The organism is 'Nostoc azollae' 0708 (assembly GCF_000196515.1).
In the GTDB taxonomy this organism is placed as follows: domain Bacteria; phylum Cyanobacteriota; class Cyanobacteriia; order Cyanobacteriales; family Nostocaceae; genus Trichormus_B; species Trichormus_B azollae.
Genome location: NC_014248.1, coordinates 1,438,874 through 1,496,544, shown reverse-complemented (window position 1 = coordinate 1,496,544; position 57,671 = coordinate 1,438,874). Strand labels below are relative to the sequence as shown.

The 57,671-nt window shown below is 37.4% G+C and carries 42 protein-coding genes and 20 pseudogenes (2 of these 62 running past the window's edge); 38 read left to right on the top strand and 24 right to left on the bottom strand.

Translation table 11 applies throughout. The features are described 5' to 3' along the window. A pseudogene (locus AAZO_RS29210) lies at positions 1-872 on the bottom strand (IS630 family transposase); it reaches 233 nt to the left of the window's first position. A gap of 327 nt (positions 873-1,199) precedes the next feature. Here AAZO_RS29210 and AAZO_RS06840 point away from each other — a divergent pair. From AAZO_RS06840 to AAZO_RS06830, 3 genes are all read left to right on the top strand, one after another. Then, entirely contained in the window at positions 1,200-2,435 is a 1,236-nt protein-coding gene (locus tag AAZO_RS06840; protein ID WP_013190675.1) for an LL-diaminopimelate aminotransferase, read from the top strand. Between the two features lie 1,126 nt (positions 2,436-3,561). Next, a complete protein-coding gene (locus tag AAZO_RS06835; protein ID WP_013190673.1) occupies positions 3,562-3,912 on the top strand; it encodes a Bpu10I family restriction endonuclease in 351 nt (116 codons plus the stop codon). A gap of 381 nt (positions 3,913-4,293) precedes the next feature. Further along, positions 4,294-6,609, top strand: a complete 2,316-nt coding sequence (locus tag AAZO_RS06830; RefSeq protein WP_013190672.1) for a cation:proton antiporter domain-containing protein — start codon at positions 4,294-4,296, stop codon at positions 6,607-6,609. Positions 6,610-6,648: 39 nt separating this feature from the next. Here AAZO_RS06830 and AAZO_RS06825 read toward each other — a convergent pair whose 3' ends face one another. After that, positions 6,649-6,933: an Hfq-related RNA-binding protein gene (locus tag AAZO_RS06825; RefSeq protein WP_013190671.1), complete on the bottom strand. Its 285-nt coding sequence runs from the start codon at positions 6,931-6,933 to the stop codon at positions 6,649-6,651. A gap of 118 nt (positions 6,934-7,051) precedes the next feature. On the opposite strand from AAZO_RS06825, the gene dapF reads away from it, so the two are divergent. From dapF to AAZO_RS33455, 3 genes and pseudogenes are all read left to right on the top strand, one after another. Then, positions 7,052-7,891 carry a diaminopimelate epimerase gene (gene dapF, locus AAZO_RS06820; RefSeq protein WP_013190670.1) on the top strand — a complete coding sequence of 280 codons (840 nt, stop codon included), beginning with the start codon at positions 7,052-7,054 and terminating at the stop codon, positions 7,889-7,891. A gap of 797 nt (positions 7,892-8,688) precedes the next feature. Beyond that, positions 8,689-9,600, top strand: a pseudogene (gene rbsK, locus AAZO_RS06815) (ribokinase). 811 nt (positions 9,601-10,411) lie between these two features. Next, positions 10,412-10,522, top strand: a complete 111-nt coding sequence (locus tag AAZO_RS33455; protein WP_228371670.1) for a hypothetical protein — start codon at positions 10,412-10,414, stop codon at positions 10,520-10,522. A 288-nt stretch (positions 10,523-10,810) separates the two neighbouring features. Here AAZO_RS33455 and AAZO_RS06810 read toward each other — a convergent pair whose 3' ends face one another. Continuing rightward, positions 10,811-11,242, bottom strand: a complete 432-nt coding sequence (locus AAZO_RS06810) for a nucleoside deaminase (protein WP_013190668.1) — start codon at positions 11,240-11,242, stop codon at positions 10,811-10,813. Positions 11,243-11,258: 16 nt separating this feature from the next. Between AAZO_RS06810 and AAZO_RS29195 the strand changes: the two are divergent. Next, positions 11,259-11,495, top strand: a pseudogene (locus AAZO_RS29195) (nucleoside hydrolase); the annotation flags it as partial. Positions 11,496-11,499: 4 nt separating this feature from the next. Here AAZO_RS29195 and AAZO_RS43440 read toward each other — a convergent pair. After that, positions 11,500-12,277, bottom strand: a pseudogene (locus AAZO_RS43440) (IS1380 family transposase); the annotation flags it as partial. Between the two features lie 85 nt (positions 12,278-12,362). Here AAZO_RS43440 and AAZO_RS29185 point away from each other — a divergent pair. After that, a pseudogene (locus AAZO_RS29185) lies at positions 12,363-12,578 on the top strand (nucleoside hydrolase); the annotation flags it as partial. Between the two features lie 27 nt (positions 12,579-12,605). On the opposite strand, the pseudogene AAZO_RS06790 reads toward AAZO_RS29185, so the two are convergent. Next, a pseudogene (locus AAZO_RS06790) lies at positions 12,606-13,561 on the bottom strand (ISKra4 family transposase); the annotation flags it as partial. Positions 13,562-13,732: 171 nt separating this feature from the next. Between AAZO_RS06790 and AAZO_RS29180 the strand changes: the two are divergent. Continuing rightward, positions 13,733-14,746: pseudogene (locus AAZO_RS29180) on the top strand (IS701 family transposase). 54 nt (positions 14,747-14,800) lie between these two features. On the opposite strand, the pseudogene AAZO_RS33450 reads toward AAZO_RS29180, so the two are convergent. Further along, a pseudogene (locus AAZO_RS33450) lies at positions 14,801-14,938 on the bottom strand (ISKra4 family transposase); the annotation flags it as partial. A 65-nt stretch (positions 14,939-15,003) separates the two neighbouring features. On the opposite strand from AAZO_RS33450, the pseudogene AAZO_RS06780 reads away from it, so the two are divergent. After that, a pseudogene (locus tag AAZO_RS06780) lies at positions 15,004-15,423 on the top strand (nucleoside hydrolase); the annotation flags it as partial. Between the two features lie 109 nt (positions 15,424-15,532). Here AAZO_RS06780 and AAZO_RS37275 read toward each other — a convergent pair. The 3 genes and pseudogenes from AAZO_RS37275 to AAZO_RS06770 all read right to left on the bottom strand — a co-directional run bounded on the left by AAZO_RS37275 (position 15,533) and on the right by AAZO_RS06770 (position 16,640). Further along, positions 15,533-15,733, bottom strand: a complete 201-nt coding sequence (locus AAZO_RS37275) for a hypothetical protein (RefSeq protein ID WP_228371551.1) — start codon at positions 15,731-15,733, stop codon at positions 15,533-15,535. A 245-nt stretch (positions 15,734-15,978) separates the two neighbouring features. Continuing rightward, positions 15,979-16,113: a hypothetical protein gene (locus AAZO_RS41055; protein ID WP_266888634.1), complete on the bottom strand. Its 135-nt coding sequence runs from the start codon at positions 16,111-16,113 to the stop codon at positions 15,979-15,981. Between the two features lie 47 nt (positions 16,114-16,160). Then, positions 16,161-16,640, bottom strand: a pseudogene (locus AAZO_RS06770) (NUDIX hydrolase). Between the two features lie 127 nt (positions 16,641-16,767). On the opposite strand from AAZO_RS06770, the gene AAZO_RS06765 reads away from it, so the two are divergent. From AAZO_RS06765 to AAZO_RS33445, 5 genes and pseudogenes are all read left to right on the top strand, one after another. Continuing rightward, on the top strand, positions 16,768-17,820 hold the full coding sequence (locus AAZO_RS06765; protein ID WP_013190667.1) for a dipeptide epimerase: 1,053 nt from the start codon (positions 16,768-16,770) through the stop codon (positions 17,818-17,820). Then, positions 17,804-18,850, top strand: a complete 1,047-nt coding sequence (locus AAZO_RS06760) for an N-acetyltransferase DgcN family protein (RefSeq protein ID WP_013190666.1) — start codon at positions 17,804-17,806, stop codon at positions 18,848-18,850. The genes AAZO_RS06765 and AAZO_RS06760 overlap by 17 nt, the downstream gene beginning before the upstream one ends. A gap of 343 nt (positions 18,851-19,193) precedes the next feature. Then, positions 19,194-20,830: pseudogene (locus AAZO_RS43435) on the top strand (IS1634 family transposase). A 115-nt stretch (positions 20,831-20,945) separates the two neighbouring features. Further along, positions 20,946-21,188, top strand: coding sequence for a hypothetical protein (locus tag AAZO_RS37250; RefSeq protein WP_013190665.1), 243 nt, complete (start codon positions 20,946-20,948; stop codon positions 21,186-21,188). Positions 21,189-21,590: 402 nt separating this feature from the next. Then, positions 21,591-21,746, top strand: a pseudogene (locus AAZO_RS33445) (ISLre2-like element ISCst1 family transposase); the annotation flags it as partial. A 248-nt stretch (positions 21,747-21,994) separates the two neighbouring features. Here AAZO_RS33445 and AAZO_RS06735 read toward each other — a convergent pair. Beyond that, positions 21,995-22,486, bottom strand: coding sequence for a hypothetical protein (locus tag AAZO_RS06735; protein WP_041639600.1), 492 nt, complete (start codon positions 22,484-22,486; stop codon positions 21,995-21,997). A 233-nt stretch (positions 22,487-22,719) separates the two neighbouring features. On the opposite strand from AAZO_RS06735, the gene AAZO_RS06730 reads away from it, so the two are divergent. Further along, on the top strand, positions 22,720-23,403 hold the full coding sequence (locus AAZO_RS06730) for a potassium channel family protein (protein WP_013190663.1): 684 nt from the start codon (positions 22,720-22,722) through the stop codon (positions 23,401-23,403). Positions 23,404-23,538: 135 nt separating this feature from the next. Further along, positions 23,539-24,042: a DUF3124 domain-containing protein gene (locus AAZO_RS06725; protein ID WP_228371548.1), complete on the top strand. Its 504-nt coding sequence runs from the start codon at positions 23,539-23,541 to the stop codon at positions 24,040-24,042. Here AAZO_RS06725 and AAZO_RS06720 read toward each other — a convergent pair. Continuing rightward, positions 24,039-25,592 carry a cation:proton antiporter gene (locus tag AAZO_RS06720; RefSeq protein ID WP_013190661.1) on the bottom strand — a complete coding sequence of 518 codons (1,554 nt, stop codon included), beginning with the start codon at positions 25,590-25,592 and terminating at the stop codon, positions 24,039-24,041. The two genes, AAZO_RS06725 and AAZO_RS06720, sit on opposite strands and share 4 nt — an antisense overlap. 257 nt (positions 25,593-25,849) lie before the next feature. On the opposite strand from AAZO_RS06720, the gene AAZO_RS06715 reads away from it, so the two are divergent. Both AAZO_RS06715 and AAZO_RS06710 read left to right on the top strand, forming a co-directional pair. After that, on the top strand, positions 25,850-27,157 hold the full coding sequence (locus AAZO_RS06715; protein WP_013190660.1) for a glutamate-5-semialdehyde dehydrogenase: 1,308 nt from the start codon (positions 25,850-25,852) through the stop codon (positions 27,155-27,157). Between the two features lie 221 nt (positions 27,158-27,378). After that, positions 27,379-27,612 (top strand): DUF4351 domain-containing protein, encoded by a 234-nt coding sequence (locus AAZO_RS06710; RefSeq protein WP_228371547.1) that lies wholly within the window; start codon positions 27,379-27,381, stop codon positions 27,610-27,612. A gap of 141 nt (positions 27,613-27,753) precedes the next feature. Here AAZO_RS06710 and AAZO_RS06705 read toward each other — a convergent pair whose 3' ends face one another. Beyond that, positions 27,754-29,169, bottom strand: coding sequence for an isochorismate synthase (locus AAZO_RS06705; RefSeq protein ID WP_013190659.1), 1,416 nt, complete (start codon positions 29,167-29,169; stop codon positions 27,754-27,756). Between the two features lie 300 nt (positions 29,170-29,469). Here AAZO_RS06705 and menA point away from each other — a divergent pair, with 300 nt between their 5' ends. From menA to AAZO_RS06685, 3 genes are all read left to right on the top strand, one after another. Next, positions 29,470-30,369 (top strand): 2-carboxy-1,4-naphthoquinone phytyltransferase, encoded by a 900-nt coding sequence (menA, locus tag AAZO_RS06695; RefSeq protein ID WP_013190658.1) that lies wholly within the window; start codon positions 29,470-29,472, stop codon positions 30,367-30,369. Beyond that, positions 30,369-31,286, top strand: coding sequence for an o-succinylbenzoate synthase (locus AAZO_RS06690; protein ID WP_013190657.1), 918 nt, complete (start codon positions 30,369-30,371; stop codon positions 31,284-31,286). Before menA ends, AAZO_RS06690 begins: the two co-directional genes overlap by 1 nt. Positions 31,287-31,435: 149 nt before the next feature. Then, entirely contained in the window at positions 31,436-32,782 is a 1,347-nt protein-coding gene (locus AAZO_RS06685) for a 2-succinylbenzoate--CoA ligase (RefSeq protein WP_013190656.1), read from the top strand. Between the two features lie 11 nt (positions 32,783-32,793). Here AAZO_RS06685 and AAZO_RS06680 read toward each other — a convergent pair whose 3' ends face one another. From AAZO_RS06680 to AAZO_RS06660, 5 genes are all read right to left on the bottom strand, one after another. After that, positions 32,794-33,426, bottom strand: a complete 633-nt coding sequence (locus AAZO_RS06680; protein WP_013190655.1) for a hypothetical protein — start codon at positions 33,424-33,426, stop codon at positions 32,794-32,796. A 154-nt stretch (positions 33,427-33,580) separates the two neighbouring features. Next, positions 33,581-34,030, bottom strand: coding sequence for an acyl-CoA thioesterase (locus AAZO_RS06675; RefSeq protein WP_013190654.1), 450 nt, complete (start codon positions 34,028-34,030; stop codon positions 33,581-33,583). A 78-nt stretch (positions 34,031-34,108) separates the two neighbouring features. Continuing rightward, positions 34,109-35,200, bottom strand: coding sequence for a T3SS effector HopA1 family protein (locus AAZO_RS06670; RefSeq protein WP_013190653.1), 1,092 nt, complete (start codon positions 35,198-35,200; stop codon positions 34,109-34,111). 50 nt (positions 35,201-35,250) lie between these two features. After that, on the bottom strand, positions 35,251-36,486 hold the full coding sequence (locus tag AAZO_RS06665; protein WP_013190652.1) for an aminoglycoside phosphotransferase family protein: 1,236 nt from the start codon (positions 36,484-36,486) through the stop codon (positions 35,251-35,253). Between the two features lie 768 nt (positions 36,487-37,254). Further along, positions 37,255-37,572: a TMEM14 family protein gene (locus tag AAZO_RS06660; RefSeq protein ID WP_013190651.1), complete on the bottom strand. Its 318-nt coding sequence runs from the start codon at positions 37,570-37,572 to the stop codon at positions 37,255-37,257. A 110-nt stretch (positions 37,573-37,682) separates the two neighbouring features. On the opposite strand from AAZO_RS06660, the gene AAZO_RS06655 reads away from it, so the two are divergent. The 3 genes and pseudogenes from AAZO_RS06655 (at position 37,683) to AAZO_RS06645 (ending at position 41,930) form a co-directional block, all read left to right on the top strand. Further along, a complete protein-coding gene (locus AAZO_RS06655) occupies positions 37,683-39,011 on the top strand; it encodes an ATP-binding protein (protein WP_013190650.1) in 1,329 nt (442 codons plus the stop codon). 124 nt (positions 39,012-39,135) lie between these two features. Beyond that, positions 39,136-40,398, top strand: coding sequence for a tellurite resistance TerB C-terminal domain-containing protein (locus tag AAZO_RS06650; RefSeq protein ID WP_013190649.1), 1,263 nt, complete (start codon positions 39,136-39,138; stop codon positions 40,396-40,398). Positions 40,399-40,548: 150 nt separating this feature from the next. After that, a pseudogene (locus AAZO_RS06645) lies at positions 40,549-41,930 on the top strand (ATP-binding protein). On the opposite strand, the pseudogene AAZO_RS06640 reads toward AAZO_RS06645, so the two are convergent. From AAZO_RS06640 to AAZO_RS06625, 4 genes and pseudogenes are all read right to left on the bottom strand, one after another. After that, positions 41,880-42,281: pseudogene (locus AAZO_RS06640) on the bottom strand (protein kinase domain-containing protein); the annotation flags it as partial. The pseudogenes AAZO_RS06645 and AAZO_RS06640 overlap by 51 nt on opposite strands. A gap of 154 nt (positions 42,282-42,435) precedes the next feature. Then, entirely contained in the window at positions 42,436-42,654 is a 219-nt protein-coding gene (locus AAZO_RS37245) for a C4-dicarboxylate ABC transporter (protein WP_081462721.1), read from the bottom strand. 115 nt (positions 42,655-42,769) lie between these two features. Beyond that, positions 42,770-44,286: pseudogene (locus AAZO_RS43430) on the bottom strand (IS1634 family transposase). 371 nt (positions 44,287-44,657) lie between these two features. Next, positions 44,658-45,370 (bottom strand): annotated as a pseudogene (locus AAZO_RS06625) (transposase); the annotation flags it as partial. 96 nt (positions 45,371-45,466) lie between these two features. On the opposite strand from AAZO_RS06625, the pseudogene AAZO_RS29155 reads away from it, so the two are divergent. After that, positions 45,467-46,264, top strand: a pseudogene (locus tag AAZO_RS29155) (IS5 family transposase). A gap of 22 nt (positions 46,265-46,286) precedes the next feature. Here the strand turns inward: AAZO_RS29155 and AAZO_RS37225 are convergent. After that, a pseudogene (locus AAZO_RS37225) lies at positions 46,287-46,602 on the bottom strand (IS701 family transposase); the annotation flags it as partial. 80 nt (positions 46,603-46,682) lie between these two features. On the opposite strand from AAZO_RS37225, the pseudogene AAZO_RS37220 reads away from it, so the two are divergent. From AAZO_RS37220 to AAZO_RS37215, 3 genes and pseudogenes are all read left to right on the top strand, one after another. Continuing rightward, a pseudogene (locus AAZO_RS37220) lies at positions 46,683-48,764 on the top strand (DEAD/DEAH box helicase); the annotation flags it as partial. Between the two features lie 117 nt (positions 48,765-48,881). Continuing rightward, positions 48,882-49,130 carry a DUF433 domain-containing protein gene (locus AAZO_RS06605; protein ID WP_013190647.1) on the top strand — a complete coding sequence of 83 codons (249 nt, stop codon included), beginning with the start codon at positions 48,882-48,884 and terminating at the stop codon, positions 49,128-49,130. Positions 49,131-49,193: 63 nt separating this feature from the next. Next, a pseudogene (locus AAZO_RS37215) lies at positions 49,194-49,397 on the top strand (DUF5615 family PIN-like protein); the annotation flags it as partial. Positions 49,398-49,736: 339 nt separating this feature from the next. On the opposite strand, the gene AAZO_RS37210 reads toward AAZO_RS37215, so the two are convergent. Both AAZO_RS37210 and AAZO_RS41050 read right to left on the bottom strand, forming a co-directional pair. Then, positions 49,737-50,003 (bottom strand): Uma2 family endonuclease, encoded by a 267-nt coding sequence (locus tag AAZO_RS37210; protein WP_228371545.1) that lies wholly within the window; start codon positions 50,001-50,003, stop codon positions 49,737-49,739. Further along, complete coding sequence (locus AAZO_RS41050; RefSeq protein WP_266888611.1) at positions 49,966-50,088, bottom strand: hypothetical protein; 123 nt, start codon at positions 50,086-50,088, stop codon at positions 49,966-49,968. The genes AAZO_RS37210 and AAZO_RS41050 overlap by 38 nt, the downstream gene beginning before the upstream one ends. Before the next feature lie 1,122 nt (positions 50,089-51,210). On the opposite strand from AAZO_RS41050, the gene cysE reads away from it, so the two are divergent. From cysE to AAZO_RS06555, 9 genes are all read left to right on the top strand, one after another. After that, positions 51,211-51,888 carry a serine O-acetyltransferase gene (gene cysE, locus AAZO_RS06595; RefSeq protein WP_013190646.1) on the top strand — a complete coding sequence of 226 codons (678 nt, stop codon included), beginning with the start codon at positions 51,211-51,213 and terminating at the stop codon, positions 51,886-51,888. 60 nt (positions 51,889-51,948) lie between these two features. Next, entirely contained in the window at positions 51,949-52,179 is a 231-nt protein-coding gene (locus AAZO_RS06590; RefSeq protein ID WP_013190645.1) for an Asr1405/Asl0597 family protein, read from the top strand. A gap of 327 nt (positions 52,180-52,506) precedes the next feature. Continuing rightward, a complete protein-coding gene (locus tag AAZO_RS06585; protein ID WP_013190644.1) occupies positions 52,507-52,704 on the top strand; it encodes a DUF2949 domain-containing protein in 198 nt (65 codons plus the stop codon). A 489-nt stretch (positions 52,705-53,193) separates the two neighbouring features. After that, entirely contained in the window at positions 53,194-54,327 is a 1,134-nt protein-coding gene (gene nifV / locus AAZO_RS06580) for a homocitrate synthase (protein ID WP_013190643.1), read from the top strand. After that, positions 54,314-54,601, top strand: a complete 288-nt coding sequence (locus AAZO_RS06575; RefSeq protein ID WP_013190642.1) for a nitrogen fixation protein NifZ — start codon at positions 54,314-54,316, stop codon at positions 54,599-54,601. The genes nifV and AAZO_RS06575 overlap by 14 nt, the downstream gene beginning before the upstream one ends. Further along, a complete protein-coding gene (gene nifT / locus AAZO_RS06570; protein ID WP_013190641.1) occupies positions 54,576-54,779 on the top strand; it encodes a putative nitrogen fixation protein NifT in 204 nt (67 codons plus the stop codon). Before AAZO_RS06575 ends, nifT begins: the two co-directional genes overlap by 26 nt. A 144-nt stretch (positions 54,780-54,923) precedes the next feature. Then, entirely contained in the window at positions 54,924-55,490 is a 567-nt protein-coding gene (locus tag AAZO_RS06565; protein WP_013190640.1) for a (2Fe-2S) ferredoxin domain-containing protein, read from the top strand. A 396-nt stretch (positions 55,491-55,886) separates the two neighbouring features. Then, positions 55,887-57,017: a hypothetical protein gene (locus AAZO_RS06560; RefSeq protein WP_013190639.1), complete on the top strand. Its 1,131-nt coding sequence runs from the start codon at positions 55,887-55,889 to the stop codon at positions 57,015-57,017. Positions 57,018-57,049: 32 nt separating this feature from the next. Next, on the top strand, positions 57,050-57,671 hold the 5' portion of the coding sequence (locus AAZO_RS06555; RefSeq protein WP_013190638.1) for a hypothetical protein. The gene runs 152 nt beyond the window's last position; only the first 622 of its 774 coding nucleotides appear in the window; the start codon lies at positions 57,050-57,052; its stop codon lies off the right edge, out of view.

Below are 57,671 nucleotides of genomic sequence, written 5' to 3'. Positions count from 1 at the left end.
TCTGAATAATGCGGCGTGCTTCTTGTGGAGAGAAAACTCCATATGAAACACTTGGAGTATGAATGTTTAGGTTATCAACAAGTAAAGGTATCACATCAGCTTGGGGTTAATAAACATCTACTAAATCTTTTAATTGTTCAGCAAAATCAGCTTTTGTCCGATGTTGTGTAACTTCAATATGCCTCCACCCGGCTATTGGTTCAAAAAAGGCAAATAAATTTACAACACCATTGCGTTTATACTCACAATCATAACCTTCAGGCTGATGTGGTTCTGGTGGCAAAGGAAGTCTTACTTCTTCTAATAATTGATATGGGCATTCATCTAGGCAGAGTGTAGGTTTTTTCGGATCATATGGCTCATTGTACAAATCCAAAATATCTTCCATTCTGAACACATACTCTGGGTTAACTTCGGGAATACACCACTGTTCTTTTAACCACGGTTTAATTTCATTTTTTTTAGAGTTTGGCGTATTGTTTCGTCTGAAATGGAATCTATGATACCAACCTTCACTAAATGCTCCGCTAATAATTGCATTGTCCAACGCACTCTTCCTTCTGGCGGATTAGAACAAGCAGTCGCAATCAAAAATGCTTCTTGTTTTTCATCTAATTTTTTGGGTTTTGATGGACGTTCCCCATCCTTTAAAGCAAACTCTAATCCACCAATCACAAAGTTTTCTCTTGTCCTTTCCACCGTGGCAACATGAACTCGAACTGCGGCAGCGCCGTGTCCGTTTCTCCCTCAGATGCCATTCAAAGAATGTTTGCACGGGTTATACTTCTTGCTTTGTGCTTTCCTTTTTTGAGGATTGCTTGCAGTTGTAAAACTTCCTCTTCGCTTAAATCTACAACATACTTTTTTACCATGGTCAACCCCTTTTTTGACTAGTTTATCAATTAGAGGGGCTTACCCAGCAACATTGCCTTGGTGGACTACTAGCTAAGCTAGTGGTGTGGTAATCGCGCATCGTCGTCGCAGCTTTTCTAGTAACTAATGCTGCATAACATTTTGTAGCTTGCACCCAAGATTATTACAAGTTGTTGTAGGCTGAAATTATAAATGTCGCCATAGGATAATACCTGTAGCGGCTTCTTGTTTTTTTATTCTCCATTAAATAGTCTATCAACAGCTACCAAGCTATCTCAGACATTAATTACAGTAAGCTATTTTAGTGCGTTTCTGAAAAATTTACGATGGCTACTGTTAACGACAACTACCTGAAACTCAAGGCTGGTTATCTGTTTCCCGAAATTGCGCGTCGGGTAAATGCTTTCGCCCAAGCTAACCCAGATGCAAAAATCATCCGCTTAGGTATTGGTGATGTCACTGAACCCTTGCCAGAAGCTTGTCGGACTGCGATGATTAAGGCAGTAGAAGAAATGAGTGATCGGTCAACTTTCAAAGGATATGGCCCAGAACAAGGTTATGCTTGGTTACGGGAAAAAATCGCCGTCCAAGATTTCCAAGCACGGGGCGCAGCTATAGAAGCCGATGAAATCTTCATTTCCGACGGTTCTAAGTGTGATACAGGTAACATTTTAGAGATTTTTGGCAAAAATAACGTTATCGCCGTTACCGACCCTGTATATCCCGTTTACGTCGATACTAATGTCATGGCAGGTAACACTGGTGAAGCCAACGAAAAAGGTGAATTTGAAGGTTTAGTTTATCTCCCTGTCACCGCAGATAACAATTTCACAGCAGAAATTCCTTCCCATAAAGTTGATTTAATTTATCTCTGCTTTCCCAATAATCCCACCGGTGCAAGCGCAACCAAGAAACATTTACAAGCGTGGGTAAATTACGCCAAAGCCAACGGTTCAATCATTTTCTTTGATGCTGCTTACGAAGCCTACATTACCGATCCTACCCTGCCCCATTCTATCTACGAAATTGAAGGTGCTAGAGATTGTGCGATCGAATTTCGTTCTTTTTCCAAAAACGCAGGTTTCACAGGTACTCGTTGCGCTTTAACAGTCGTTCCCAAAAACCTCACCGCAAAAGCCGCAGATGGTTCTGATGTAGAACTGTGGAAACTCTGGAATCGTCGTCAATCTACCAAATTTAACGGTGTTTCCTATATCGTACAACGGGGTGTGGAGGCAGTTTATTCTGAAGCAGGACAAGTACAAATTAAAGCTTTGGTAAGTTTCTATTTAGAAAACGCCAAAATTATCCGTGAACAACTCACCAACGCGGGGTTATCAGTTTATGGTGGAGTGAATGCTCCCTATGTGTGGGTAAAAACACCTAATGGTTTATCCAGTTGGGAATTTTTCGATAAATTATTGCAAACCGTCAAAGTTGTGGGAACTCCTGGTTCTGGTTTTGGTGCTGCGGGTGAAGGTTATTTCCGTATTTCTGCGTTTAACAGTAGGGAGAATGTCGAAGAAGCAATGAAGCGGATTACTGAGGAATTGAAAGTGTAATACCATGTGGTGGGCAATGCCCACCCTTGAAAAATTGGTTGATAGCAGAAGGCAAAAGACAAAAGTAAATCCCTTGTCATCAGTCAGTTTTAGCTTTTCAGAATGTCCTAACCGTGTTGTCCACTGCTATAATTCCTACTCCCTTCCTACTAAAAGAATAAACTCATAGTAATGGGGTAGAGGGATAGGATAATGCTTCTGCGTAAGGTGGAATCCCTTCGCCGTAATTCTTACGGGGAAGGGAGTATTTGTTCGCGACAGTGCATATAACCTACTTCTAATCCAAAATCTAAAATCTAAAATTCCAAATTGGCACCGCCAAGGCTGATAAATTCTTTGTTAGCAAAATGAGGTAATGTAAATCTGCACACTTTTACTACCAAGGCAACCCGTTGTTAATACGCAGATCAATAAACTTGTCGTCGCATCTTCCCTATTAATAACCAGCCTCGCTTTACCTAATCTTGCGGCTGCTCAAAATTCTGGAACACCAGGTAAACTTGACTTTTATGTTTTAACCCTTTTCTGGTCTCCTGATTATTGTGCCAAAAATGCCAGGCCTGACCCCCAACATTGTAACCCAGGGAAAAAGTATGGTTTTGTCCTATTAATCTACAATCAAAGAAGCGTGAAGCATTAATTAGTTCAGTAACTGAAAAGCTAACGAGATATTTCCCACAACCTATACTTTTTGAGGCTTATAATATCCAAGAATGCGAAATATCAGAATTTCAAGAAAATGTTTTTAACATATATGCAGAGGCTGAACCTATCGAGAAAATCATCTTAGACACCTTAGTAAGACTACTAGATTTAGTAAATCATCAAAGTCGAATTTTTAAGAATTAATTTGGCAAGTCTAAAGTTGAAGATTTGTTAAATTTCTCAAGAACATTTATTAGTCTATCATCAATTAATTTAGATTAGATGAAATTTCTAGAAGAAGAGGTTACCAATTTTTAAGTATGGGTTTGAAAAGGGTTGCAGAAAAAAATAAATCCCCTTTGACTGAGGCAATAGATAAAATACCTATTACATCTAATTCTCCCATTTATAATCACCAGGCTAATATTTAAAGCTAATATTTAGCATAAGTCTTATTACCATTTAATGTAAAAATACAATCATGCCCAAACTTCCAACTCCACACTATGATAAACTCTTTGCCTGTATGAACAATTCCAGCTTACTTTACTTTTTAGTTTCTGAGTTTCCCGACATAACCCCAGTTTCTATTACCTCTACCCAAATTGATTATGTGTTAATTGTTATAAAATCCAGGCATATAACCTCAAATGTTCGCCAAGAGTACAGAACTCCAGAAACAAGAAAGTTATATAGGCAAGAATATGGAGATTTTATTGATGCTTCAAAATATTATCCTGATGTCTTTCAAAGAATGATTAATAAGACACAAACTTTGATAGATGATACAGCCCCAGGAGTTGAACAAGTTTTGAAGCTAGGAAATTTCTAAATCAACTCTCTACTCTGTGTTTCAAGTACCGAAGTTCTAATTTAGATTTAGATATAAAAAGGCTAAAGATTATACACACCTTTAATAGCATCGACAAAAAGTCAAGAGGTCAAGAACCTTATAAAATCCTTGGCCTATTGCCATAGTTCTCAAGAATATTGAGAATGATACCCTAATATTCTCAATAAATTCTAAGTTGCACTTTTTTGGTAATTCCATATTGGAAAAACTTATACCTCTCCTAATTTAACAAACCTGCGTAACGCTTAAACCAAGCTTAGTTCCAGAAATTTCCTCTCCTTACACTCCACTCCTGTCCTGAAAGAGATAAAACTTTGTATGCTGGTTTAATAAAGGTCTTTATATTTCTTATTAAAGCTGGTGCAAGAGGATTTCCGGTTAATTGTCGATTTGGTTTCGGTTTTTGCTGTCGCTGCCTGCGGTGGACTGCTGGCCGCATTGTTAAAACAACCCGTATTACTCGGCTATCTAATCGGTGGTATGGTTGTGGGTCCTGGGGGACTGGGATTAATTAAAGAAGTCCTCCAGGTAGAAACCTTGGCGCAGTTTGGTGTTGCCTTTTTGCTGTTCGCTTTGGGTGTGGAATTTTCCTTGGCGGAACTCAAGAAGGTGAAAGCTATAGCTTTGGGCGGTGGTGGACTACAAATTCTTCTCACCATTCTCATCACCGTTGTGGTGTGTGGCTTAACTGGTCCTTGGGGAGCTTTACCTGCTAAGGGTGTATTTTTGGGTTGTATTCTATCCTTGTCTTCCACAGCGGTTGTTCTCAAATGCTTGATGGAACGCAATGAAACAGAAACGCCCCACGGCCAAGTAATGCTGGGGATTTTGGTAGTCCAGGATTTAGCACTGGGATTGATGCTGGCTGTATTACCCGCTTTGCATGAACCGGGGGAAGTCATTGGTATCGCAATCCTGACGGCTTTGGTACGCATTGCTTTATTTGCTGCGGGTGCTGTGGTGGCGGGTATTTGGTTAATTCCGCCTTTGTTGCGACTGCTGGCACGAACTGAAAGCCGGGAGTTATTTCTGTTGGGGGTAGTGACTTTATGTTTATGTATTGCCCTGCTAACTGAATATTTAGGTCTTTCTATCGAGATGGGGGCGTTTGTGGCGGGGTTGATGATTTCGGAGGTGGAGTATGCTGACGAAATCCTGACCATTGTGGAACCTTTGCGGGATATCTTTGCTAGTTTGTTTTTCGCTGCCATTGGGATGTTAATTGATCCGGTGTTTTTGTGGAACAATCTAGAATTGATTCTCGGTTTGGTGGCTTTGGTTTTCGTAGGCAAGTTTTTAATCATCACTCCGCTGGTGAAGTTATTCCGCTATCCGTTGAAAACAGCTTTAATTACTGGGTTGGGATTGGCGCAAATTGGGGAGTTTTCCTTTGTGCTGGCTAGTGAAGGTCAGGCTTTGGGGTTGGTTTCCCGACGGATATATCTGTTAATTTTGGGAACTACCGCTGTAACTTTGATGTTGACTCCTTTTGTGTTGCGGTTGGTGCCATTTTTATTTAATTTTGCTGAGTCGATGCCTTGGTTGAAACCCTATTTGGTGGAAGAACAAGCGCGTGATTTTGCGGAAGATTTACCTCTGAAAGACCATATTGTCGTTTGTGGTTATGGTCGCATCGGTAAGAATTTGGTGCGGTTGTTGCAGCAAAACCAGTTACCGGTAGTGGTGATTGATCAGTCAGAGAGCAGAATTCAGCAGTTACGTGATGAGGGAATACCTTATGTTTATGGTAATGGGGTGAGTTTTCATGTGTTGGAAACTGCTGGTGTGAATTATGCTAAGGCGATGGCGATCGCACTTCCAGATCCTGCTAGTATTCGTCTATGCCTGAAACGCGCTTTGGAATTATCCCCAGAATTGGATTTGGTTGTCCGCGCTACCCAAGATAAAAACATTGAATTGCTTTACCAACTTGGTGCAAGGGAAGTTGTACAACCTGAGTTTGAAGCTAGTCTGGAAATGGCCACCTATTTACTCACAGATCTGGGATTATCAAAAGAGGTGGTACAGGAGAAAATGCAGGAAATTCGCAAAGACCATTATTTAGATTTGCGTCCTGAACGTTCTGCTTTGGAGGTTTCCCAGCATTTACAACAAGTAACCCGCGATTTAAATCGTCGTTGGTATGACTTACCTACGGATTCCCCGTTAATTGGCATGACCTTGGAAGAAGCAGATATGCGCTATCTGATTGGGGTAAGTTTAATGGCTATTCGTCGCGCTGATGGGGAAGAGATTGATTATCCCAACAGTCAAGTTAAACTAGAAACAGGCGATTGCTTGTTAGTTGTCGGTGCCAGTGAAAAATTAGCAGCGTTAGCCGAGTTTGCTCAAGGAAACACAGCTGTTCCAGGAGAAAGTAATGCTTGTCAGTGGGTAACAGTCCAAGCTAATTGTCCTATTTTGGGTAAAAATTTGGCAGACTTAACCACTAATGAACAGTATGGAATCAAAGTGCAAGCAATTCGCTGTGATGGTAAATTTATCCGTTTTCCTCATGGACAGATGGAGTTAAAAATGGGTGATCAAGTCCTATTGTGTGGTAGCTTTTCCATACTGAATCAATTCCAGGAAATGTTTACCGCTTCCTGTGGAGTACCCCTGGCAATTCCAATCATCAGAGATGAAGAGACAGAAACCGTCAAAGAGTTTCAATAACAAGGCAGGAGAAAGAATAAAGTTTTTCCCCTACATCTCTTATGAACCAAAATGGGCAGCGTCAGCGTTAGGATCTCGTGGAACTAATCCCCTTTCTATCACTCCCTCACACCGTAGTCTCATATAGGCGATCGCTAGTTTCCAAACGGTCAGTTGCTCATTATCGCCATCTAAAATACATACACAATTGCTATCCTGCCAAAAAACCTTACCTGTGATGACATCACCAGTCACCAGCTTAAATTCCACTGTGGCTTTTTGCTTGATCCAATTTTGCAATAATCTAATGCTGGGTAAGGTCTTATCAAAATCAGTTGCTGCCATTTTTCTTAGGAAATAGGGAATAGGGAGCACAGGAGAATAACCACTGATAACTGATCAATCCTGTTGGACAATGTTTAAATCAGTAGTAACTTATCTTTGATAATTCATCTAGGGAAAAATGGCAATCGAATTTACTAAGTATCACGGTTTGGGTAATGATTTCATCCTGATTGATAACCGTTCCTCATTGACACCAGTAATTACACCACAACAAGCTGTGAAATGGTGCGATCGTCATTTTGGTATTGGGGCTGATGGTGTGATTTTCGCACTTCCTGGACAAAATGATACTGATTACACAATGCGGATTTTTAATTCTGATGGTTCTGAACCAGAAATGTGTGGTAATGGGATTCGTTGTTTAGCAGCATTTTTAACTGAGTTAGAAGGTATATCCCGTACTAAAGACTATTATCGCATTCATACTTTAGCAGGTGTGATTACACCTCAACTTACACATGATGGTCAAGTTAAGGTAGATATGGGTTTACCCCGGTTACTAGCACAAGAAATTCCTACCACCTTTGCACCTGCTGACAACAAAGTAATTAACCTGCCTTTAGAAGTCGCAGGAACAACTTGGGATGTTACCTGTGTCAGCATGGGAAACCCTCACTGCATCACCTTTATCGAAGATGTGGCAGCTATTCCCCTAGAAAAAATCGGACCCAAATTTGAACATCATCCTGCTTTCCCCCAAAGAATCAATTTAGAATTCATCGAAATTGTCAACCGTAATTACTTGAAAATGCGGGTATGGGAACGGGGTGCAGGTATTACTTTAGCTTGCGGTACTGGTGCTTGTGCTGTTTTGGTAGCTGGAGTATTGAATGATAAGTGTGATCGCACAGCCACAATCGAATTACCAGGCGGTCCCCTAGAAATTGAATGGTCAGAAATAGACCAACGAATTTACATGACCGGGCCAGCAGAACGGGTATTCATCGGTAAATTTTAACAAAATTCTGCAAAATTCCCCATCCTCGTGAAGGCGGCGATGGATAGCGGATTAAATACGAAAGTGCAAAAACTAACTAAGTAGGTAAGTGTTAGACGTTATCTTTATAACAAGGCAAGAGGTTTTGGGCAAGTTTTTTGTGCCTTCCTACTTATTTCAGTTGCCAACAGTTTAAAACTGTGAATTGTTGCTTGATGATTCTTAATCGAATTTGTCTTGACAGGCAACGTACCACATCTTAATCTAAAAGAAGCATAATTTTTAGCAGACCCCCGAGGGTTTTTACCATCGGGGGTCTGCTAAAACGCCAGAACCTTGATAATTGAATAGTTTTAGCGTTTCAAAAGTTTCAGTTGGCATTTTTCTGGAGGCTAAAATAGGGTTTCCAGATCAGGTCTGCCAAAATCCTGTCTAGAGTCTGTTCATAGACTCGATTTCACATGGTGGGGTTTATCAACCAAAAATCCCCGTAAGGGGACTGAAACCATAAAGCCATGTGAGGTAATCAACCCCAATTTCCTTAGTTTATCAACTAAAAATCCCCGTAAGGGGACTGAAACCATAAAGCCATGTGAAGTGATCAACCCCAATTTCCTTAGTTTATCAACTAAAAATCCCCGTAAGGGGACTGAAACCATAAAGCCATGTGAGGTGATCAACCCCAATTTCCTTAGTTTATCAACCAAAAATCCCCGCAAGGGGACTGAAACTAGCCATGGAAAAAAGTATTCCGTGCAGGAATTACCAGTTTCTCAATCAAAAATCCCCGCAAGGGGACTGAGATTTATCATTTCTATATGAGCATTATCGTCTTTGAAAGTATCAATATAGATTTAGTAGTAACTACCTCCCGCTTACCAGTTGCTGGTGAAACATTGCTAGGAGAAACATTTTTGACAACCCCAGGAGGTAAAGGTGCAAATCAAGCAGTTGCATTAGCAAAATTAGAAATTCCCACCCTGATGATAGGGCGTGTTGGTAATGATACTTTTGGTGCATAACTAATCAAAAATTTACAAATATCTGGTGTACACACAGAAAATATATTAATTGATAAAAGTGTCAGTTCTGGAGTTGCAGTCATCACCGTAGATCATGCAGGAGACAATAACATAATTGTGATTCCTGGTGCAAATGGGAAGGTTAATCAAGAAGATGTCAAGAAATTATCTTATTTATTACCAATCGCAACATCCATACTTTTGCACTTAGAAATTCCTATTGAAGCCGTCGTTGTAGCAGCCCAAGCCGCGAAAAATGTAAATATCATCGTTATTCTCGATCCTGCACCAGTACAATCTCAATTACCAGATGAACTTTACCCATTAATTGATATTATCACACCCAATGAAGTAGAAGCCAGTCAATTAGTAGGTTTTCCTGTAAATGGAGAAGAAACCGCAGCTAAAGCCGCAAATATTTTATTACAACGCGGTGTCAAATGTGCGGTGATAAAATTAGGCGCCAAAGGTGTTTATTGTACCACTATGGAAGAAGCCTTCTTTACACCTGCTCTTCCAGTTCATACAATTGATACAGTTGCGGCTGGTGATGCTTTTAATGGTGGTTTAGCAGCAGCACTGTTCCACAAACTTCCCTTACGTGAAGCAGTGGTTTGGGGTGCAGCAACAGGGGCTTTAGCAACAACAAAATCAGGGGCGCAGAGTTCTTTACCTGATAGAATTACCTTAGACAAGTTTTTGGGTTAAATTTCACAGAAATGAAGGGGAAAGTTTCACCCAAAATCCCAGAGAAGCAACGCTACAAATGAAGAATTAGAGTAAGCCACAAAATAAATGTCCTGTCTTGTCATGCTGAGTGTAGCATTCGCGAAGCGTGGCTTAAGCCATAGCCAAAAGAAGCATCTCGGAAATTATTTACTATCTCTTTCAGAGAGGTTGCGCGAACGTTCAGAATGATATTAGGTATTTCTTTTTTTGGAGTTCTCTTAGAGAAATTAGAATCGCTCATTCCGATACAGAGTATGGGAATGAATTATTAAAGGTTATATCTTAGACCTGTCAGGAAAATTAACTTGGAGTCAAAAAAATGGTGGAAGGGAATTTTGAGGGTGTAGCAAAAGGAAAAATCTACTAAATTAACTATATTCAATAATATCCACATCCTACAAAACAAATACAGGGAATAACTAACCATCAGTTTCAAGACTTGTTAGCCCGAACTGAAATGTAGCATGAAAAACTTCAAGGTGACATAGAAAGTAAAAAGATAGGTATAAATCAGAAAGTAGGAGGGGGGTAAGGGAAACTAGAGATAAAAGAAAAAAGAATAGGTATGTCTAGGCATGTTCTATTGGAGGAAAATACCAACATTTGAGGTTTTAGGTTTGCATTTCGGTATATGGAAAATGGAAGCAAAGGACAAATTTCATTACTAGCTAGAGATATTAGGAAATGTTTTGCCTACTAGTCTCCTTGAACAGGTAGAAAAACATGATAGGGATTATGCCATGGCGACTCAGAACAAAAGGCAGGAAACAAAGAGTTTTCCACCAAGGGTATTTTTGTTGAACAGGTCATTAGACTTGTCAAAATATTCCGGGTACCTCAACAAAGATTTCCCCTGAACTCCCCAATTTACCCACAGGTAATTCTTACTATTTGTGGTTGAGTCACATTAGGAATTGGTTCATTAGTTTTGCCCATTTCATACATGTTATGGATATGAGCTCAGTTATGAATTTTTCATCAACATTTTCATGGATAGTTCCTATCAGTTACTATTCCCGACCTTGATTCTTTTCTTGGCTCTTTCCTGATCTTAACACTATGGAAAGCTAGACATATACTCCTTTCTAAATTTTTGGACCTCTCTCTTTAGTGAAACTAGAGTTAGAGACTCTGTGATCAGATTCCCCCACGGAGACTGAGAACGAGAAATTCTGAACTTATACCTCTTTCAATTCCCAATATCTTCATTCCATAATTCTGGTTTTTCTGTGATAAATTCATTCATCATTTGTTTGCATTCATCAAGGTTTAAATCAATTACTTCTACACCATGAGAAACCATAAATTCTTTTGCACCGGGAAAGGTTCTTGACTCTCCTGCTATTACTTTTTTAATCCCAAATTGCACCACTGCACCAGCGCATAAATAACAAGGCATCAAAGTGGAATATAATGTTATACCTTTATAATTACCAAGTCTACCAGCATTCCTTAAACAATCAATTTCTGCATGAGTGACAGGATCACCATCTTGCACCCGTTTATTGTGTCCTTTGCCGAGAATTTTCCCATTTCTGACCAAAACAGAACCGATGGGAATTCCCCCTTCATCTCTACCCTGTTTAGCTTCAGAAATTGCCGCTTGCATACACTCATCCATTTGATAAACTCCTGATATGAAAAAACAACTGGTATTAATGGATCATGATAGCGGTGTGGATAATTATTTAGCCACTATGCTACTTTTGACGATGGAACATATTGAAATTCTTGGTATTGTCGTCACTCCCGCAGAGTGCTATATTCAACCTGCTGTCAGTACGACACGCAAAATAATAGATTTAATGGGATTTTCTCATGTTCCAGTCGAAGAAAGTACAGTTAGGGGAACTAATCCTTTTCCAAGTCTTTATCATCATCCACACCCATGTGGGATTCATACCATGTCATGATATCGTCTCTACAATAAGCACTATCTCCACCTACTAAAATCTCAACATTCTTCCATTGTTGACCTATTTGTTTAATCACTCCTTGTAGTTCTGATAATGCCCCAAATGCTGGGTCTAGGTTTGAAGGGCGAAGTTTGGCTGCTAATAGATGTTTTCCACAGAAAACATAAAGTGGAGCATAGCAGTATCCCCCATCATAAGTATTGAAGAAAACCTGCTCCTGATAGCCGTGTACTAAGTCATCAGTGACATCTAAATCCAAAACAATTTCTCTTGGTTCTTTAGCGTAAGATTCTAGAAATATTTTGACAAATAAGCTTTCAATTGCTGATGGAGAATGCCCGATTTTATGGTACACGCTGTCTGCTCCTTGTTCCACATCTTCAGGACAATGTTCCAGGTTCATTCTCTACTCCAATGCTTTTTCCTAATGCTATAGCAAACATCTGGTCATGACGTAATTCTTCGTGGTCATTCAAGTCTTCATACCCCATGACCAGCCCGTATATTCTTTGTTTAATTAAGCTCTCTATTGAATGGTCAATCCGATTTGGCTTTCGCTAATCTTGGAAACATTGTGCAAACTGTGATGTGATTTGCAATTTTCTGTCTATTTCAGCAATTAAGCTGAATCCTGCATCTGCTCTTACTTGTCCACCCTGGAAATTGACTATGACTGGCAGCCATTTTTGTTGCTCAAATTTCAACTGTTTTGATATACAATCTGTTGAAGATGGGGTCATGGTTTACAACTGCTAAAATGCCTGCTATATATACATTTTCGCAGTCATTGACCCCTTTTTTTCATCTTTTTGTGAGAAATCTGGGTTAGTTGCTCAAACAGGACAAGATTTTATGGTGGGGGTATTGCCGTCAGCACGAGAACCAGTCACATTAATGGTGACAGGACCTTTAACAACTGTAGCTGTCGCATTAGAAAAAGCACCAGAGATAGAAGCGAAGATTAAAAAAATAGTTTGGATGGGTGGCGCTTTAAATCTTGCTGGAAATCTAGAAAAAAGTTTAGAACCAGGACAAGACGGTGGGAGGATCGAGTTTTGGCAGAAAGACTCACATAGGAACCAAAACATTGAGATAAGCACAAGGAAGGCAAAGGATTTGGTAGACACTTTCAACATTCCACTGTGGTCCAGAAATTTTAATCCTTGCTCCAATCTGTTGAATAGCAGGTTCGACAGATCCAGAACCAATAGAACACAGTTGTTTAGCCTCGTAGTAGGTATAGTTAATAATGCCAGTGGGATGTTTTTTGCTTATGTCGAAAGACTTCTTAACTTGTTTGCCTCGACAATTATTAAATAAAGCTTGAATTGGCTCTATCTGACCTTACCACAATAAACTCTCAACAGCTTGGAGATGCTTTAAATAACCACCAATTTGATAAAGATTCTCTTTGAGGTGATACCAATCCAAAATTTCCAAAGGTTTGGATTTTTCAGTTCCAAACTCTTTAACTAAATTCCAAACTCCATCATGACCATCCCCCAAACACACAAGGGGGTTAACCAAAGACTGGCTATTAACATAATCAACTTATGATTTATTAGTTGTTATCAAAACATGCGCCATCATGAATTCCTTGTAGACGAAGGGTTTTATTGATAGTCTCGCCAGTACCAGCCTGGTTGTGGTTTGCTCCCTAGTCGTACTCTTCCACCATCCACCCTCACTTCACAGACAGCTTGTTTTCCTTGTGGTAGCTCCCAATCTTGTTCCACAACTAGTTTTTGTTGCCTCCTATGGCCAACTTTTACTCCTGTTAATGCCTCAATTTCAACTTCTGCCTTTTGATATGATTCCTTCCTTAGCTGATAGCCTCAAGCAGCACTTTTGAAGTAATGGACTTAATCGACTTCTTGGCTTCAAACCCAGTCTCTTCAACTGTTTAGCTTTTAGTTTTAGTTCTCCTACCAAGGTTTTGACTTTCCTGGTTTTACCTACTTTCCTTCCGGTTCTTTCTTCAATAAAAAAAGGGCTATTTCTGGACTTACCACTTCTAATATTTCAGGACTTAGGCAAGTGGCACAGGCGATGGGTAAATATAGTACATAAGTACTAAAGAATCGCATACCAAAAGCTTTATCAACCCATAAGAAGTAGCTGCAACAGGAAACATTATTGAAATATTCATGAGAAAATAGGTAGGAGATTGTATTAGATAAATGTTGCTGACGGTCATGAGATTTACTAAACTTGATTACTGCCAATACTTATTAAGTAGTCAAATTAATTATACAATTACTAATTTAGCAGAGCATTTAGGAAGTATTAGCCATGATGCAATTAACTATTATTTAAAAACCGAAAAGTTAACATCTCGTTCACTATGAGATAAGGTGAAAGAGGTAGTAGAAGCTGATGGTAATGGGTACATCATATTTGGTGATAGTGTTTTACACGAAAGATATTCTGAAGAAATAGAGATGGTGAGGAGACAATATAGTGGTAATGAACATGGCATACTCCAAGGAATTGGTGTAGTCAGTTGTGTATATGTGAATCCTAAAGTTCAAAGATTTTGGGTAATAGATTACCGCATTTTTAATCCTGATGTAGATGGTAAAACCAAGATAGACCATGTGAAAGATATGCTGCAAAACCTAGTTTATCATCAGCTTTTCGCCTTCGATACGGTTTTGATGGACACATGGTACGCACTAAACAGTCTCATGCTGTATATTGATAGCTTAGACAAAATTTATTATTGCCCTTTAGAAAAGAATCGGTTAGTTGATGATACATTTGCCAAAGGAAAAGATAACCCTATTGAATTATGAGAATGGAGTACTGAAGAGTTAGAATGTGGTAAAATTATAAAAATTAAAGTGTTTCCCGCTCAGAAAAAAGTGAAACTATTCCAGGTTGCTGTTTCTACCAACAGAACGGATTATGTCGCTACTAACGATTTATCTCAAAGTTCTACGAATGTTGTACAAGAGGTGTGTAAAATTCTTTGGAAAATCGAGGAGTTTCACCGAGAGATTAAACAAATAACTGGGATTGAATCTTGTCAATGTCGTAAAGCTAGGCTTCAAAGAAATCATATTGCTTGTGCAATGTTGGTTTGGATTAGATTAAAGAATTTAGCCTATCAAACTGGTCAAACTGTTTATCAAAACAAGCATAGATTCCTTTCTAATTATTTAATTCAGCAACTAAAACGCCCCAGTCTTCCTATGTGCTTGGTTTGAGTTCAATTATTGCATGCCAGGGCTACATACCGCCCCCTATTTGTACCAGTTGCGTAAGTCCTGTATTTGACTCCTTACTGTTTTTTCTATGCCTTTTAAGTCTGTTATCTGACTTTTATCTGCTTATTCATATAACAATGTTGCCTATTCTTCTAAGCAGGCTTTGAGCCGTTCTTTTTTATCCTGGTTCATGCTTGCTAATCCACACTTGTTTATCCTTATATTTTCCTAACACTTGTGTATCTTCCAATAGTGGATGCTCCCAAGACGGTTCTGGAGAATGGAATGTTGATTGGGATGCAGTTTCCGCAGCAAGAGTTTGAGAAACGCAAATTGAAATTATTATGTGTCCTTTAGATTTAACAAATAATGTACCAGTAACATCAGAGTTAGTGCACAAAATTGGTAAACAACGTGATTATCCAATTTCTGATTTAGCAGGATAATGCTACGCCTTAGTTATTCCTAAAGATTATTATTGTTGCGATGTTTTGCAAACAGCTCATTTAGGACAACCTGAATTTTATGAACTGGGAGAATGGGAAACAGGAATTATTACTCATGGTGTGAGTCAAGGATGGAATAAATTATTATCAAGTGGTTTAAAAATTTAAGATATGAATAACGTAGATGAAGAAGCTTCCTATGGTCAAAAATTGCAACAATGGAGAAGGTGAGGATTTCAGAAAAATATACCGAAATTGTGATAATAATCTTGTTCTCGTTACTCAACATTTTCCTTGAATGCTAAGCAAAATATTCTAAATCATCTACCATGATAGGTTCTTAAGCAGCATGACGAGCATATAAGACAGATACTATATATAGTATCTCAAATTGTATAGTATCTCGAATTGTAAATAAGACTCTGTGAACATTCTTAGATTTACCATAAAGTAATTGAATAACTTCTTCTGGAAAAATCTCATCTTCAAATATTAAAGCACAACGATGAGGTTTATCTTCTAACCTAGCAATAGCATTCATCAATCCTAGAAACTAGCTATCGGCAAATTCAGGATTACGTTCTCCATACCAGCGATATGCTTGCTCAATCTGCTTTTCAGGAATTGGAGTAATTTCAACTTGAAATGTCATATTTCTGTTGCATTTCCTGAATAAAATCTGGAAGAGGACGACTTTGACCACTATTACTAGTATTCAAAACCTTGTTGAATAGCAGTAATAGTTTCTAAATGCTCAATTAATCGACGTATCTTATTAAGTTTGATTTAACCAGGATCGAAAAAGGTAATGAGAACTTGGGTACTATTGTTAATATTTTTGGGGAGTTCGGTAAATTTAATTTGTCCGTCTCGATAAATACCTTCGACGGTTTTTAGCATAAGTCTTGTGGTGTTAATCATTTTGCCAGTTATGCCATGATTATTTCCCGGTGATACTTATTTTTGAATTAACTAGAGATAGTTTTTCTACGTCCTATCAAGGAACTTAAATTTAATCCCAAAAACAGCGCTACTACAGTTCCCGCGACGGAAATTGTTCCTGTAATAATCTTTTGAAAAATCGAATCTATAGGACTTGAAATCACTTCAATTTATTCAGTTACATCAAGGTCTTCCTGTTCTTCAACTTTTACCACATCTTCAGCGATAAACAAATGGATTAGATTGGTATCCTTACTGGGTTTATCGTACAGAGTACCGATTTTTCTGACAGTGTCAGCAATATAACCAATTTCTTCTCTTAACTCCCTCAATCCTGCTGCTTCTGCACCTTCTTCATCAGCATTAAAACGTCCAGCGGGAAGTTCAATAAAAAAATCTCCTACAGCCTGTCTGTACTGACGGACAAAATAATCATCTATAACCTTACCATTAGGTAACTCTATTTCATCCTGTCTCACCTGAAATAAAGGATGATCTATTAACATTTGAGAACTTAAGATTTCTCATTTGTGTAAATTCTTCATTTTTTAGTTGAAAAATACATCCAGAGAGCTAGAATTATAACATTTTTATTCTTCTCTCTGCGCCTTTGGGTGCTCATCAATATTTAACATGAAAATACTAGTCAATCTATTTACAGTCAATAAACGATTTCCGTTAACAATTAGTAGAGGAACAACAGCACAGACCACAAATATTTGTGTAAAAATCATTGAAAATGGCATAGAAGGATGGGGAGAAGCATCACCCTTCAGTGTCGGTAATCACCGCCAATCAACTGGTAGAATTACTGGAGCCTTGCAAAACATTACCCCTGTGTTAGAATCATTCAACCCTTGGCAACGTCAGGAAATTGAGGCTGTTTTAAGAAAATATCAAATTCCTTCCGCTGCTAGGGCGGCGTTAGATATGGCGCTGTATGATTGGATGGGTAAAAGTGTGGGTTTATCTCTATGGCAACTTTGGGGACTGGATAGAAATGTGATCGCACCAACTTCGGTGACAATTGGCATTAATACCCCAGCAGGTGCAGCAACTCGAACACGAGACTGGTTAGAATATATGGATGTACGTCAGTTGAAGGTGAAATTAGGTTCGAGCGAGGGGATAGAAGCAGACAGAAAAATGCTGTTAGCAGTGCGGGAAACAGCACCAGAAATTGATTTATTTGTAGATGCTAACGGGGGTTGGAGTTTAGCAGATGCGATCGCCATGTCCCTTTGGTTAGCCGATTTGGGGATACAGTATATAGAACAGCCATTACCACGAGGTCAAGAAACACATTTAGCCACATTGAAAGAACATTCACCTTTACCAATTTTTGTTGATGAAAGTTGCTTTACCAGTGCTGATATTCCCCAATTAGTGGATTATGTAGATGGGGTTAATATTAAATTGATGAAATCTGGGGGTTTGAGTGAAGCTTTGCGAATGGTACATACAGCCAAAGCATACAGTTTAAAAGTAATGTTTGGCTGTTATTCTGATAGTTCTCTAGCTAATACAGCAGCTGCACAACTTGCACCTTTAGCTGATTATTTAGACTTAGATAGTCACCTGAATTTAATTGATGATCCGTTTAGAGGTGCATCAGTAAAAGCAGGACGAGTTTTACCTAACGATTTACCTGGTTTGGGAGTACAATATAGTGCGTTTGCCCCTTAATAAAAAGATAGCAATTCTACTGCATGAAGGACTGAGTGGAACTCAGGGGAAAACAGGATTATCAATTTTACGCTACAGTGAAGCCCCTATTGTTGCAGTCATAGATCGGGAATCTGTAGGTAAATCTGTCCCAGAGTTAACAGGTATCAAGCGCGACGTTCCCATTGTTGCCTCTGTAGCCGCAGCTTTACAGTATGAACCGGAAGTTTTACTAATTGGTATAGCCCCCAAAGGTGGAATCGTACCAGATAATTATTGGCCAGATATTCAAGATGGGCTGAAGGGGGGAATGTCTTTAGTTAACGGTTTACACACACCTTTAGCTAATATCCCAGATTTAAATGCACTATTGAAACCAGGACAGTTAATTTGGGATGTCCGCAAAGAACCACCTAATGTAGAAGTTGCTTCGGGGTTAGCGCGGACTCTTCCCTGTCGTCGTGTGTTGACGGTAGGAACAGATATGGCCATTGGAAAGATGTCTACTAGTTTAGAATTACACTGGGCGGCTAAGTTACGCGGTTGGCGTTCTAAATTTTTAGCTACTGGTCAAACTGGTTTGATGTTAGAAGGGGATGGAGTCGCTTTAGATGCAGTGCGGGTAGACTTTGCTGCTGGTGCTGTGGAACAGTTGGTGATGCGTTTTGGTAAACACTACGATATTTTGCAAATTGAAGGTCAAGGTTCTCTGTTGCATCCTGGTTCAACTGCAACTTTACCTTTGATTCGTGGTTCTCAACCAACCCATTTGATCCTAGTTCATCAAGCAGGACAAACTCATAACCGTAATAATCCTCATATTTCCATTCCAGCGCTACCAGAGGTAATTAAGATGTATGAAATTGTGGCTAGTGCAGGGGGTGCTTTTAGTAAAGTTCGTGTAGCGGCCATAGCTTTAAATACTAGGGATTTAGATGAATCTGGGGCTAAGGATGCCATTGCCCAAACTATAACTCAAACAGGTCTACCTTGCACAGATCCCGTGCGGTTTGGTGGTGGATTACTGTTAGATGCAGTCATGCAGAGGTAATCTACTTTGCAAACTTCATCAAGCTAATAGTGTGGGGTAGGGATATAGGGTTTGCAGACAGATTAGAAATTCATACTTAGATAAATAAGCCTTAAAACCTACCTTCCGCACCCTAACTGTCACAGATAGTAGTACACAAGAGCTAAAGCTCCTGCAAGGAAGAGAAGGCTTAATGAGAACAGTATCATGAAAATGCGAATAGAGTGACAGAATAGAGTTTTGTAAATAAGATAAAAGAAAAGAAAATTTAATGATTTGAAAATTAAATTAGAACAGAAGAAGAAATGATTGAATCACAACAGGAGTTGTGGATAATTCTTTTGTGAAATCAAAGCTTCAAAAAATGGAAATTCAAAACCTAGACCATTTAGGCACCGTAGCAGGAATAATAGACGCCATAGGAGTAGTAGAAATAATCCTTGAAATTGGAGAGAAAGTAAGTCCGGGTCATGTAGTAAAACCCATGATAATCAACGGGTTAGGATTTGTATAAAAACCCTTATATATGTTTCCCCAAGATTTTGAAACAATCCCCTGTGACCATCTAATAGGACCAGGAGTAAAACCAGAATATCTCAAGGATGATAAAGTGGGGAGAGTCATGGATAAACTATTTATAAAAGGATTGGATAGAATATTTTTTATTGTCGCCTTAAAAGCAGCCCAAGAATTTGGATTATCCCTATGAGCAGGGCATCTAGACTCATCATAAATGGACGTACATGGGCAATATAATATCAGCTTACCAGAAGTAATATTTGAGAGTCAAAAAGTAGGAAATAATCAAGAACTAGAAGAATTAGCAGTAAAATCACCAAAAGAAATAACCATTACCTACGGTTATTCTGGTGACCATAGACCGGAGTTAAAACAGTTCATCATAGAAATGATATGTTCAGGAGATGGAGACATACCAATATATATTTTTAATACGAGCATCGGGAAACCAAGCAGATTCATCATGCTTTGCTAAAATAGCAGTAGAGTACCAAAAACAATTAAAAGTTAACAGTCTCATAGTAGCAGACTGGGCCTTATATACAGAATCAAATCTAAAAATGATGAATGATGTCATATTTAAGCTGGTTATGTCCAGTGCCATTAAGCATAAAATCAGCACAATCATTAATATCAACATTACCAGAACCAGAATTTGTTGATAGTAACTTACCCGGATATAAACTAGCTTCAAAGACAGTAAATTATCCAGGAATAGAACAAAGATGGTTAGTAGTGCAAGGTCAAGAAAGAAGAGAATCAGACCTGGGTAAACTCTCACAAAAAATTACCAAGGTACAATCAAAAGCTGTGCAAGATTTGAAAAAGTTATCACCAGGAAAATTTGCTTGTGAGGTTGATGCTATCAAGGGGTTATCTAAACTATTACAACAATTCAAATATCACCAAATTAACCAGAGTAAAGTTACTCAACTCAAATCTAAGAAAAAAGATAGTTCACGAGAGATGTCTCTGAAATATCAGCTACAGTCTCCCAGAATGAAAGTAAAATTAATACAGAATTTCTGAGGCCAGGGCCTTTTATTATTGCTACAAACCTTTTGGATTCCAATGAACTTACCCATGACTCAATTTTGAGTGAATATAAAGAAGGCTCAACAGTCTTGCCAGAGAGGGTTTGCTTTTCTCAAAGACCCATTATTTTTTGCAGACAGTATTTTCCTAAGAAGTCCAGAGAGAATAGAGTCCCTGGGAATGATTATGGGTTTATGTCTGCTGGTTTATACTTTAGCGCAACGACAAATTAGAACCCCTTTGAGAGAGTCTAAATCAAGAGTAAAAAATCAATTGGGCAAACCAACTGACCGCCCCACTTTACGCTGGATTTTTCCATGCTTTCAGTCTATTCATTTAGTTACACTTAACTAGGAAGAACACATCTATAACTGGACTCAAGAGAGAGATTTTATTGTGAATCTTTTAACATATCATTCTTTTCCCTACTATCAATTACTTACCTAATTTTTCTCTGTATTAATTTAATTTCTATCAGAAAATAACCTAATCTCTTTGATTTATAGCTCTATTTTAGTATGTCCATAATTTCTTTTTTTACTTCAATCTATTAGTCTAAGTTATGATTTATCTCTTGAATATCTTCATTTATCTGTTGACTCCTCTGGGCAGTGTTCTTTCTTATTGCTCCTTATTGAGAATAGCTTTTGATGCTATTTTTGGTGCTTTACTGTTTCTCCAATGCCTTTTTTCACTGCATATGTTTCTTTTTATGCTCCCTTGGATTTTCTGTCTCCGTAATTCCTCTCTGTGGCACTTTAGGGTGCGGAATGTGGGATACAACAGATTAGAAATTCATATTTAGATAAATAAGCCTTAAAATTGCAATTCAACTAAATCCCTATTAGGGATTGAAAAAGGCACCAAAAAAGAAACCCCACGATAGATGTGGGGCATAAAAAAACACAGCTTGGATAAATTAGAAATGCTTGGACAGCAGATTACTTGCCGTTTAGAAATCCAATCAATACCACTCCCAGCATAATAGATCCGCGACTGAGTATAAATGACCAAAAGGGATGATAGCTGTTGATAACTGTGCCATTTTCGCCTTCTAGTTGAATTAAGTCCATCCAGCACGCCGCGACGAAACCAACCAGGGGAGCAACGCGATTTTGTGAGGTGGGGCAAAAAGTGTGCGCTCGCTAAACCCAAAACAGGCATCGATAAAAATCATTTACCGTACAATTAAAATATTGTATAGATACAAGTTATCAATTTAAGAATAAAAGGAAACAGTAAATTTTGGTTAAAAGAAAATGGGGAAATTATGTTACATCTTCCTTGTCAATGGATAGGTGGAAGTTGGCATAATTTCTGTAATTCCATTTTTACCTCTTTTATCCATCTTGAAACTGTCTAATATTTTATACCTACAATTCCCATTTAACAGAATTCTTTGTGCTAAGTACTACCTAGCTATTTAATTACTGATATAAGCAGCTTATTCCCACCAGCTACAAATTATTGAATGCAAATCTTCGTAGGATATTTTGAGAAGATATATTGTCTTGGAATTTTATTTGTTCGATGTGATTTATTTTACTTTGATTCCATAAAAATATTTTAGCGATCTCTGTGATTGACGTAGCTAGAAGCACACTTTTTGCCCTACCTCACAAAATCGCGTTGCTCCCGATTGAATATTAAGGTAATACCAATAGCGATCGCTAAATCGGTTAAAGGATCGCTACTAATGTAAATTAATACTACACTTAAACTTAAAACAAAAACCATGCCAAATAGTAAGGCGATGGTAACACCAGATGCTAGGGCTAAACTACCAGCGACACCTGCGATAGCCAAGCTGAAACCCATGGTTGCTGTACGTCCCGCTTTAGACCTGGTGGCAACTGAGGAAAAAAATGGACGGTCTTGTTCTGCCCATTCTCGTACCTGTTGGTTGTCACTATTGATTAACTTTTGCCACAGAATTTTGGCTCGTTCAGTTTTTCCTGTTTTTTGATAAGCTTTCATCAGCCACATTTGGTCTGTTAAATAATCTGGAGAATTAAATTCTAAAGAATTTTCAGAAAATTCCTCTAGGAGATACACTGTGTCTTGATAGCGCCCCTGTTGAAAGGTATCTAAGCCCCATTGCAATCACATGATGATATCCCTGAGCAAAAGGGTCTCATTATATTCCATAAATACCCAATAATCTAGGATTCGTGATCAGAATTTTGTAAAAGTTTAAGAAAAGGGAGTTTTAGGAGGGAGAAGGTAGGAAGCAAGAGTTCAGAATAAATATTTCCTATTCCCACTGATAACTGTCACCTATTCCAACGGATTTGATATAAGTTAAAGTAAAACGTTTTTGAGCGTCAGGAGCAACCATGTACGTGCTAATTGGTGGAGCAGGCTTAGTAGGGCTGTCTTTGGCTCAAAAGTTGGTAGAACTAGGACATACTGTTGCCATTATTGATATTGACCCCACTGCCTGCCGCTACGCCCGTGAACAAGTCGGAGCTATGGCTTTTGAAGGCAGTGCTGTGAGTACAGAAGTGTTGTTAGAAGCTGGAATTCGTAAAGCAGATTCCTTAGCAGCTGTCCTCAGAAGTGATGCTTTAAACTTAGCGATGGTAACTCTTGCCAAGCACTACGGTGTTCCCCATATGATCAGTCGAATGCGTCACCCCGATTTTGTCGAACCGCTTCGTCTGGCAGGAGCAAACCATATTATCAGTACCGTCGAGCTAGCAGTTTCCACAATGGTGAATGCCATTGAGTATCCCCAAATAGAATCAATGATGCATTTTGACCAGGGGCAGATTGAGGTTTTAAAACTCGCTATTCCCAACAGTTGTTATGTAGCTAGTCGCAGCGTTGCTGAAATTGCTCAAGATTCTCGGTTTCCCACTGGCTCACTAATTATCGGCTACCAACCTCTTCCTCACGAGGATTTAATGATTCCTAATGGTAGTACAGTGCTAGAACCAGGTTCGACTGTACTGATTGTGACTAAACCAGGATGTTTACACCAAGTTATTGATTTTATCGAAGGTTGTGAGAACAGGTGACAGGTGACAGTAAGAAGGGAATAGGGAATAGGGAATAAAAAAGTGTTTATGTGATTTGTTGAAAACTCAAATAGGATTCCTATAGTTTTAGTGAACCTATATCCAAAGATTTATTTTATTTATTTAATAGTCGCAGTGACTTTGCTTACATGTTGTCAATCAATAGACATTCCATCTAAGTCACAAGCTAATACTACTCCAACCATCTCATTTCAAAAAACTGTGACCTTAGATAAAAACTTCAAGATAGCAATGGGTCAGACTATTTATGTTCCTGTCTATTCTCATATTTATCATCACAATCGACAGGAAATTTTTAATTTTGCGGCCACGTTGAGTATTCGCAATACAGATTTAGAAAAACCGATCATCATTACTTCTGTGCGTTACTATGACTCACATGGGAAATTTATAAAGCAATATTTAGAGCATCCTATTCAACTGGATACCCTGGCTTCAACAGATGTTCTTATCAATAGAAATGATACCAGTGGTGGTTTGGGTGCAAACTTTATTGTCGAGTGGGTAGCCTCAACAGAAGTTTCTGAACCGATAGTAGAGGCAATCATGATTGGTACTGATTTTCAGCAAGGAATTTCTTTTACCAGTCCTGGCAAGGGTATTAAAAACCAAAATTAATCATCATCAAGTTGGAGTAACTGTTTATCGATAGTTTGTATCCGCCCTCGCGTAATATCTTCGGAAAGAATTCGCTTCCGCATTGCTTCGTTGAGTGCCCCTTTTTCTGCAAGCAATAAACGACGGCGAATAGCATCTAGTTTACCAATATCATGACTTTTAGCTGCAAACTCGTCTGGACGGCGATTATAAAATTCTCGCAATACCTTTTCTGCTCCAGCAATTCTTACCTGATAAGCTGAACGCATTTCTTCATAGAGGGCCTTTGGTAATACCCCTGACTTCAACAAGCTATCTAATTCATCCTGTGCTGCTTTACTTGTAATCAGTTGGGCTTGCATTTCTTCGACTTGGTGCTGTGATTCTGAGACTTTAGATAATTTTAAGCGTTTGACTAGCCAAGGCAAGCTTAAACCCTGTCCTACTAATGACACCAACACACTACCAAAGACTAAAGTAATGAGAAATTCTCGACCTGCCAGCATACTGGGTAGGCTCAATGCCAGAGCCATCGAAAGTGAACCCTTGATGTTACCTAAAAAGAGTAAATGTTGCCAGCGCAGAGGAATTGGGCGGTCAAACCAACGAACCGCTGTCAGTAGTGGATAGACTGTCAGAATTCTTCCCGCTTGATAAACTAAAACAGCAAGTAGAATAGCAGGTAAAGTTCTCCAAAGTGTCACTAGGTTTATTTCTACACCAATTAGGAGAAAAATAAAGGTGTTGACAGTAAAACTGGCATATTCCCAGAAACTAAACAAGGTAATACGACTGGAAGCGGAAGTCTTCCCAGACAGTCCAAAATTACCGAAAATTAATCCAGCTACAACTACGGCAACAGCGCCTGATACACCCAGGAATTGTCCAACTTGAAAAGTTCCTAATGCAACTGCGACGGTCAGTAAGAGACTGCCTAGGGGATCATCTAAACGGGAAAATATAGGTATGCTTAAGTAGCCTAGTACTAAACCTACGAGGCAGCCCCCTACAGAGATAAATAGTAGTTGTTGGATTCCTTCTAGTAATGTGAGTGAACCTGTGGAATATACTTGCAAAATCAGATTGAAGAAAACTAGGGCAGCGGCATCGTTAAAAAGGGTTTCTCCTTCAACAATGGCAGAAAGCCGGGAGGGTACTGGTATATCCTTAAAGACGGCAATCATGGAAACTGTATCAGTGTTTGCCAGAATTACTCCTATCAATAGAGCAGGTATCCAAGTCAGTGCTAGCCCAAATTTTAATAGGACGGCAATAATAGCACTGGAAAGCACAGCCCCAGGCCCCGCTAGAAGGGCAATTGGTTTAAAAGTGCTGCGTAGACGGCTGATATCGGTGTTGATACCAGCCTCAAAGATGAGAATTGGCAGGAAAAGATTTAAAACCAGAGCAGGATCTAAACCAATGGGACGAGATAATAGTTCTGTGATTGGCAAACCTGCCAAGACTAAACCCGTAACATAAGGGACTCCCAAACGACGAGATACCAAAGCTACACCAGTGGCAACGAGCAGGAGAATAACTGAAATCTTGACTAATTCGGTAATATTCATTTACATACTGAGGATTTATTTTAATTTTGTTGATAGACCTTGCTAAAGGGATGATTGGCACTAAATCTCATGTCCGACAAATTAGCTATGATTACCACATTTGTGCAAAAATTGGTAATTACTTGAGTGTTGAGTGATTTACTAGATTCCCTACTCATCACTAAAAACTCAATGCAAGCTCGTTGTGTAGGGACTACGATCTTGTAACTCAGCACTCTTGATTGACTTTGGTTATTATAATTAACTTTATTTTCGTTATGACTACTGTGCAAGTTACTTTTCCGTTAGTTCAGATTGCCCAACAAACCCGTTTAGCGGCTAGTAAGTTAGCTTTGCTTTCGACTGAGGAGAAAAATCAAGCTATTGATGCGATTGCACTGGCATTAGAATCTGCTAAAGAGGAAATATTGACAGCAAATCTGGCTGATTGTCAAGCGGCTGTGGCTGAAGGGATTGCTAAACCTCTTTATAAACGTTTGCAGTTAGATGAACATAAGTTAAGAGATGCCATCGCAGGTGTGCGTGATGTTGGTAAATTAGATGATCCTGTGGGTAAGGTACAAATTCACCGGGAAGTTGATACTGGCTTAATTCTCAAACGTATTACCTGTCCTTTGGGTGTATTAGGAATTATTTTTGAAGCCCGTCCTGAAGCTGCAATTCAAATTGTTTCTCTAGCAATTAAATCAGGTAACGGTGTAATTCTCAAAGGTGGGAAAGAAGCTTTACGTTCTTGTGAAGTCATAGTTAAAACCATTAAACAAGAATTATCTCACACGGCTGTTAACCCGGATGCGGTACAATTGCTAACAACCAGAGAAGAAATATTAGAACTTTTACAATTAGATAAATATGTAGATCTAATTATTCCCAGAGGTTCTAATTCTTTTGTCAGATTCGTCCAAGAAAATACTCGCATTCCTGTACTTGGTCATGCCGATGGAATTTGTCATCTTTATGTAGACAAAGCGGCTGATATTGATAAAGCCATTAATATTACTCTTGATTCTAAAACTCAATATCCTGCTGCTTGTAATGCCATTGAAACCTTATTAGTTCACAATAGAATTGCTTCAGAGTTCTTACCAAAAATCGCCGCAGCTTTAGCAGCACAAAATGTAGAATTAAGAGGTGATGAACGCACTTTAGAAATTTTACCTAATCTTGGTAGTACGACAGAAATAGACTGGGAAACAGAATACGGTGATTTGATTTTAGCAATTAAAATTGTTGATTCTTTAGAAGATTCCATAAGCCACATTAGGGAATATGGTTCTCGGCACACAGAAGCAATTGTGACGGAAGATGTAGCAGCAGCAGAAACTTTTCAAGCTTTAGTAAATGCAGCGGGAGTTTATCATAATTGTTCTACCCGTTTTGCCGATGGTTTCCGTTATGGTTTCGGTGCAGAAGTAGGAATTAGTACCCAACAAATGCCACCTCGGGGACCTGTGGGTTTAGAGGGTTTGGTGACATATAAATATCAAATGTCTGGTGATGGTCATATTGTTAGCAGCTACACAGGAGCTAATGGGAAATCATTTACCCATCGTGATTTGGAATAAAATTCAAGAAAGTAGCGATGATAAATTGCTGGTAGACAAACAAAGTCCAACTGTATGGATTGATACCAAATCAATGTTTTGTCTGTTTATGCGTGATTGATCATCGCTATAAGGTTTTATGATAAAAAACACCTATTTTACCTGACTGATTATACCTACAGCTTCTAGCTGGTTTGCGGTTTGAAAAAGACATAATTCAACAACTATTCCGAGAGAAAATTATGCAACAATCTGCAATTTATCAAGATATCCTGCAAAAAGGAAAGTGGGAAGGAAAACAGGAAGGTTTGCAAATTGGTAAACAGGAAGGAAAACAAGAAGCAGAGGTGTTATTAATTCTCCGTTTAGTTTCTCATCGATTTGGTACTGTTGAACCTCAGATAGAAGAGAGAATGAATCAGTTGTCTACAACTCAATATAGAAAGTTTAGCAGAAGCACTTTTAGATTTTTATAGTCAAGCTTATGTGATTCGCTGGTTAGAGGATATTTAAAAACTTTTCAAACCCTATCGATCCTCCTTAAATAAGGGGGATGTATCAGAGTTCGAATACATCCATAACCAATTTTCCAAAACTCTTCCAGATTGTGGTATCTGTTAAACCAACGCTTTGAGTAAAGCTTGCAACTTAAGTTGCACTTCCGCAAATTCCTTATCAGGATCGGAACCGGCAACTATACCAGCACCTGCATATAGTCTAGCATGATCCCCATCAATTAATGCTGAACGAATCCCGACAATAAACTCACAATTTCCGTTGCCATCTACCCAACCCAGGGGTGCGGCATATAAACCTCTTTCAAAATTTTCATAACGGCGAATTTCTGCACAAGCAATATCTCTGGGTGCACCTGCAACGGCTGGTGTAGGATGTAATTGGGAAAGGATTTTGAACGGATGGATGTTAACAGGTACTACAGCCGTAATTGGTGTCCATAAATGCTGAATATTGGATAATTGTCGCAGACGTGGGGCTAAAATTTGCGGAAATAAACCTAATTGTGATAGACGTTGGGTGATAAAATCAATAACTAGGGAGTGTTCGTGCTTTTCTTTGTTGCTATTAACTAAATTCTTGGCATTAGCTGCATCTTCATTACGTGTTCTTCCTCTGGGTGCTGAACCTGCTAAAGCATCTGTTATTAATTGCTGTTCTTGAATACTAATTAATCGTTCTGGACTAGCACCAATGAAATTTTGTCCTTTACCATTGCTGGTAGAGAAAACATAACAGTTAGGATGTAGTTGTCGCAGATTATTTAAGGATTTGAATAAGTTAAAACAATTATATGCTCTGACATCTAAAGCATCTGCTAAAACAATTTTTCTTAAATGATTAGATGCAATTTTCTCTAAAGCTGATGATACTGAATGCTTGAAACTGTGGGAATTGGTAATCTTACTTTTGTTAAAGTTAGATGGAGAAAATTCAATGTTGGGAGAATAATGTGATAAAAATTGGAGAGTTTTGACTTCATTTTGTAATTCTCGTAATATGGTTTGAATATTAATATTGGCATGAATCAAATTATTCACCACTAAAGTACAGGATAAATTTTTTACAGCTACTTGCAATTTAGGTAGAAAAATAGTAGCGGCTGGAAATGGATAATCTGCTTGGTGATGCTGATCAAAAAAACTAAAACAAGAAAAAAAGTGCATACCTGCAAATGATTGATTTGTATTGCCAAAGTTGACGACATTTCTGAGGCAATCTTTGATAAACTCCTCTGTCTTACTAAACCTGTCTTTACCAGTAATCTCTAATTTGGTTACAGCATCAATGGCTGCAATGGCTTCACCTTTACTTCTATTTTCAAAGTAAAAATTTAATGTATTTGCTTGGGCAAATTTATCCAATACCACTAAAGGATCAATCAAGTCAATTTGTAGAGAAATACTAACAATTTGCTGGCTATGATTTTCACAGCACTTTTCTTGAACTGCTAACAGCAATTGATGCAAATCTTCATAGTCTACAAAGCAACGGCTGCGACATGGTGACATTGTCATGGATGTGTAAGTTAATTTTTTTTAAGTTATCTTCCTAAAGCGTAATAAGTTGTGGTCCTATTTCTATAGGTAACATATTCAGTGGCCAATTAACCAGCCTCAAATTTGCTTGGTTCTGGGGTTTCCCAGAACCAAGGCTGTTTAGTGGCTGCAAAATGTAAAGCCAAGTTTTATGACCATGAGGTAAACCAGCAATCACAAAGTTAGCATTTTTTGGCAATTCACCACCCCTAAATGTCTCACTAAACTATAAAATCTAATTGATAAGTAAATTTTTGGTAATTTAATTCATCACGACTGATGACTAGAAATCATATATCAATGCCCAAAAACAAATTATGGATAGCGGCTATTAAACCGCCGATGTATAGTGTTGCTATTATGCCTATATGGGTAGGTTCAGGGGTAGCTTTTGCAGAAACTAAAATTTTTAATGGCGTAATATTTGCAGTTTTTATGACTGCAGCGATTTTAATTCTGGCTTGGGAAAATATCAGTAATGATGTTTTTGACTCGGAAACAGGGATTGATAAAAATAAACATCACTCGCTGGTGAACTTATCTGGTAATAAGCAGTTAATGTTTTGGTTAGGAAATTTATGTTTAGGTTCGGGTTTGTTGGGGATAATTGTGATCGCCCTTTTGCAAAAAGACCCGACTGTAATTGGTATAATTTTGCTATGCTGCGGTTTGGGCTATATGTACCAAGGACCTCCCTTTCGTCTAGGATACCAGGGTTTGGGCGAAATTCTCTGTTTTGTTGCTTTTGGACCATTGGGAATGGCAGCAGCCTACTACAGTCAAACACAAACTTGGTCTATCACCAATTTAGCCGCTTCCGTGATTGTCGGTATTGTCACTAGCTTAGTTTTATTTTGCTCACACTTTCACCAAATTAAGGATGATATAGCGGCAGGAAAGCGATCGCCTATTGTTCGTTTAGGTACACAGAAGAGCGCACAAGTCCTAGTTTGGTTTACAGCTAGTATTTATCCCTTGTCTTTGTTGTTGGTTGGATTAGGAGTTTTCCCAATTTGGACGCTATTAAGTTGGGTAAGTTTACCCTTTGCATTCAAATTATGTCGTCATGTCCTAGAAAATCACGATTTACCAGATAAAGTTAGTAACTGTAAATTCATTGCTGTAACTGTACATTTTTGGAGTTGCTTATTATTTGGTACAGGATTTATGCTGGGCTAATGGTTTATCAGTTTTCCTATCGTCCTATTAGTAAAAAATTCACTCGTCCTGTAATTACCAATCATGGAGTTTGGGAAATTCGTGAAAGCGTAATTATCAGGCTTGTGGATATTACAGGTAAAGTTAGTTGGGGGGAAATTTCCCCTATTCATTGGTTTGGTTCTGAAACCCTAGAACAAGCTTTAAATTTTTGTAGTCAACTACCAGGAGAAATTACACCAGAAATAATTTTTGATATTCCAGATAAATTACCAGCTTGTCAATTTGGTTTTGAATCAGCATTAGAAAATTTACTAGGAAAGCACGAATCTATAAATTACCAAAATCTCACCTATAGCGCCTTATTACCAGCAGGAGAAACAGCTTTAGACCAATGGAAAACCTTATGGAGACAAGGATATAAAACATTAAAATGGAAAATAGGTATTGATGAAACATCCAAAGAAATAAAAATTTTTAATTCACTGATTCAGGAATTACCCAAATCAGCAAAACTGCGTTTAGATGCTAATGGTGGACTGAGCTATGCATCAACTAAATTATGGTTGACAACTTGCGAAAATCTAAAAAATAGAATTGAATTTATTGAACAACCTCTACCTGTTGATAAATTCCCAGAAATACTGGAATTAAGTAATGCGTATAATACAAAAATCGCTTTAGATGAATCTGTCGCCACATTGCAACAACTTGAAGACTATTATAAAAAAGGTTGGGAAGGGATTTTTGTGATTAAACCTGGTATAGTTGGTTCACCATCACAGTTAAGGAAATTTTGTCACCAGCATCAAATTGATGTAGTATTTTCATCTGTATTTGAAACTGCAATTGGTAGAGAAGCAGCACTAAAATTAGCAGCAGAACTATCCAGAAATAACCGCGCAGTAGGTTTTGGTATCAACCACTTTTTTGCATAAACAGGACTTACGCAACTGGCAGATTAGTAGGGTGCGTCAGATGTCGAAAATCTGTTTATAGGTCTGACGCACCCTAAACGAGACTACAAGAGACTTGAGTGTGACACTTGCGAAGTCATAAGAAAAAGACTCAAACTAGCTGAAAGTTTATGGAACAACCTTTAGACTATCTACAAAACCTGAAAAATCAGGATTGGTTAATTAGTAACAATAGCCAATATTTTTACCAAATAGCCACAGAACTATATTTACAACTATCCCAATTATCAACACAAGAAAAACCACCAAAAATAATTTTGGCTGAACGTGAACCAGTCCGATTCCTAGCTAGTTTCATCGCTGCTTGTGCTGCCAAATGTCCAGTTTTTTTATGTAACCCAGACTGGGGAAAAAATGAATGGCAACAAGTTTTTGATTTAGTCCAACCGGATATAGTTTGGGGACTAGATAATATTAGTTTCCAACCAGCAACCGGCAATTACCAATCACCAATTACCAATTATATTATGATTCCTACAGGTGGTTCTTCGGGTAAGATTAAATTTGCTATTCATACTTGGGAAACATTAACGGCTTCTGTACAAGGGTTTACAGAATATTTTCAATTAAATGCAGTTAATTCTCTTTGTATTTTACCCCTATATCATGTCAGTGGTTTAATGCAATTTATGAGAAGCTTTACTACAGGTGGTAAATTAGTTATTAGTCCATTTAAAGAAGTTGAATCTTATCAATTAGCAAATATTAATGTTTCAAATTTTTTTATATCTTTAGTTCCTACCCAGTTACAACGGTTACTGCAAAATCCCCAACTAACCCAGTGGTTATCTCAATTTCAAACTGTGCTTTTAGGAGGTGCGCCACCATGGGATGAACTCTTAGAAGAAGCGAGATTTCATCAGATTAGGTTAGGACCTACTTACGGAATGACAGAAACGGCTTCTCAAATTGCTACTCTGAAACCTGATGATTTTCTGAATGGTAAAATTAACAGTGGTCATATTCTTCCCCATGCCAAAATCACCATTGACAATTTAACAGAAAATCTCAATATTCAAGCTAAATCATTGGCGTTAGGGTACTATCCACAACTTTGGATAAATCCAGGTCATTTCTTAGTTGATGATATTGGTTTTTTAGATTCAGACGGATATTTACATATTATTGGACGCAGCAGCAACAAAATTATTACAGGTGGTGAAAATATTTATCCAGCAGAAATAGAATCAGCGATTAGAAAAACAAACCTGATTATTGATGTTTGTGTAATTGGTATACCGGATAAATATTGGGGACAAGCATTAACAGCTATTTATATTCCTAAACACCCAAATAGATGCACCTTAGAAATTGAAACCCAACTCAAAAGTCAACTGAGTAAATTCAAAATTCCTAAATATTGGATTCCCCTACCAAACTTACCCCGTAACGCCCAAGGTAAAATTAACCGCCAACAAATACAACAAATTGCTGAAGATTTTCTACCAAATATATAATTTTTGTTTACCTAGCTTCTAGTAGGGCTTTTAAAGCCTCTCTCCCTGTGGGTGAGAGGTTTGGAAAAAGGTTTATTTATCGTTATCCTTGAACTTCTAAACCTTGACTCGTGCCTCCTAGCCAATAAAAACCACAAGCAATTTTGTTGGATGAACTTTGTTGAGTAATATTTTAAATTTTTTTCAACCCACCAAGTTTTTACGAAACTTTTTGTATTTTCATATCCCCTTATTGTAGCAACTACAACTAACAATTCTCCTTTGTTATTGATAAACTCAAATCGACAAGGACCTTCTCCTGTGCCTGAAGAATCTTTAATTTCTTTATATCCTAAGTCAAATAGTTCCTTAACCAAAATATCCCGGAGATTTGGCGATTCACCTTGTAAGTTTGGACTCCAATCCTGTTGTATAATAAGTTTCCTTACTTCCCTGTATGCCATATTTTGTTGTTGTAGAGACACTTCTTCAGAAGCATTTGCAGAAATAACTTCACTATCAGTATTTATAGTTGAGTTATTTTCGCCTTTATTAGCAGAAACATTTTCGCTTGAAGTATTGATATTTGGGTTTTGTCCACTATAAGTTGCAAAGGTTCCACATCCAAGAGTAATTAGTCCAGCGAAACCAGCAACCACACTCACGGTAACGATAGAGGGACGAGATTCCCAGTTTTTCCACTTTATAAAATGCAAACCTTATCAATACAAGATCTGACCTTTCCTCAGTGATCTGTGCCGCATTGAAAACACGAATACACTTTTGGTTAATTCTTAATTACAAATTACGAATTACGAATTACATAATTTCCTCTCTGGACTTTCTTCTCTCTACACCTTCTGCATCTCTGCGGTTCGTTTCCAACCAAGAAATCATCTCATCTGGTAATTCCTGCTTAGTTCTACTATTCACATCAATACAAACCTGCCTAGTAATTGCTTTGGCAACTATTACATCATTCACCGTAATTTCATAGCTAATTTCAAACTTATCCATACCTATTTTTTGAGGAATTAAACTAATCATCAATTTATCACCACAATACATAGGACGCAAAAGATCTACATTAGCATGAACAATGGGAAAAGCCACAAATGGACGAGTGAAAAAATTATGAATATTTATACCTGAATGCCCTAGAGATTCTTCGTAGGCTTCATGACACATACTTAAAACATTAGCAAAATAAACGACTCCAGCGGCATCAGTATCTTGAAATCTTATCGTGCGTTTATATGTGAAAATCATGTTTTTAATTTCCTCAATAAAAATAAAAAGCAGGCGTAATACCTGCTCTATAAACTTATGTTACTCTACTTACCAAGGTTAGGAATTTAATGGGATATATATATCTTCAGAACTGGGGTTCAAGTAAGGACGCTGGACATCAATTAAATTCTGTGCAAAATGTTGGTCAATTATCCTCATGCGTTCTTCAATGGCATTTTTACCTTTTTCCCAGGCTTCTAATAAGGCATTAGCAACTATTTGACATCGGTTCATACCAAAACTTTCCTGTGGGGCAAATTTTTGGCTTGGTGCTTCTGCTAAACTTAGTCCGGGTGCTAGAAATTTGGTAAATAGGGGAATTTGTGGCTGAAAATAAGATTGGTGCTGTTTATAAACTATCTGGAGAATTTTGTGAATTATGGCATAATCTTGTAGTTCAAAGTGAAGTACGCCTGCATCATAACGCCCATAAGTTGATGGGTTATAAAGAACTTCAAAGCTAAAGGGAATATTGGCGTTGTTAAGATGTTGTGTTAGGCTATCCATTAGTGCGATCGCACCGAACGAACTAAAATTAAAATAAATTCGCCCTACTCCCAAATTAGTATCTCCTGTATCTTGGCGTTCCTGTCCTAGATTACTAACTGCCACATAACAGCCATTTTGTAAGCGATTTTTAGGCATCCAAATAGCGGTTAAATCACCCACTTTTGCATATTCTTTACGGGATTTCAGATAACATTCTGCTTCAACATACAATGTTAAATCATTTTTTGTCACTGCTAAACTCCCATCAGGTTCTAGTCGCAAAACTTCCCAATTACAATCATAATGACCATTACCATGATTGTGCTGGTGTAATTGTTCATAAAAGTCCCAATCAATGCCCACGTTAGAGTTGTGCTCTAAAATTTTATGTGATGAGTAATTCCCATGATTAGCATTTATTGATAAAGCTGTTTGGAGTGAACCATTATAATAAATACCATGTAGAAAATTTCGCAAAAGTAGAGCTAGATATTTATGTTGTAAATCTGGTGAATTCTGTTGAAATCTATTTGCTACTGTATTTGGTAGAGCAAAAGGTTGATAGTTGGGATGTTGAATACAGAAGTTAGGTTCAATTTGGATATTGGCGGCAATATCAAATAAAGAATTGAGGATCTCATTAGTAGAATTGTTTAACATTAATAAATTTGCACCTCCAAATTTATTCTAAATAAAAAAATCTAGAATTACTAGCAACCGCGTAGACGCGTTTTTCCGTAATAAATCCGCAGTAGTTGCTTTTCTTCAGATTGAACTATTTTGTGGTAGCCTTTGACAGATTGCAGGATTTCGGTTTCAGAACTTCCAAAAACAGTTAATACAGATTCTTCAGGACTAATTAACAAATTTTTGGCCACTTCCAACATACAGATGTGAGTATTATCAAAGTATTTGCAGCACTCAATCATATTTTGAATTTGGTGAGTTAGTGCTAATCCTGTAAACTGAATCACACGCAAAATAAAGTCTTGGCGTTCATCTAAAATCAGGCGAAAAGCCTGGAGGTAAGCACGAATTACAGCCAACATAGAAGGTTGAATAATTTCTAGGGGAATCATTGCCAAATTTAGAGATTCTTCTAACTCTAAACTGGGATCTACTACCAAACTTGAAAGCCAAATTTTGATGTAACTTGCTAATAAAGTTCCTAAATCAAAAGCTGGGTCTCCCCAAGCGCAAGCTTCCCAATCAATTACTCTCATTAAGCAATTATCTAGTTGTTGCCAACGGGAATGTACCAAAATATTGTTTAACTGCAAATCATTGTGAGTCAAACAGCAAGGCTTCCATTCATAAGCTAAGTCAGCAATTGCTGATTCTAAACTTTCGTACCTTTGATAGAGAACATGAAACTTCAGTGCTTCAGTGGGGATCTTGCTAAAAATATCTTGATTAATTGAACCTATTCCTTGAGCAGGATTATAAAAGTGATAGCGAAACTGTCCTTGGGGAGCAGTATCCATAAAATCTTGATACTCTCGTCGTTGAAAAGTGGAACAATGTAATCCTGCTAGTGTGGTACCAATAGCGGTGGCGATTTCTGTGGGAAAAATACTGTTATTTTGATAAAATTTACCTAGTTCCACATATTCGCTTAAATAACTACGAACAATAATAGAATTTTCTTCGTCAAAATGTAGTAATAATGATGGAAGCTCCGAAATATTGCCAAGAACTGGAAATTTTTGGAGTAATTGGTGAAATAGCCACTCATTAAAGAATTGATGGATATTGCTATCAAAATTCAGGCGACGTTCTTGTTTAACCAGCAGTTTACGATTATCCGGCAGATTCACCAATAAATTTCGATTATTACCGCTATTTTCTGGCAACTCAGATTCATATAAGGTGCCATCTTCTAAGCTACACAGACCTACATTTTGCAGATACTGAATAACATTTTGAGAAGACAGTGATAATATCATGTATGATTTTCCTAGTTTCTTAAGTTGCTGAGAGAACTACTGAAGTCAGAGTTGATTTAGACTAATGATGATTCGGTAGGTAATCAGAAGGGAGTAAGCATTAATCACGATTACTACTATCTAGTAATATCTTATTTATGCCTGGTAAACCTGCCAAAATGGCAAAATAACCTTTATGTTTCCTTTAAAGTATACTGACAATACCATAAAATCTTTACAAGATTGACATTAATAACTCTAGTATATATAGAGTTATGTGGTTAAGTGCTATTGATCGTAAAGTTTACTAACTAGTTTATGATTGCTAGTCAATGTTTTTGGCTCTCAAGAAATATCTGTTACCGATGATAGATGACTGGTGACAGGAAACAGCATTCAATTTTTTGTGTTTATTCGTGATGTAACGAAGGGGTTAAATACTTTTAATTCCACTCTTGTAGGTCATTTTACAGGAGTTATTTATTCATATTTACTGTGATGTTGTAAAAATCATAGTCTTATTTAATAATATTAATGTACTAATAGATTTACTGGTGTTCAGGAAATGTATATGTTTACTTAAACATGAATAACCCAAGCTGCGAGTTATAGCAGGTGACAGTGTGAAAGGTCTTTTGGTATATGGGTTTTATTATCAATTGATGTCCTAACCGCCTTGTCCTTTCCTATACAAAATAGGGATGTAGGCGAAAAACCTTGATTCTTTCTCCTGGTAGCGCAGCGTGACGCAAGCCATAATTCTGAATTCTGAATAAACACAGGTGGCTACTAAGAAGCAAAGATTTGATTCACTATTATTGCTAATGTCAGAATACCAAAAATAATCATCAAGCCCGCAGGCATAAATTTGCGTGTTCTAGCTAGTCTAAAGGCAAAAAAAACTACTAAAATACCAGTAACAAAAGCTGCTAAAGTTAAACCCCAGGTTTGTCCCTGAAGTTGACTGTAGGCAGCAAAGATGATCAAGAAACCGCTAATGCTACCACTTAGTAAAGAAACTTTGCTCTTAGCCTGAATATAACCAATGATCCCACCTACTAATGCTAAAATGCCGTAGCCAAAAGCGACAACTATACCTAAATTCATTGTTACCAATAATTCCTTTATGTTACAAAGCCCCGGATTGATCCGTGGTATCAATCAAAAATCTGATAGAGTCAGTGGGAAATTAAAGTTGATTGATGGATTATCAAGCGATGTCTACGGTAAATACCTCTTTTTACACCAAAGTTCAATTTTTCCAGCGTCAAGCAGCATCTCTTTTACTTTACCAATCTGTCCTTCAAGGCGAAGTGCCGATCGCATTTCTTGATCTATTACAATCTATACGTTACAGTGATGCCGATGGGCGGAACTGTCTCCAAGCTTACGGTAATTACTTTCAAGCTTTAGCTGCCAGCAAACAAACTTGGGAAGAATACTTAATTCGTCAAATTCTCATTGCTGACAACCCTTTTACTAGATTAGCTCAACAACGAGCATTTGCTGATTTACCAACCGCCTTGGTTGCGGCAGCCCAACATGATTTACAAATATTACAAAATTTATATGATTGTAACAGTGCTATTTTAAGTGAGTGGGTGCAATTTGTTGCTCATTTGCCAGTTTCCCCGGTGGTGTGGTACCAAGAATCAGAAAGCATAGAAATTGATATAGATTTTATTTTCTCATTTCTACAGTTGGAAACATGGGCGGATGCTGTCGAAAATTTAGTCGCTTATTATCAGCAATACGGAACAGGTTTATTTGCACAATATCGGGCTTTTCGCTGGCAAAATGGGAATCTTACTGGTATCCTCTATCCTGCTCCAGTTAAAGTAGATACATTGCTAAGTTATGAGTGGCAAAAAGATACATTGTTAAAAAATACCAAGTTTTTATTGTTAGGACAGCCAGCATTGCACCTATTACTTTACGGTAGTCGGGGTTCTGGCAAATCTTCTTTAGTCAAATCCTTGCTACATGAAAATGGTCACAAAATCCTGCGTTTGATAGAAGTAACAAAACCAGAGTTAAAAAACTTACCGCAAATTATCGAACAGTTGCGGGGGATACCACAAAAATTTATCATTTTTGTCGATGATCTTTCCCTTGAGGAAGATAATGATGCTTTTAAAGTATTGAAAGTAGTTTTAGAAGGGAGTTTAACTGATAAACCACAAAATGTAGTAATTTATGCTACCTCGAACTGTCGTCACCTAATTCGAGAGTATTTTAATGATAGACCCACCCCCAAGGATGACGAGGAAGTCCATGCTTGGGATACAATGCAGGAGAAGCTTTCCTTTAGGGATCACTTTGGTCTAACATTAACATTTGAATCAGCAGATCAAAAAACATATTTAAAAATTGTTCAACGTTTAGCAGCACAAGTGGATCTTAATCTCAATCAAGAAGATTTAGAATACAAAGCTTTACAATGGGTAAGTCGCCATAATGGCCGTTCTGGACGCACGGCACAGCAGCTTATAGACTTCTTAAAAGCAGATTTATCTGTAGATAGAGAAAATAAAAATAGCCTGTAATTAACTGAATTATCAACTTTTATTAGAAATAATCCCAATCAACTTAAACGACAAGAAAATGTGAAAGATAATGACATTAATAACTACTAATTCGGACAAATTTACTACGCTAAAAACAAGCAATATGCAGTCAGCAATAGTCAGCAATAGATTAATTCTATGTGTATTTGCCTTTAGTGTCAGTTTTGGTTTAAGCTTAGTCCCCAACTGGGATTTTACTAAAGCCTTACTCACAGCTATAATTACCGTCTTAGCAACCTATTCAGCCGCATTATTTGTTGATAAACGGCGTAGAAATTATGAAATGCTAGTTTTAAGTTCTCTGCATAGAAGAATTAGAGAACTGGAAGGATTAAAATATCGGATTGCTAGAGAAATTAAACAAGTAGAAGAACATAAAACCATCCTCTATACAGAATCACAACAACTACAAAATCAGATCGCAGAATGTCGTAATCAAAGAGATAGCCTTCATCGAGAGCTAGGGACCTTCGCCGGACAAAAAAAGCAGTTAGAATTAGAAATTAATAATTTCACAACCGAACTGCATAAACTACAAAATAATACAGAGAAACTTAATAATTCTTGCTCTGAACTCGCAGCAGAAAAACGCCGTCTAGAACTAAATTGTAACGTATTTCGTTCAGAAATTACCCAACTAAAAGCACAAATTGAAGCCTTCAAGCAAGAAAAACAGGAGATAGAAAATAACCTAGTTCTCATCAATCGACTCAAACCCCAACTAGACGAAAAACTTTATGAACTGAGAATCGAAATTCACGAATTAGAAATCAAAGTATCCAATCAGAATAACTTACTCACACATACAATAACCGCCAGAGAAAATCTCGAAAATATTCTCACCGACCTATACACCAAAAAACAAGCACAACAATCAGAAATTAGCCAATTACACAATCAAATCTCTTTATTACAAGATGAGCGCCACTTGTTGCAAAACCAAGTTTGGGAATTACTCCAAAACATGGAAACTCTCGATCAAGACGCATTAACTGAAAACACACAAGAAGATCTTGAATTATTTCCTTTTGATGAAATACTAGAACCCGTAGATCCTTCAAGTCCTACTTCAGATAATTTACCACCAGAATGGAGTAATTTTCTAGAAAAATTGCCAACAAACCAAATTCACGTATTAAAAGCCATAGTTGCTCAAGATAATCCCAAGGCTATTATCAAGCAAATCGCCGAAGAACATATGACCATGCCAAATTTATTAATTGATGCTATAAATGAAGTTGCCAATCTTACCCTTGGGGAACTAGTTATTAAAACAGATGCAGAAATCCCCGAAATTTATCAAGATCATATACTAAATTTGAGAAAAATGCTCACCAAGCATGAAGAATTAATTACTCAATCCTAAACAATCAGAATAATCATATTACTCAATAGCTGACATATCTGATATAAACGGATTTTAGATAGTTAAAATCGACCAAGAACATATATCCCAACTGGGTATGATATACTTGCTATTTCTAATAGAGATTAGAAATCCAGTAATTTCAACTACATCACAAAGCTCAAAACCTCGAAAAAAGTATCCACTGCTTTCATTAATTCACTAGGTGCAGGAGTAGTACCCAGAAGAGGAATTGAACATATAGCAGTAGGTCGAGAAAAAGAAATAAATAGCCTATTACAAAATCCCAACGATATTGCAGAAGCTGTAGCTGCATTTCGATTTATAATTGGTAACTACGGCTCAGGTAAAAGCTTCATGCTGCAAATGATTTGTAACCGTGCAATGGAGCAAGGATTTATAGTTGCTGACGCTGATTTATCCTCTGAACGCAGACTAGCAGGAAGTCACAATGAGGGTTTAGCAACCTATCGAGAATTAATGAGTCATGTCGCTACAAAAACCCGTCCTGATGGTGGTGCTTTAGTTTCGATATTAGAAGGATGGATTAATAAAATCCAGCAAGAAGTAGCTAAAGAAACTGGAATGCGCCCCAAGGATGAAGGTTTTGATGACCAAGTAGAAACAAAAATTCGAGAAGTAATTCAGTATATTGAAGACTTAGTTCACTCCTTTGATTTGGCTAGTATCATTATAGCCTATTGGCGGAGCTATCGCTTAGACGAGGATCAATTAAAAAATGCCTCTTTACGGTGGTTAAGAGGAGAATTTAACACCAAAACTGAAGCTAAAGCAGCTTTAGGAGTGCGCGTCATCATTGATGATGAGACTTTATTTTATCATATCAAATTATTAGGTAAATTTGTTGCCGAAATTGGCTATAAAGGACTATTAATTTTAGTAGATGAAGCTGTAAATTTATATCAAATTTCTACCATAGTTACTCATGAAAAAAAAGACAACGGACTTTTAGAAATCTTTAATGATACCAAGCAATGTAAAGCTGAACATCTTGGTATTTGTATTGGTGGAACAACAAAATTTTTATAAGACCCAACCCAAATCGTGGACTATTTCCAGACTAAGCTTGCCGCAGACGCACCAAAGAAAGCCGATTTGTTACCCAAGCCAATGTACAAGAATACATAGGATCTGTGATTCGTCTCAACCACCTAACAGAAACATAAATACTCACACTTTTACAGCGTTTAACAGATATTCATACTCTTAATTTTAGCTATGAATAAATATTAAGAAATAGTGATTTAAAAGAATTTGTCCCAGAAATTATCAATCGCTTAGGTGCAGAAGCATTATTGACACCAGGGGAAATCATTAGAGATTTTATTAGCGTGTTAAATGTTATTGATCAAAATCCAGAAATGAAACTTAGTGAATTAATTCAGTGTGCTAATTTTAAACCCATCTTAGCAGGTGAAGATGGTGATTTAGATGATGATGCAGCCGAATTTAGTTTACTATTGATGAATAACAGGTGGTTGCTGACTGTGCAAATATTTAAGAATTTCTAGTAATGCTTTTGCTAACTGTTTAACTTCTTCTTCACTAAAACTGCGTCCTGCCTTCAGTTGAGTTTCCAAAGATTCAGCAGGAAGATAACTCTGTACTAATGCAAATCCTTTGTAGGTTTGTGTATCTAATTCGAAATAATCTAGATAGTGGGGAATAACTGGATGAGAAAGTGATTTGAGGGTTTTAGCTTCGCCTTCAAACAACTTTAAATCGTGCCATTGAAACTCATCATCAAATATCAGTAGTTTAACCACTACTAGTTCTTGAGTTTGTAAAAAATGAGTTAGCAGCGTCCTCCGTCCTGCTTTTTTATCGAGTTGCTGCTGCACTTCATAATCTACTAATAGCATTTCTTTGGCAAAATCACCCAAATTTTAATTTGTCATGTTGCTAACTTCACAGATTCGTTACTTTTATCACTTAACTCCTTGTTACTAGGTTACTGTAAGCTTAGTTAGGTGAGCAACTAGTGTGAAACACAGTATTCTGTGAATATTCTTCTATCTAACCTACATTCCGCAGCCTAAAGTGCCATAGAGAGAAATTATGGAGAGGAGAAATCCAAGGGAGTATAAAAACAAACATACGCAGTGAAAAAAGGCATTGGAGAAACAGTAAAGCACCAAAAATAGCATTAAAACCTATTCTCAATAAGAAGCAATAAGAAAGAATACTGCCCACAGGAGTCAACAGATAAATGAAGATATTCAACAGATGAATCATAACTTAGACTAATAAATCGAAGTAAAAAAAGAAATTATGGACATAGTAAAATAGAGCTATAAATCAAAGAGATTAGATTATTCTCTGATAGAAATTAAATTAATAGAGAGAAAAATTAGGTAACTGATTGAGAGTAGGGAAAACAATGATATGCTAAAAGATTCACAATAAAATCTCTATCTTGACTCCAGTAACAGATGTGTTTTTATTGGTTAAGTGTAACTAAATAAATAGACTGAAAGCATGGAAAAATCCAGCGTAAAGTGGGGCGGTTAGTTGGTTTACCCAATTGATTTTTTACTGTTGATTTAGACTCTCTCAAAGGGGTTCTAACTTGTCGTTACCCTAAAGTATAAACCAGCAGACATAAACCCATAATCATTCCCAGGGACTCTATTCTCTCCGGACTTTTTAGGAAAATACTGTCTGCGAAAAATAAACGCCCTGCCCTCAGAAATTCTGTATTAATTTTACTTTCATTCTGGGAGAATGTAGCTGATATTTCAGAGGATATCTCTCCTGAACTATCTTTTTTCTTAGATTTGATTTGAGTAACTTTACTCTGGTTAATTTGGTGATATTTGAATTGTTTGAATAGTTTAAATAACCCCTTGATAGCATCAGCTTAACAAGCAAATTTTTCTGGTGATAACTTTTTCAGATCTTGCACAGCTTTTGATTGTGCCTTGGTAATTTCTTGTGAGAGTTTACCCAGGTTTGATTCTCTTCTTTCTTGATTTTGCACTACTAACCATCTTTGTTCTATTCCTGGATAATTTACTGTTTTTGAAGCTAGTTTATATCCGGGTAAGTTACTATCAACAAATTGTGGTTCTGGTAATGTTAATATTAATCATTGTGCTGATTCTACGCTTAACGGCACTGGAGATAACCAGCTTAAATCTGACATCATTTTCAGATTTGATTCTGTATATAAGGCCCAGTCTGCTACTATGAGACTGTTAACTTTTAATTGTTTTTGGTACTCTACTGCTATTTTACCAAAGCATGATGAATCTGCTTGGTGTCCCGATGCTAGTTTTAAAAATGTATATTGGTATGTCTCCATCTCCTGAACATATCATTTCTATGATGAACTATTTTAACTCCGGTCTATGGTCACCAGAATAACCGTAGGTGATGGTTATTTCTTTTGGTGATTTTACTGCTAATTCTTCTAGTTCTTGATTATTTCCTACTTTTTGACTCTCAAATATTACTTCTGGTAAGCTGGTATTATATTGCCCATCCATGTACGTCCATTTATGATGAGTCTAGATGCCCTGCTCATAGGGATAATCCAAATTCTTGGGCTGCTTTTAAGGCGACAATAAAAAATATTCTATCCAATCCTTTTATAAATAGTTTATCCATGACTCTCCCCAGTTTATCATCCTTGAGATATTCTGGTGTTACTCCTGGTCCTATTAGATACTCACAGGGGATTGTTTCAAAATCTTGGAGAAACATATATAAGGGTTTTTATACAAATCCTAACCCGTTGATTATCATGGGTTTTACTACATGACCCGGACTTACTTTCTCTCCAATTTCAAGGATTATTTCTACTACTCCTATGGCGTCTATTATTCCTTCTACTATGCCTAAATGGTCTAGGTTTTGAATTTCCATTTTCTGAAGCTTTGATTTCACAACAGAATTATCCACAACTCCTGTTGTGATTAAATCATTTCTTCTTCTGTTCTAATTTGATTTTTAAATCATTAAATTTTCTTTTCTTTTATTTTCTTTACAAAACTTTATTGTCTCAATCTATTACCATTTTCATGATACTTGTTCTTATTAACCCTTTTCTTCCTTGTAGAAGCTTTAGTTATTGTGTACTACTATTTGTGACAGTTAGGGTGCGGAAGGTGGGCTCTATTAGTAACAGCACATTCTCTAGACTTGAACCATTTGTCGAATAGTTCATTTATCTTCACAATTGGACATAACTAAGACCATAGGAGTTACGCATTGACAGAAAAACGCATTCATGGGTATTAAGCAGTACCAGCACTGGTAAGACTTTCCACAATGTAGTCGCGCACAACTAAAGTGAATAAGTTCCTTTGCAATTCATACCAATTAGAAATTATCTTTTCAGAGCGCATTTTTTCTAAACAAACAAATGCTTGAAGTGAACAAAATATCTGTGTTTTAATTCCTTAGGTATCTCTAACCATAAATCGACAAGTTCCACATACTTGTTTGATGGCTCTATGAAAACTTTCAATCCCCCAATGAGTATCATGAATTTTCACAAATTCACTTTTGTTGATTTCATTGAGAGCTTCTTGATCTGGTAGATACACTATATAGTCTCTAGAGTCTTTTTTTTGAAGTCTTGTCTAAACAGTTTGATCAATCCAAATGCTCTCAAATGATTTATCAAACCTTCATCGAGAATTTCTAAACTCCTTAATAGACAATAATTTTCCAGTTTATTTGATACGGTTCTATTTTTCTCAATCCCAAATATAAAACCCAATTTCTGGCTTTTTAAAAATTTTCAGCTTTCTACCCCTGAATATCAACTGTCTCCTGTAACTATTCTTGGTTTTACACTCCAATCAATCACTTCCTTGAGCATTTCCTGAAAATAATTGTTCTTCGTCTTTCCCTCCTTTTTGTCGTATATTATGTAACTTATTCGTACTGAATTTTCATATACATCACTGTAGTACAGTGTGATTAAATCTATTCCTTTGATGCTATAAGAGGCTATTGATAAAGTAAATGTAAAGGGGAGTAGAAAAGGGATGTTGGAAGGATAGAATACATAACATGTAGTGTATTTACATAGCTACTCATAGAACGAAAGTTTTACCCCACAGACTTAACTGATATGGAGTGGGAAATCCTGGCCCCATTGATTCCACCAGCCAAAGAAGGAGGGCATCTACCCACAACAGATATGGGTGAAATATGTAATGCCATCTATTTTCATTTGAAAACTGGATGTCAATGGAATATGCTTCCAGGTGATTTCCCGCCAAGGTCAACGGTATATAGCTATTACAGGAAATGGCAGGGCCAGGGGGTTTGGGAAAAATTCAACCATACATTGGGTGGTCAAGTTCGCTCGGAATTAGGTAAATGAACACAACCTACCGCGCTCGCCGCAGACAGTCAGTTGGTCAACACTGACCAAAAAAAGGGGATGTGTATAGTTTTGAGGGATATAAAAAGGTAAAAGGAAGAAAGAGGCAGACTTTAGTTGGTTGATAGCCTGGGACTTGTGTTGAAAGTTGTTGTTAGTGAAGCGAATGCCCCAGAATGAATACTTGCTGCCTATGCACTAATGGAACTGCTAGATAAACCCACAGAATTATTGGAAAAAGTCCAAGTTTTATGGGTTGATTCCGGTTATGACGGTGATAAATTTGCACTTGTAGTTTGGTTCCTGATTCAAGCTCATGTTGAAGTCATAGGACCTACTGAGCAAGAATTTAAAGTTTTACCACAACCCTGGGTAGTAGAAAGAACATTTGGGTGGTTTAACCAATATCATCGTCTAAGCAAGGATTATGAGCGTTTAACACAAATGAGGGAAGGGTCTATATATGCTCTTATGACTGGAATTATACTACTTCCTCTTGTCTCCTAAACATTTACTTCATAAATCATCTCTTATGAGATTTCCCAGACCTAAAATAACTGATTAATTCTCCAGTTTTTGGCTCACTATACATTTTTTATACTACTGTGTCATCTACACTTAAAATCCCTCCTATTATTATATTTATGATTTTCTTTACTGTATCGAATAAATCTTTCGCTTCCTATCTTCTCTCTGAGCAATAATCTTTTCATATGACAGTGTGAAACGTTTTCCAATATCTCTGCCAATCTACAACATCCTCCATGCTTTGGTTCTGATAGCAACAACAGAGTGTAATATTCCAGATTGCATTCTGCTGTAGAAGGCTTGGTTATTTCTCTAATTCTCCCATACCTGCTAAGTAGATGACATTTTTTATCACTACAGTATTTTGCTACTTTGTCAATGCGTAATTACTGTATCAGTACATCTTGCTGGTTATAGAGTTATGTTAAATACCCTTGATCATTTACTAGTTACTGCGGCCACCCCTGTGGGAAAACAGAAGCTGCATCTCTACCAGTTTTAATGTTATTATAAAAAACCCCTGCTACCAGAATCGGGATATTGTATATTAGTGCTATCAAAGCTTTCATTAATTACCAATTTGCACGGCTCAGTGATTTATTAAAAACCGCAGATATACCTGTATATTCTTGCCATGGTGATGTTCCTCAAAATCACAACAACAAACTCTTAAAAAATCCCCAAGGTATTCTGCAGATTAGACCAGAACCTCTAGAAAGGTTATTAATTAACAAACATAAACATCAGGAATTAATAAAATTATTTGGTGATTTACATTTTGTCCTTTTTGATAAGATTAACACCTTTATGGGTTCAGAAAGAGGTTGTCAAATTATTTGTCAATTATAACGTTTGGCAAAATTAACCAGAACCCAACCTCGACCCATTGGTTTATCCGCAACTATCGGTGATTACGCAATCGCTGAAAAATGCTGAAGTTCAGGAACATGAAAGCCAGTAAATACACCAAAGATTGAATCTGTAAATCAGCAAATTAAACTGGCTGTAGAACATTTCTATATAGAGAAAGGCTCGGAAAAATCAGATTATGATAAATATATTTTTAACATTACTAAATCTCGCAAAGGTCTAATATTTGCTAACTACTGCAGCCAAACAGAATCTATTATTTCTTCTTTGCGTCAAATCGCCAAACCAGAAGGATTTACAGATATATATCATGTCCATCACGGTAGTATTTCTGCCAGCTGAAGACAGACAACCTGCTGAAAATCCCATGGCTGAACCTAATACTCCGGCTGTAACTTCTGCAACTTTAACTCTAGAATTAGGTATAGATATTGGTTATTTAGAAAGACTTATTCAGTTTGAATCGCCTTTATATGTTGCTAGTTTTTTATAAAGATTGGGAAGAAGTGGCAGAAGAGGAGAGTCTGCGCATATGCATTTTATTTGTGCAGGAGAAAAACCATTAGCAGAAACTTCATTACCACAACAAATGCCCTGGAAATTTTTGCAGTATATTTCTACTATTCAACTTTATTTAGACGAACCTTGGATTGAACTAATTCAGCTAATCAAATATACTTTAAGTTTGCTTTCTCATCAAATAATGAGTATTTTAGACGCAACGGGGACGCTTTCTCCTGCTGCTTTCGCTTAAGAAATAGCTTATCACCATTTATTAATATTTCTTGAAGTGATTACAACTGTTAAACTATTTAATTAATATTAATCATATTCAAAAAACTGAACAAGGTAAATTAGTTATTGGTTTAGCTGGTGAAAAAGTAGTTAATAGATCTCAATTTGATGCCGTCTTTGCTGATACTCAAGATTATGTAGTCAAGCAAGGTGGAACAGGAATTCGTAGTATTGTTGTTCCTCTGTATGTAGGTAATAAATTTGCTTTAGTGGGAAGAATTTGGGAAGTTTTAGAAGTTGATTTCAAAAATAAGGCTATTTTTGTTAAGCAAGTTGAGGGTAAAGCTAGTACTTATTGGCGTGGTAGTAGCGGTAATATTCACAGTAGGATTTTACAAAAAATGCGGCAAGTTTTATTAGAAGATACAGAATATAGTTATTTACAAAATAATGCTGAATTTTGTTTGCAGGAAGTTAGAAAATTAATACGATCAGCAGGATTATATAAACAGAATATTCTACAATTAGAAAAAATAAATGCTGCATTTTTCTGTGGATGGGTACTGTGGCTTATCGGACTTTAGAAAGATTACTTAACTCCTTTTGTCGGGAATCTTTGGGAATTAGCAGTATTTGTGGAACAAATCGCTATTATTTGACTTTGAAATTAGGTAAGGATAAATTTAACTCTGTTTATCCTGAAATTGCTTCGTTATTTGAGCAAAGAACTACCACAGAAAATTTAGTTAGTCATCCAGAAGCACCAGAATTGCAGAAATATGATCAGTTTATTACCCATAAAGTCTTAAGGAAAGGGTTTGTTAATGATTATTTAGATATAGAAGAATGGAAGCAGTTAGTTTTTATTTGGTAGAGGGATAGATCTGTAAATATAATGATTATTATCAGCATGAATTTTAACTTTGCTACAATAATCCTAAATGTCATTGTCTTAACTGTAACTGTCCTACTATTTACCAATTGAGAATATATGATAGGAAAAAAACTCCTGAACCGTATTACTACAAATCCGAAAGTAATGGTTGGAAAACCGACAATTAAAGGCACACGCTTAACAGTCGAGTATGTTCTTACTCTTCTTGCACACAGCGCGACAGTAACAGAGATCCTGGAAGAATATGAAGGTTTAGTAGAAGCAGATATTCGGGCTTGTTTATTATTTGCATCTCGCTCTCTAGAAGGCACAAGTTTTATGCCTTTGACTGCGGAGATTGCCTAGATGGGATTTTTAGTAAGTGAAAATACAGGTGCGGCTGTCGCTCCTTAGTTAGGTGAACAAGGTCATGAAGTTTTCTCAGTTTATGAACAAGCACGGGGAACACATGATGATACAATTATTCAAAAGGCTTTTGATGAAAATTGGATTTTAATTAGTAGCGAGAAAGATTTTGGCGAGAAAGTTTATAGGGATCACCACCCATATCGGGTTGTGATTCTTCTGCGTTTGGAAAATGAACGTTCTGCCAATAAAATCTACGTTTTATAGCAGGTATTGGAGCAGTATATCGAACAATTACTAGATAGTTCTGTCGTAGTTACTGAAACTCAGATTAGATTTGCTAGGACAAAATAATTTACTTGTGGAATATTTCTGACTTTGAGACTATGGGGCTTTATCGCAAAGCATAACACGTTGTACTGACTATAGAGTTATTATATCTTGAACCTGTAGAAAAAGATGTTAAAATGCTATATAGTTAGAGATCTTAAATAAGATGAGTTATCAAGATATTATTACAATGGAGCCAGATAAGCATAAAATTTAGATGCGTTTCCTCTGGGTGAAGTGGAAGCGAGCGCACTTGTTAATAAATCTGTTAATAAATTATCGTTGCTGAGTCATTGCCATCACGGTTGCGACAGTCAATTCTGAGATGTTGTCAAGGGTGGGGATTCTATCATTATCGGCATAAACGAATAGTAACTCTTGATTTTTCCAAACCCAGATTTGCTTTTGCTGATTATCAATGATCCTAGCAAGCTCTGTTCCTTTACTCAAGCAGTGCAGGATTTTGTGTTGTATATCTAAGGTGCTTTGGTCGGGGGAGCGAATTTCAATTAACCAGTCCGGTGAAACCTTGTAGCAGTCCATCTTCATCAGAAAAACGCTCGCTCTTAACAACAGCAATATCAGGTACGGGAGACATGGGAGGTACGATACACTGGAGTTCTTGCATAGGTTCGTAGGCGGCAGTTTAGCTATTGATGGTGTTAACAAATTTACCTTGGAGGCGGGAATGAAACAGCGTTGGCATGGGTTTTTGCTGGGCTTGTCCCTGGATAAACACCGTCCCTTGAGGGGGCGAAAACGAAGGTTAAACCATCACAGGAGAAAGGTTTTACGTGATAGAACCCTTGAAAAGATTGATAGAAGAACGGTGCTTATTGACAATTAACTGTGCAGTTATGAGGCAGCTATGTCAGCATAAACCTTGAAGATACGAAGAGAATGGTCTTGTTAATGGAACAACTCATCAGTTTTATTCGCAATACGTGGACATTTTATCAGTAGGGTCGAAAGGCTATAAACCTTATGAAGGAAGCTCTTTAGGTTCTTTGTCGCCCCATCAACTCCCAAGCAGGAGAGGCTTCAATATTGGGTTGCTGAAGAAAATCGTCTAATGGGTTGGTGAGGGTAGGAGATTGCATACTTGCCTCAGCAGTACGAAAAAAATGTTATCTATTGTTCACATCTTTGGGAAATTCGGTAAATTCAATCTGTCTGTCTCGATAAATCCCTTCGACTGTTTTTAGCATAAGTCTTATGGTTTCCATGATTTTTTAGATTATACCATAAGTACCTAGATAAACTCTATAATTTCCAAACTTTTACTCTCCGTATTTTTATTTTGTATTCCCACATACAGCAAACAAATCCTAAAACAAAATAAAGAAATCTGGTTTTTGGCTACCAAAACTCTAGACTAATAATAGTAGCAGGAAATACATAAAATAAATATTTCCTGTTATAAAGGTGACGTTTCTGAGCATAAGAGTACAACTTAATATATCTCAAAATATCTTGCTTAAATTGCTGAAAGTCTCATCAGCAAATAGATTTATCTTGAGTACAAAAAATCTCAAACCCTACCCCAAAAATACTAGTACCCCTGTGATAAAAAACTAGTACCCCTACCCCAACAAAAAATGTAAACTTCTGTAAGATAGGGGTTTAAACCTATTGAGTACAATGGTAATAAATTCAATAGATCCAATCGGTACCTGCTGTTTTGTCTCCTTTCACGTCACTTGATATAAGCAGAAGAAGACAACATGGGTCTTTTAACCAGACAGTACCGATGCAACAGTCTTTAGACAGTACCAGCCAAACCCAAACTGCAATTACAGACTCGCGGCAAAATCAAGGTCCTGGCGGTTTTTTGGAGCCATTAATGAGTGATTTCCAGATCATTTGTGAGTGTGATCCAGCGGCACGTAGTTGGTTAGAGGTTATCTTTTGTTACCCTGGATTTCATCCTCTTTCTTTACATCGTCTCGCGCACTGCTTACACATCCGTAAAGTGGGTTTTATTCCCCGTTTAATTTCCCACTTGGGAAGGTTTTTAACCGGGATTGAAATTGAGCCAGGTGCGGAAATTGGTAAAGGTGTATTTATCGATCATGGCATGGGTGTTGTAATTGGCGAAACTGCCATTGTGGGAGATTATGCACTTATTTATCAAGGTGTAACTCTGGGTGGAACTGGGAAAGAAAGTGGTAAACGTCATCCAACTTTAGGTAATAATGTTGTTGTGGGTGCCGGTGCGAAGGTTTTGGGAAATATTCAAATTAGCGATCACGTGCGTATAGGTATAGGTTTAATTATGGTACGTGATCTTCCTCCAGACTCTACGGTTGTCGGTATTCCTGGCCGCATTATTTCCCATAAACAAAGCAAACCTCTTTCTCCCCTAGAACATGGCAAGTTACTTGATGTAGAAGCAGGAATAATTCGTTCCTTAGTTTCCCGAATTTAGAAGCTTTAACAAGAACTACAAACCCTAAAAAACCAACACCAGGATGAAGATAGTTGAATTATGTTATCACTTGGTGAACAAGTTTTGCAGATTCCTTTAAGTGATAGATCGCAAATTTATCACCGTTTGCAAGAATTAATGATTACTTGTTCCTGTCCTCCAGATGGTTCTTTGCGAGTACAAGTCAATAGTTTGCAAGAAGCAATTCTTGTCCGCAGTACAGTCATGCAATTTTTAGCTTCTCGTTGTGAGTTGGTAGAATGGTTAGACGGTTGTTGGAGTCACAGTTAAATCATCTTCAATTCAAATGCAAAATCCACAATCTTAAATTGGCATTAATGAAGATTATTGCCAACTAAAAAAATGTCTAACCAAGACAATATGAGAGCAGAATCGATGATGCAAGCATGATTTATCCTCAGAAAAACTCGAAGTTATTGTTCACTCACAAATGAGCTTGCCGATTGTGAGGAATTAACCTAAGCTTAGGTTTCACTCACTCTGCTAAATCTCAGACTTCTCTGACATATTTCACTCTTAAACAGAGTGAATCTATTAAGTATCCTTGGGGTTAGCATTTTGTAATTTTGTCTAGTTTGGTATTTTCAACGTCAGATTATGGTACACCGGAACAGCGATAAACAGTTACTTCAATTTTTGCATAATGAACTGGAACTTTCAAAAGCGGATATTGCTGTTGCTTTGCGACACCGCGAATTAGATAAAGGACCCATCCCTATGCTGCTTTGGCAGTATGGCTTCATTAATTTAGAACAATTAGAAAAGATTTTTGATTGGTTAGCAGAACACGCTTAAACAATTAAGAATTCAAAATTCAAAATTCAAAATGCTTATGGAATAAGTCCTTCATCTAGTTTTAGATGTCAGTAAAAATTTCTCCACTTAGATGTGAAGCGACTATTGGTGAGATATAAATTGCTTATACCACCTAACAATTATCCTAGAAAGTTGAGGTTGCTACTATGATTGCTAGTTTAATTGCTGGACTGAGTATCTTATTATTTACGGGACTTACGAATGGCTATATTAGCTACTGCCTATTTGTAGAGAATCCAAATCATGACAGAAAGAAGACTTTGTAAATTATACCAAAATTTGGTTTTCTGCCATACAGATCTGCTGGGAGTTCTTGAGCAATAATTAAATATTATCAAGTGTGTTTATTAACTAGTGCTATCTTTAGCATTTATTTGAAGATTTTTAATATTTGTTTTATATCTCTTATAACTAGAAATTGTAGCCTTAAATGGTATTAGTAAAAACTCGGTTAGAGGAATGTTTGAGATGAGTCAAATCATTATTAATGATACCACATTGCGTGATGGAGAACAAGCAGCAGGTGTTGCTTTTAACTTAGAAGAAAAGGTAGCAATCGCACAATTTCTTGATGCCATTGGTGTTCCCGAATTAGAAGTCGGTATACCCGCAATGGGAGAAGAAGAAATTCGTGCAATTCAAGCAATTGCTGACTTAGATTTAGATGCTAAATTACTAGGTTGGAACCGCGCTGTTATCTCAGATATTAAAGCTTCTATTGCCTGTGGATTAGAAAGAATACATATTGCTATTCCTGTTTCTGGTATACAAATTGCCGCTAAATTTCATGGTCAATGGAGAGTAAGTTTACAAAGACTCAAAGACTGTATTAGCTTCGCAGTTGATAATGGTCTTTGGGTTGCAGTAGGAGGAGAGGACTCTTCTAGATCTGATGAAAACTTCCTTGAAGAGGTTGCATTAAACGCTCAAGAATGGGGTGCGTCAAGATTTCGTTTTTGCGATACAGTTGGAGTTCTTGATCCCTTTGGAACTCACCTCAAAGTTAAGCGATTAGTATCTACTTTATCAATTCCTGTAGAAATTCACACCCATAATGATTTTGGACTAGCAACTGCTAACGCTATTGCCGGTATTAAAGCCGGAGCAACTTCTGTTAATACCACCGTTAATGGTTTAGGTGAAAGAGCAGGAAATGCAGCTTTAGAAGAAGTTGTCATGGCAATAAAATGTATCTACGGTGTTGATTTAGGAATTGACACTCGACATTTATTAGGACTATCTCAATTAGTTGCTGCTGCATCCGGTTCAAAGGTCCCACCTTGGAAAGCAATTGTTGGTGAAAATACCTTTGCTCACGAGTCTGGAATTCATGCTCATGGTGTACTCAAAAACCCAGAAACCTATGAACCATTTTCACCAGAAGAAGTAGGTTGGGAACGTCGTTTAGTAATCGGTAAACATTCTGGAAGGCATTTATTATCTAACTTGTTAGAACAGTATGGGATCTTTTTAAACTCAGAAGAAACCCAGTCTGTATTAGATGCAGTGCGCTTACAATCAACACTGAGAAAACGCAGTCTCACCACAGAAGAGTTATTGAATTTAGTAGGTGAACAGAGGTATTCCCATGCAACGCGATGAAATAGAACTTAACTCACAACCAGTTTTTGAAATTGGTGAAAAAGTCCGAGTTAAGAAACTAATCAAAAACGATGGTACTTTTGCAGGTAGAGAAATTGGTGAAGTATTAGCAAGAATTGGAGACGTTGGTTATGTGGCAAGTATAGGAACTTTTTTGCAAGCTTACTATATATATGCCGTGCATTTCTTGGATACAGGGTACATCATCGGTTGTCGGAAAAGAGAACTAGAATCTGCTGAGGAAAAAAATGAAAGTAATGCTACGGATGAATGATACTGGAACATTGGTTGTCTATGTCGCTAAAAAAGACCTAGAAGAAGAAGTTGTTAAACAAACAGATAGTGCTGTAGGTAAAGTTCTCACTTTAGCTAATGGTTGGGAATTAGAACTTAGTGAAATTCCAACTAAGGAAAGTTTACCCCTAACAGTAGAAGCTAAACGCCTCGCCTAAAATTATCACAAATTACTAAAGATAGAAGGTAATAGGTGAAAATATCAAAAATATATTTTTCCTATTCCTTCTTCCTTTAGATGAGCAACATTACCTCAGGAACATGGGGTTTATTATTTTCTATCGGAAATTTGACTTATCAATATGGGTGAAAAGTACCAGACCTTATCGGAATTGAATTTGGAAGGACAGTTTTTAGGATTTGTTGGTGATAAACCAGAAAAATATAAACATTTGCAGTTAGCAATTCCTTCAGGAGATGTAAAAGTAAAATTACCTAAACATTTGCGTTGTTCCCTGGTTTCTACTTTAGTGCCTGGTGAACAAATTCGCGTTAGTGCTATGAGTAAATTAAACCCACGGACAAGTGAACTGAAACTCACAGCTTATCGAGTGCAACCAGTTGGTTTTTGTCCAATTCATAATCATCTACCAGAAACTACAGCCAAGATTATGGTCTGTCAAAAATCTGGTTGTATTAAACGAGGTGGTAAGGGGTTATTATCAAAGTTAGAAAAAACTTTGTGCGATCGCGGTTTATTGGAGAAAGTAAAAATCGAACATACCGACTGTCAAAAACGTTGTAGCAGCGCACCCAATTGTGTTTTGATATTGGGTAAAAAGCAATACAGAAAAATTCATCCAGATGCAATCGCCTCTTTCTTAGAAAACCATTTAAAAGGATTTTCCAAAACTGGAAAAATAGTGTAAAAGAGCTCACATGTATGAAGCTATTTTTAGAAAATAAGAGTACTATATGTGCATAAGATGTACTTTACACAATCTACATAATAGATATCTAACAGAAAATAAATATGTGTTTTATATAACCCTTCTATAGACATCCTTTATGTAGCAATTTCTGTCTTTATATTCTTTTCCGGAGGTGTTTAATTAAGGTCTGTAGAAATGTTATATTAGAGGATATTTTAAAAGGGTCTTTTACTATCAGAATTAGCACAGTCACTCCTATAGGTATATGGGGTTAACCTTGATTTCCCGTTGTATTTAACCCCAAAAATAACGGTAAATTCTACCTTTCGGTACTTTCAAAACATCCTCTTACTTTGAATAATTTAAGTGCATAAGAGTGTGAGGACTATAACTTTGACTAAACGCCAATTTGCCAATGTAATTTCTGCTAATTGGCTACTGTTGATGGGAATAAATCTATTCGGTTGCCTTTTCCTATCTACATCTGTTGCCATTAGATCTGCATCTGCGGTTGATAGATCAGTTACTGATGCCGCAAGCAAGGAATTAGCGACTGAGCAAAAGACAAAATCAACTGAAGATATCAGCCGAAAATCCCAACAGCTAGCTGTTGAACTTAATCAACCTTTGATTCAGATCAAAAAACCACAGACTATCACCCAACAGATAGATACCTCAACCAGCGTGGGTGATACCTTTGGTAAAGCCAAGGAACTTTCTCCTACTCAGCCCCAGACTATCACTCAACAGATAGATGCCTCAACTAATGCGGGTGGTAAATTAGATGTTAATAAATCACACCAGGATTTATTAATTGAACCCCTTGTTAAAATAACTCCTCCACCCAGGCGCACCTATCAACCTGGACTCAGTTTTGGGACTCCGAGTGCTTTCGGAGCGGACTGGGGTGACTTATTTGTAGTAGGATCGGCCGCTACAGCAGGTAAAAGTAGGAACGGAGACCCAGACGCAAGTATGAGTGCAGGTTTTGGTTTAGGAGATGCCTACAACCTGATTGGTTTGGAATTCACCTTCAACAACGGTAGTATCAAAAACTTCGGTTATAACGGCACTTTTGACTTCAAAGCTCACCGCGTTGTCTATGCTCAAGGCAACACTCAAGTTGCTGTAGCTGGTGGCTGGAACACATTTGCCCAGTACGGTAATGAAGGTATTAGACCTTCCAGTGCCTACGGTGTACTTACCACATATTCTCTTTTACAGGCTAACAATCCTCTCAATCCAATGGCCATCTCCTTTTCTATAGGAGCAGGCGGTGGCGACTTCCGACAAGGTAATGAGAGTACAGGTATATTTGCAGGAATGGGTGTGCAAGTCCATCCCCGGTTAGGTCTAGGTCTGGGTTGGAGTGGAGTCGGTTTAAATGCCGGGATTTCATTAGTCCCTGTGCCTACCATTCCTTTGACTATTACTCTCCAAGGTGCTGATCTCACGGATAACAGTGCAGGCGGTACTGTATTTGTTATGACAGTGGGCTATGGTTTCAATTTCCTGCCTAAATAAACGCTTCAACATTTACAATTTAGAGAATAACCATGTTGAAAATCAGAACATTTGTTATTGCCCTCCTTCTGACACCTTTAATCTCGTTTACTTGGCAGTTAACAAATCAAGCTCAAACTAATTCACCAAGTAAAGGTACAGCAGGTTCTGCAAGTGGAGGTGGAAACACTGGCTCTGGTGGTACAGTTATTTCATCACCCAGTAAAGGTACAGCAGGTTCTGGGAGTGGAGGTGGAAACACTGGCTCAAATAATAACCCTGTTTCATCACCCAGTAAAGGGGCAGCGGGATCTGCAAGCGGAGCTACGCCTAATATCATTGTCACACAAGCAGCGGATGGTTCTCTAGGTATTGACCTTTCACCTACGGCTGTACGTGACTTGAATAATGCTGCTGCTGGTATACTTGCTAGTAGTCGTGCTGGTATATTCTTACCGATTAACACTAATAGACTGCAAGCATCCTTCATTTCAAATGGGCTTTCTCCAGAATTAGCAAAAAAATTAACAGATGCAGCATCTCATATTATCAAATTCCCCCGTTCTTATAGTACATCCAGTCTTCCTTCACTTGAGTCATCACAAGCACGGCTAGTAGCCAGCATTAAAGCGTCAAGAGCTGGTTTAACTATCGCTGAGACTAATGAAGCAGTAA

What these genes read in the sequence shown, in the direction of transcription:
- AAZO_RS06840 (WP_013190675.1), top strand. Translation starts at nt 1,200, where the DNA reads ATGGCTACTGTTAACGACAACTACCTGAAACTCAAGGCTGGTTATCTG.
- AAZO_RS06835 (WP_013190673.1), top strand. Translation starts at nt 3,562, where the DNA reads ATGCCCAAACTTCCAACTCCACACTATGATAAACTCTTTGCCTGTATG.
- AAZO_RS06825 (WP_013190671.1), bottom strand. Translation starts at nt 6,933, where the DNA reads ATGGCAGCAACTGATTTTGATAAGACCTTACCCAGCATTAGATTATTG.
- dapF (WP_013190670.1), top strand. Translation starts at nt 7,052, where the DNA reads ATGGCAATCGAATTTACTAAGTATCACGGTTTGGGTAATGATTTCATC.
- AAZO_RS06810 (WP_013190668.1), bottom strand. Translation starts at nt 11,242, where the DNA reads ATGGATGAGTGTATGCAAGCGGCAATTTCTGAAGCTAAACAGGGTAGA.
- AAZO_RS37275 (WP_228371551.1), bottom strand. Translation starts at nt 15,733, where the DNA reads ATGAATGCTATTGCTAGGTTAGAAGATAAACCTCATCGTTGTGCTTTA.
- AAZO_RS41055 (WP_266888634.1), bottom strand. Translation starts at nt 16,113, where the DNA reads ATGATTAACACCACAAGACTTATGCTAAAAACCGTCGAAGGTATTTAT.
- AAZO_RS06765 (WP_013190667.1), top strand. Translation starts at nt 16,768, where the DNA reads ATGAAAATACTAGTCAATCTATTTACAGTCAATAAACGATTTCCGTTA.
- AAZO_RS37250 (WP_013190665.1), top strand. Translation starts at nt 20,946, where the DNA reads ATGATTTATCTCTTGAATATCTTCATTTATCTGTTGACTCCTCTGGGC.
- AAZO_RS06730 (WP_013190663.1), top strand. Translation starts at nt 22,720, where the DNA reads ATGTACGTGCTAATTGGTGGAGCAGGCTTAGTAGGGCTGTCTTTGGCT.
- AAZO_RS06720 (WP_013190661.1), bottom strand. Translation starts at nt 25,592, where the DNA reads ATGAATATTACCGAATTAGTCAAGATTTCAGTTATTCTCCTGCTCGTT.
- AAZO_RS06715 (WP_013190660.1), top strand. Translation starts at nt 25,850, where the DNA reads ATGACTACTGTGCAAGTTACTTTTCCGTTAGTTCAGATTGCCCAACAA.
- AAZO_RS06710 (WP_228371547.1), top strand. Translation starts at nt 27,379, where the DNA reads ATGCAACAATCTGCAATTTATCAAGATATCCTGCAAAAAGGAAAGTGG.
- AAZO_RS06705 (WP_013190659.1), bottom strand. Translation starts at nt 29,169, where the DNA reads ATGACAATGTCACCATGTCGCAGCCGTTGCTTTGTAGACTATGAAGAT.
- menA (WP_013190658.1), top strand. Translation starts at nt 29,470, where the DNA reads ATGACTAGAAATCATATATCAATGCCCAAAAACAAATTATGGATAGCG.
- AAZO_RS06690 (WP_013190657.1), top strand. Translation starts at nt 30,369, where the DNA reads ATGGTTTATCAGTTTTCCTATCGTCCTATTAGTAAAAAATTCACTCGT.
- AAZO_RS06685 (WP_013190656.1), top strand. Translation starts at nt 31,436, where the DNA reads ATGGAACAACCTTTAGACTATCTACAAAACCTGAAAAATCAGGATTGG.
- AAZO_RS06675 (WP_013190654.1), bottom strand. Translation starts at nt 34,030, where the DNA reads ATGATTTTCACATATAAACGCACGATAAGATTTCAAGATACTGATGCC.
- AAZO_RS06670 (WP_013190653.1), bottom strand. Translation starts at nt 35,200, where the DNA reads ATGTTAAACAATTCTACTAATGAGATCCTCAATTCTTTATTTGATATT.
- AAZO_RS06665 (WP_013190652.1), bottom strand. Translation starts at nt 36,486, where the DNA reads ATGATATTATCACTGTCTTCTCAAAATGTTATTCAGTATCTGCAAAAT.
- AAZO_RS06660 (WP_013190651.1), bottom strand. Translation starts at nt 37,572, where the DNA reads ATGAATTTAGGTATAGTTGTCGCTTTTGGCTACGGCATTTTAGCATTA.
- AAZO_RS06655 (WP_013190650.1), top strand. Translation starts at nt 37,683, where the DNA reads ATGTCTACGGTAAATACCTCTTTTTACACCAAAGTTCAATTTTTCCAG.
- AAZO_RS06650 (WP_013190649.1), top strand. Translation starts at nt 39,136, where the DNA reads ATGCAGTCAGCAATAGTCAGCAATAGATTAATTCTATGTGTATTTGCC.
- AAZO_RS37245 (WP_081462721.1), bottom strand. Translation starts at nt 42,654, where the DNA reads ATGATTCATCTGTTGAATATCTTCATTTATCTGTTGACTCCTGTGGGC.
- AAZO_RS06605 (WP_013190647.1), top strand. Translation starts at nt 48,882, where the DNA reads ATGATAGGAAAAAAACTCCTGAACCGTATTACTACAAATCCGAAAGTA.
- AAZO_RS37210 (WP_228371545.1), bottom strand. Translation starts at nt 50,003, where the DNA reads ATGGACTGCTACAAGGTTTCACCGGACTGGTTAATTGAAATTCGCTCC.
- AAZO_RS41050 (WP_266888611.1), bottom strand. Translation starts at nt 50,088, where the DNA reads ATGCAAGAACTCCAGTGTATCGTACCTCCCATGTCTCCCGTACCTGAT.
- cysE (WP_013190646.1), top strand. Translation starts at nt 51,211, where the DNA reads ATGCAACAGTCTTTAGACAGTACCAGCCAAACCCAAACTGCAATTACA.
- AAZO_RS06590 (WP_013190645.1), top strand. Translation starts at nt 51,949, where the DNA reads ATGTTATCACTTGGTGAACAAGTTTTGCAGATTCCTTTAAGTGATAGA.
- AAZO_RS06585 (WP_013190644.1), top strand. Translation starts at nt 52,507, where the DNA reads ATGGTACACCGGAACAGCGATAAACAGTTACTTCAATTTTTGCATAAT.
- nifV (WP_013190643.1), top strand. Translation starts at nt 53,194, where the DNA reads ATGAGTCAAATCATTATTAATGATACCACATTGCGTGATGGAGAACAA.
- AAZO_RS06575 (WP_013190642.1), top strand. Translation starts at nt 54,314, where the DNA reads ATGCAACGCGATGAAATAGAACTTAACTCACAACCAGTTTTTGAAATT.
- nifT (WP_013190641.1), top strand. Translation starts at nt 54,576, where the DNA reads ATGAAAGTAATGCTACGGATGAATGATACTGGAACATTGGTTGTCTAT.
- AAZO_RS06565 (WP_013190640.1), top strand. Translation starts at nt 54,924, where the DNA reads ATGGGTGAAAAGTACCAGACCTTATCGGAATTGAATTTGGAAGGACAG.